The 51,170-nt window shown below is 69.1% G+C and carries 52 protein-coding genes and 3 pseudogenes (1 of these 55 cut by a window edge); 16 read left to right on the top strand and 39 right to left on the bottom strand.

Going from position 1 to position 51,170, the window contains the following annotated elements:
* Positions 1 to 98: 98 nt before the first annotated feature.
* Positions 99 to 533, bottom strand: a complete 435-nt coding sequence (locus QUY26_RS40415; protein ID WP_289956686.1) for a hypothetical protein — start codon at positions 531 to 533, stop codon at positions 99 to 101.
* A gap of 168 nt (positions 534 to 701) precedes the next feature.
* Here QUY26_RS40415 and QUY26_RS40410 point away from each other — a divergent pair, with 168 nt between their 5' ends.
* The 3 genes from QUY26_RS40410 to QUY26_RS40400 all read left to right on the top strand — a co-directional run bounded on the left by QUY26_RS40410 (position 702) and on the right by QUY26_RS40400 (position 2,894).
* On the top strand, positions 702 to 1,940 hold the full coding sequence (locus QUY26_RS40410; RefSeq protein ID WP_289956684.1) for a helix-turn-helix domain-containing protein: 1,239 nt from the start codon (positions 702 to 704) through the stop codon (positions 1,938 to 1,940).
* A 118-nt stretch (positions 1,941 to 2,058) separates the two neighbouring features.
* Positions 2,059 to 2,703 carry a hypothetical protein gene (locus QUY26_RS40405; protein WP_289956682.1) on the top strand — a complete coding sequence of 215 codons (645 nt, stop codon included), beginning with the start codon at positions 2,059 to 2,061 and terminating at the stop codon, positions 2,701 to 2,703.
* Positions 2,700 to 2,894 (top strand): hypothetical protein, encoded by a 195-nt coding sequence (locus QUY26_RS40400; RefSeq protein WP_289956680.1) that lies wholly within the window; start codon positions 2,700 to 2,702, stop codon positions 2,892 to 2,894. Before QUY26_RS40405 ends, QUY26_RS40400 begins: the two co-directional genes overlap by 4 nt.
* A 217-nt stretch (positions 2,895 to 3,111) precedes the next feature.
* Here QUY26_RS40400 and QUY26_RS40395 read toward each other — a convergent pair whose 3' ends face one another.
* From QUY26_RS40395 to QUY26_RS40365, 7 genes are all read right to left on the bottom strand, one after another.
* Positions 3,112 to 3,519 (bottom strand): DUF6573 family protein, encoded by a 408-nt coding sequence (locus QUY26_RS40395; protein ID WP_354670775.1) that lies wholly within the window; start codon positions 3,517 to 3,519, stop codon positions 3,112 to 3,114.
* A gap of 186 nt (positions 3,520 to 3,705) precedes the next feature.
* Positions 3,706 to 3,924 (bottom strand): hypothetical protein, encoded by a 219-nt coding sequence (locus tag QUY26_RS40390; RefSeq protein WP_289956678.1) that lies wholly within the window; start codon positions 3,922 to 3,924, stop codon positions 3,706 to 3,708.
* A complete protein-coding gene (locus tag QUY26_RS40385; protein WP_289956676.1) occupies positions 3,912 to 4,163 on the bottom strand; it encodes a hypothetical protein in 252 nt (83 codons plus the stop codon). The genes QUY26_RS40390 and QUY26_RS40385 overlap by 13 nt, the downstream gene beginning before the upstream one ends.
* Before the next feature lie 69 nt (positions 4,164 to 4,232).
* Positions 4,233 to 4,628 (bottom strand): DUF3846 domain-containing protein, encoded by a 396-nt coding sequence (locus QUY26_RS40380; protein ID WP_289956674.1) that lies wholly within the window; start codon positions 4,626 to 4,628, stop codon positions 4,233 to 4,235.
* 333 nt (positions 4,629 to 4,961) lie between these two features.
* On the bottom strand, positions 4,962 to 5,324 hold the full coding sequence (locus tag QUY26_RS40375) for a hypothetical protein (RefSeq protein WP_289956672.1): 363 nt from the start codon (positions 5,322 to 5,324) through the stop codon (positions 4,962 to 4,964).
* A 468-nt stretch (positions 5,325 to 5,792) separates the two neighbouring features.
* Positions 5,793 to 6,125 (bottom strand): hypothetical protein, encoded by a 333-nt coding sequence (locus tag QUY26_RS40370; RefSeq protein ID WP_289956671.1) that lies wholly within the window; start codon positions 6,123 to 6,125, stop codon positions 5,793 to 5,795.
* A gap of 72 nt (positions 6,126 to 6,197) precedes the next feature.
* On the bottom strand, positions 6,198 to 6,860 hold the full coding sequence (locus tag QUY26_RS40365) for a hypothetical protein (protein WP_289956668.1): 663 nt from the start codon (positions 6,858 to 6,860) through the stop codon (positions 6,198 to 6,200).
* 690 nt (positions 6,861 to 7,550) lie between these two features.
* Here QUY26_RS40365 and QUY26_RS40360 point away from each other — a divergent pair.
* Positions 7,551 to 7,997, top strand: coding sequence for a hypothetical protein (locus QUY26_RS40360; RefSeq protein ID WP_289956667.1), 447 nt, complete (start codon positions 7,551 to 7,553; stop codon positions 7,995 to 7,997).
* A 405-nt stretch (positions 7,998 to 8,402) separates the two neighbouring features.
* Positions 8,403 to 10,679, top strand: coding sequence for a PP2C family protein-serine/threonine phosphatase (locus QUY26_RS40355; RefSeq protein ID WP_289956666.1), 2,277 nt, complete (start codon positions 8,403 to 8,405; stop codon positions 10,677 to 10,679).
* Positions 10,680 to 11,070: 391 nt separating this feature from the next.
* Here the strand turns inward: QUY26_RS40355 and QUY26_RS40350 are convergent, their stop codons facing one another.
* From QUY26_RS40350 to QUY26_RS40335, 4 genes are all read right to left on the bottom strand, one after another.
* Positions 11,071 to 11,340 (bottom strand): hypothetical protein, encoded by a 270-nt coding sequence (locus QUY26_RS40350; protein WP_289956665.1) that lies wholly within the window; start codon positions 11,338 to 11,340, stop codon positions 11,071 to 11,073.
* A 300-nt stretch (positions 11,341 to 11,640) separates the two neighbouring features.
* Positions 11,641 to 13,524, bottom strand: a complete 1,884-nt coding sequence (locus tag QUY26_RS40345; protein WP_289956664.1) for a pRL2-11 — start codon at positions 13,522 to 13,524, stop codon at positions 11,641 to 11,643.
* 198 nt (positions 13,525 to 13,722) lie between these two features.
* Entirely contained in the window at positions 13,723 to 14,736 is a 1,014-nt protein-coding gene (locus QUY26_RS40340; RefSeq protein ID WP_289956853.1) for a DNA polymerase Y family protein, read from the bottom strand.
* A gap of 5 nt (positions 14,737 to 14,741) precedes the next feature.
* Positions 14,742 to 18,206 (bottom strand): DNA polymerase III subunit alpha, encoded by a 3,465-nt coding sequence (locus QUY26_RS40335; RefSeq protein ID WP_289956663.1) that lies wholly within the window; start codon positions 18,204 to 18,206, stop codon positions 14,742 to 14,744.
* A 457-nt stretch (positions 18,207 to 18,663) separates the two neighbouring features.
* Between QUY26_RS40335 and QUY26_RS40330 the strand changes: the two genes are divergently transcribed.
* On the top strand, positions 18,664 to 18,891 hold the full coding sequence (locus QUY26_RS40330) for a hypothetical protein (protein ID WP_289956662.1): 228 nt from the start codon (positions 18,664 to 18,666) through the stop codon (positions 18,889 to 18,891).
* 455 nt (positions 18,892 to 19,346) lie between these two features.
* Here the strand turns inward: QUY26_RS40330 and QUY26_RS40325 are convergent, their stop codons facing one another.
* The 6 genes from QUY26_RS40325 to QUY26_RS40300 all read right to left on the bottom strand — a co-directional run bounded on the left by QUY26_RS40325 (position 19,347) and on the right by QUY26_RS40300 (position 26,151).
* On the bottom strand, positions 19,347 to 21,503 hold the full coding sequence (locus tag QUY26_RS40325) for a transposase (RefSeq protein WP_289956661.1): 2,157 nt from the start codon (positions 21,501 to 21,503) through the stop codon (positions 19,347 to 19,349).
* On the bottom strand, positions 21,500 to 22,276 hold the full coding sequence (locus tag QUY26_RS40320) for a TnsA-like heteromeric transposase endonuclease subunit (protein ID WP_289956660.1): 777 nt from the start codon (positions 22,274 to 22,276) through the stop codon (positions 21,500 to 21,502). Before QUY26_RS40320 ends, QUY26_RS40325 begins: the two co-directional genes overlap by 4 nt.
* Positions 22,273 to 23,307, bottom strand: a complete 1,035-nt coding sequence (locus QUY26_RS40315) for a hypothetical protein (RefSeq protein ID WP_289956658.1) — start codon at positions 23,305 to 23,307, stop codon at positions 22,273 to 22,275. The genes QUY26_RS40320 and QUY26_RS40315 overlap by 4 nt, the downstream gene beginning before the upstream one ends.
* 108 nt (positions 23,308 to 23,415) lie before the next feature.
* Positions 23,416 to 23,982, bottom strand: a complete 567-nt coding sequence (locus tag QUY26_RS40310; RefSeq protein ID WP_289956656.1) for a TniQ family protein — start codon at positions 23,980 to 23,982, stop codon at positions 23,416 to 23,418.
* A 342-nt stretch (positions 23,983 to 24,324) separates the two neighbouring features.
* Positions 24,325 to 25,458, bottom strand: coding sequence for an IS630 family transposase (locus tag QUY26_RS40305; RefSeq protein WP_289956655.1), 1,134 nt, complete (start codon positions 25,456 to 25,458; stop codon positions 24,325 to 24,327).
* Between the two features lie 3 nt (positions 25,459 to 25,461).
* Positions 25,462 to 26,151 (bottom strand): phosphotransferase, encoded by a 690-nt coding sequence (locus QUY26_RS40300; protein WP_289956653.1) that lies wholly within the window; start codon positions 26,149 to 26,151, stop codon positions 25,462 to 25,464.
* Between the two features lie 48 nt (positions 26,152 to 26,199).
* On the opposite strand from QUY26_RS40300, the gene QUY26_RS40295 reads away from it, so the two are divergent.
* The 4 genes from QUY26_RS40295 to QUY26_RS40280 all read left to right on the top strand — a co-directional run bounded on the left by QUY26_RS40295 (position 26,200) and on the right by QUY26_RS40280 (position 27,973).
* On the top strand, positions 26,200 to 26,355 hold the full coding sequence (locus tag QUY26_RS40295; protein ID WP_289956651.1) for a helix-turn-helix domain-containing protein: 156 nt from the start codon (positions 26,200 to 26,202) through the stop codon (positions 26,353 to 26,355).
* Positions 26,356 to 26,362: 7 nt separating this feature from the next.
* Positions 26,363 to 27,529: a TniQ family protein gene (locus QUY26_RS40290; RefSeq protein ID WP_289956649.1), complete on the top strand. Its 1,167-nt coding sequence runs from the start codon at positions 26,363 to 26,365 to the stop codon at positions 27,527 to 27,529.
* A gap of 72 nt (positions 27,530 to 27,601) precedes the next feature.
* Complete coding sequence (locus tag QUY26_RS40285; protein ID WP_289956646.1) at positions 27,602 to 27,742, top strand: hypothetical protein; 141 nt, start codon at positions 27,602 to 27,604, stop codon at positions 27,740 to 27,742.
* A 60-nt stretch (positions 27,743 to 27,802) separates the two neighbouring features.
* Entirely contained in the window at positions 27,803 to 27,973 is a 171-nt protein-coding gene (locus QUY26_RS40280; protein ID WP_289956644.1) for a hypothetical protein, read from the top strand.
* On the opposite strand, the gene QUY26_RS40275 is transcribed toward QUY26_RS40280, so the two are convergent.
* The 11 genes from QUY26_RS40275 to QUY26_RS40225 all read right to left on the bottom strand — a co-directional run bounded on the left by QUY26_RS40275 (position 27,949) and on the right by QUY26_RS40225 (position 37,326).
* Positions 27,949 to 28,407: an ArsR/SmtB family transcription factor gene (locus QUY26_RS40275; protein ID WP_289956642.1), complete on the bottom strand. Its 459-nt coding sequence runs from the start codon at positions 28,405 to 28,407 to the stop codon at positions 27,949 to 27,951. The genes QUY26_RS40280 and QUY26_RS40275 overlap by 25 nt on opposite strands.
* Positions 28,408 to 28,468: 61 nt before the next feature.
* Positions 28,469 to 28,939, bottom strand: coding sequence for a hypothetical protein (locus QUY26_RS40270; protein ID WP_289956640.1), 471 nt, complete (start codon positions 28,937 to 28,939; stop codon positions 28,469 to 28,471).
* On the bottom strand, positions 28,936 to 30,420 hold the full coding sequence (locus QUY26_RS40265; protein WP_289956638.1) for a phytoene desaturase family protein: 1,485 nt from the start codon (positions 30,418 to 30,420) through the stop codon (positions 28,936 to 28,938). The genes QUY26_RS40270 and QUY26_RS40265 overlap by 4 nt, the downstream gene beginning before the upstream one ends.
* Positions 30,413 to 32,131: an ABC transporter ATP-binding protein gene (locus QUY26_RS40260; RefSeq protein WP_289956635.1), complete on the bottom strand. Its 1,719-nt coding sequence runs from the start codon at positions 32,129 to 32,131 to the stop codon at positions 30,413 to 30,415. The genes QUY26_RS40265 and QUY26_RS40260 overlap by 8 nt, the downstream gene beginning before the upstream one ends.
* Positions 32,128 to 32,886: a class I SAM-dependent DNA methyltransferase gene (locus QUY26_RS40255; RefSeq protein WP_289956633.1), complete on the bottom strand. Its 759-nt coding sequence runs from the start codon at positions 32,884 to 32,886 to the stop codon at positions 32,128 to 32,130. The genes QUY26_RS40260 and QUY26_RS40255 overlap by 4 nt, the downstream gene beginning before the upstream one ends.
* 60 nt (positions 32,887 to 32,946) lie before the next feature.
* Entirely contained in the window at positions 32,947 to 33,771 is an 825-nt protein-coding gene (locus QUY26_RS40250) for a nuclear transport factor 2 family protein (RefSeq protein WP_289956632.1), read from the bottom strand.
* A 79-nt stretch (positions 33,772 to 33,850) separates the two neighbouring features.
* A complete protein-coding gene (locus tag QUY26_RS40245) occupies positions 33,851 to 34,438 on the bottom strand; it encodes a hypothetical protein (protein ID WP_289956630.1) in 588 nt (195 codons plus the stop codon).
* Positions 34,435 to 36,252, bottom strand: a complete 1,818-nt coding sequence (locus QUY26_RS40240; protein ID WP_289956628.1) for an alpha/beta fold hydrolase — start codon at positions 36,250 to 36,252, stop codon at positions 34,435 to 34,437. Before QUY26_RS40240 ends, QUY26_RS40245 begins: the two co-directional genes overlap by 4 nt.
* A 215-nt stretch (positions 36,253 to 36,467) precedes the next feature.
* The gene (locus QUY26_RS40235) at positions 36,468 to 36,680 is read right to left on the bottom strand and encodes a hypothetical protein (RefSeq protein WP_289956626.1); all 213 of its coding nucleotides are present in this window, start codon (positions 36,678 to 36,680) and stop codon (positions 36,468 to 36,470) included.
* Positions 36,681 to 36,941: 261 nt separating this feature from the next.
* The gene (locus QUY26_RS40230; RefSeq protein ID WP_289956624.1) at positions 36,942 to 37,133 is read right to left on the bottom strand and encodes a hypothetical protein; all 192 of its coding nucleotides are present in this window, start codon (positions 37,131 to 37,133) and stop codon (positions 36,942 to 36,944) included.
* A 1-nt stretch (position 37,134) separates the two neighbouring features.
* Positions 37,135 to 37,326 (bottom strand): hypothetical protein, encoded by a 192-nt coding sequence (locus QUY26_RS40225; RefSeq protein WP_289956622.1) that lies wholly within the window; start codon positions 37,324 to 37,326, stop codon positions 37,135 to 37,137.
* Between the two features lie 490 nt (positions 37,327 to 37,816).
* On the opposite strand from QUY26_RS40225, the gene QUY26_RS40220 reads away from it, so the two are divergent.
* On the top strand, positions 37,817 to 38,761 hold the full coding sequence (locus QUY26_RS40220) for an ABC transporter ATP-binding protein (RefSeq protein ID WP_289956619.1): 945 nt from the start codon (positions 37,817 to 37,819) through the stop codon (positions 38,759 to 38,761).
* On the top strand, positions 38,758 to 39,531 hold the full coding sequence (locus QUY26_RS40215; protein WP_289956617.1) for an ABC transporter permease: 774 nt from the start codon (positions 38,758 to 38,760) through the stop codon (positions 39,529 to 39,531). Before QUY26_RS40220 ends, QUY26_RS40215 begins: the two co-directional genes overlap by 4 nt.
* Positions 39,532 to 39,917: 386 nt before the next feature.
* Here the strand turns inward: QUY26_RS40215 and QUY26_RS40210 are convergent, their stop codons facing one another.
* Both QUY26_RS40210 and QUY26_RS40205 read right to left on the bottom strand, forming a co-directional pair.
* Complete coding sequence (locus tag QUY26_RS40210) at positions 39,918 to 40,145, bottom strand: DUF397 domain-containing protein (RefSeq protein ID WP_289956616.1); 228 nt, start codon at positions 40,143 to 40,145, stop codon at positions 39,918 to 39,920.
* The gene (locus QUY26_RS40205) at positions 40,142 to 41,011 is read right to left on the bottom strand and encodes a helix-turn-helix domain-containing protein (RefSeq protein ID WP_289956615.1); all 870 of its coding nucleotides are present in this window, start codon (positions 41,009 to 41,011) and stop codon (positions 40,142 to 40,144) included. Before QUY26_RS40205 ends, QUY26_RS40210 begins: the two co-directional genes overlap by 4 nt.
* Positions 41,012 to 41,303: 292 nt before the next feature.
* On the opposite strand from QUY26_RS40205, the gene QUY26_RS40200 reads away from it, so the two are divergent.
* From QUY26_RS40200 to QUY26_RS40185, 4 genes are all read left to right on the top strand, one after another.
* Positions 41,304 to 41,822 carry an ATP-binding protein gene (locus QUY26_RS40200; protein WP_289956614.1) on the top strand — a complete coding sequence of 173 codons (519 nt, stop codon included), beginning with the start codon at positions 41,304 to 41,306 and terminating at the stop codon, positions 41,820 to 41,822.
* The gene (locus QUY26_RS40195; protein ID WP_289956613.1) at positions 41,819 to 42,160 is read left to right on the top strand and encodes a hypothetical protein; all 342 of its coding nucleotides are present in this window, start codon (positions 41,819 to 41,821) and stop codon (positions 42,158 to 42,160) included. Before QUY26_RS40200 ends, QUY26_RS40195 begins: the two co-directional genes overlap by 4 nt.
* A 192-nt stretch (positions 42,161 to 42,352) precedes the next feature.
* Positions 42,353 to 42,511 (top strand): FxLD family lanthipeptide, encoded by a 159-nt coding sequence (locus tag QUY26_RS40190; RefSeq protein ID WP_289956612.1) that lies wholly within the window; start codon positions 42,353 to 42,355, stop codon positions 42,509 to 42,511.
* A 621-nt stretch (positions 42,512 to 43,132) separates the two neighbouring features.
* Positions 43,133 to 43,771 (top strand): SMI1/KNR4 family protein, encoded by a 639-nt coding sequence (locus tag QUY26_RS40185; RefSeq protein ID WP_289956609.1) that lies wholly within the window; start codon positions 43,133 to 43,135, stop codon positions 43,769 to 43,771.
* Positions 43,772 to 43,786: 15 nt separating this feature from the next.
* Here QUY26_RS40185 and QUY26_RS40180 read toward each other — a convergent pair.
* The 8 genes and pseudogenes from QUY26_RS40180 to QUY26_RS40145 form a co-directional block, all read right to left on the bottom strand.
* Positions 43,787 to 44,401, bottom strand: a pseudogene (locus tag QUY26_RS40180) (transposase); the annotation flags it as partial.
* A gap of 71 nt (positions 44,402 to 44,472) precedes the next feature.
* A pseudogene (locus tag QUY26_RS40175) lies at positions 44,473 to 46,298 on the bottom strand (reverse transcriptase domain-containing protein).
* Between the two features lie 528 nt (positions 46,299 to 46,826).
* A pseudogene (locus QUY26_RS40170) lies at positions 46,827 to 47,069 on the bottom strand (transposase); the annotation flags it as partial.
* Between the two features lie 13 nt (positions 47,070 to 47,082).
* Complete coding sequence (locus tag QUY26_RS40165; RefSeq protein ID WP_289956607.1) at positions 47,083 to 47,508, bottom strand: hypothetical protein; 426 nt, start codon at positions 47,506 to 47,508, stop codon at positions 47,083 to 47,085.
* Positions 47,509 to 47,511: 3 nt separating this feature from the next.
* Positions 47,512 to 48,522 (bottom strand): DUF6192 family protein, encoded by a 1,011-nt coding sequence (locus QUY26_RS40160; RefSeq protein WP_289956605.1) that lies wholly within the window; start codon positions 48,520 to 48,522, stop codon positions 47,512 to 47,514.
* Positions 48,523 to 49,306: 784 nt separating this feature from the next.
* Complete coding sequence (locus QUY26_RS40155) at positions 49,307 to 49,945, bottom strand: GNAT family N-acetyltransferase (protein ID WP_289956604.1); 639 nt, start codon at positions 49,943 to 49,945, stop codon at positions 49,307 to 49,309.
* Between the two features lie 333 nt (positions 49,946 to 50,278).
* Positions 50,279 to 50,869: a hypothetical protein gene (locus tag QUY26_RS40150; protein ID WP_289956602.1), complete on the bottom strand. Its 591-nt coding sequence runs from the start codon at positions 50,867 to 50,869 to the stop codon at positions 50,279 to 50,281.
* A gap of 154 nt (positions 50,870 to 51,023) precedes the next feature.
* A protein-coding gene (locus QUY26_RS40145; RefSeq protein WP_289956600.1) for a NucA/NucB deoxyribonuclease domain-containing protein crosses the window boundary here: on the bottom strand, positions 51,024 to 51,170 show its end. It continues 1,098 nt past the right edge of the window; 147 of the gene's 1,245 nt are visible here — the last part of the coding sequence; the start codon falls outside the window, past its right edge; it ends in the stop codon at positions 51,024 to 51,026.

Genomic DNA, 51,170 nt, shown 5'->3' with positions numbered 1-51,170 from the left:
GTGCGCCATCCCTTTGCGGATCTGCCGGCCACAGTCCAGGTACTCCGCCTGCCGCGCCGTCAGGGCCCCATCGGCGGCGCCCAGGCTCCGGTAGCGCGTTAGGCGCTGCCCGCGGCCACAGCCGCGCGGAACTCCTGAGTCATCAAGGCCACCGAGCCGCGCTGGACAGGGGCCGGGCCCTGCTCGCCCCACACCTTGTGCAGCGCGGACCGCATCCGGTCGTTCATAGCGTCCTCGATGACGGCCTGGTACTCCTCGGGCACCTCGCGCACGTCCTGGACGACGACCATAGTGCCGTGGCGGGTGCCGATCATCCCGATCGTCGTGACCTTCCAGCCGAGCTGCCGGGCCGCCTTGCGCATCGCGGCCCGGATCAGCTCCACCCCGCCCAGTCCGACGGCCTCCTCGTCATCCAGATTCACCTGGTACGAGCCGCCGAATCCGGCAGCTCCTTCCGGGCAGTTGCGGCGCAGCAGGGGCACGAGGGCCTCGGCCATGGCGGCGCAGCGCGGGTCCTTCGCGTACGAGGCCATCGTCTGGTCCTTTCCGAACGGCCAGGCTCTCAACGGCTGACCTGGAACCCCCGGCGCGCCGGGGGAGCTTTCGAGGGCTTCATCTGCGTCAACAGCACAGCGGCCCCCACATCCGGTGAGGGCCGCTAGGCGTACCGTTCTGAGTGCCTAGTCCAGAACGGAGTCAGTATGCCTCTCTCCAGTGACGAGCACATCGGTACGCGTGTACGGATCGCCAGAAATGCTGCGGGGCTGACGCAGGTTGAGCTCGCCGGCTTCGTGAGCCGCACCGAGGCGTGGGTGGCGAATGTCGAGAGTGGCCGTCAGCCGCTCGACCGGTACTCCGTGATCACGGCGATTGCGGATCGGTGCGACGTGGATGTGGTGTGGCTGCTCGGTCAGCCCTACCGCCTGCAACGCAACGGCGGCCACCTCGCGCACGCCCACATTCCCGCGCTGCGTACCGGCCTGCGCCGGGCCGGGCTGATCCTCTCCGGGCATCCTGGGCTGAGTCCCCAAGGCCCGCGGGCGGATGTCACGGCCCTGCGGGCCCGTTCGCGTAGGGCCAACGTGGCCCGGCAGGCGGCCGACCTGCCGAAGGTGGCCACGCTCTTGCCCCCCATGGTGGAGGACCTAAACACCGCTCTCCTGGTGGCCGACGAGCAGCACCGCAGGGACGTGCTGAGGCTCCTGGTCGACGCGGCACGTACCGCCCGGATGGCCCTGAACCAACTCGGATACCCGGACCTGGCGTGGATCGCGGCGGAGGTGGCGGCCGGCGCGGCCGCGCTGCTCAACGACCCGGTGATCAAGGCAGCGGTCGCGTGGGACCGGTGCGGTGCGCTGCTCCATCAGGCGTCGCTGCGCGAGACGGTGGCGGTCGCCGACGCGGCCCTGCAGGACCTCGAGCCGTACGCCACGGGGCACCGCGCGCAGGCGCTCTCCCTGCGCGGCGCGCTGCACCTGCGGTGCGCCATCGCGCACGCGCGCGGCGGCCGGACGACGGACGCGTGGGCGCGGATCGACACCGCCCTCGCGGATGCCGACCGGCTCGGCGACGGCTGGTACGACGTCGACCAGCACACCGTGTTCGGCAGGGGCACGGTCGCCGTGCACGCGGCCGAGGCCGGCGTCGAGGTCGACCAGCCCGACACAGGCCTGCGGCGAGTGCCGGACGTCAACGTCAATGACGTGCCCAGCCGTGAACGGCGCACGCACTTCGCCATCGACGAGGCGCGGGCCCTGCACCGCATGGGCAAGAGCCCCAGCGCAGTCACCAAGCTGCGGGCCGCGGCGGCCGAGGCCCCGTACTACGTCCACGCCGACCCCATGGCCAGGGCCCTCGTCAGCGACCTCGCCCGGACCGGCGTCCCTTCACAGGCCAGTGCGCTCTCCGGACTGATCCGCCACATGGAACTCGTGAGCTGACCCGCCATCACCCACCGGTCAACGCCCCCTAGTTTTTCTAGGGGGCGCACTGCGTCCCGGCCCCCATCCTCATGGGCATCACAATCCGTGCCTAAGCGATCACATGGGGGTGTCGGCGATGGAGCCGATCAACACCCGCGCTCCGGCTGCTGCCGCTCGCGCCTACGTCCAACTCGGCTGGTCGGTGACGTTAGGACACCGACTGCGCCCCCGCCAGGGCTGCACCTGCGACAACCACAACTGCCCGGCCCCCGGCGCACACCCCTACGTCACCTCATCCCCCCGCCTAGCCGAGGGCACCCTCGAGGAGGCACTCCAGTCGACACCCGGCGGCTCCCTCATCGCCGCCACCACCCACTTCGACGCGGTCCTCGTCCCCTTCCGGGTCGGAATGGTGGCGATGCTGCGCCTCGACCGCATCAGCCTCGTCCCGTGCCTGGTCACCCACCAACAGACCGCCGCACTGCTGGTGCTGCCAGCAACAGGCCGGTACGCGGCCGTGCACGACAGCGTCGAGGTACGCACCGGACCGGAGGGGTGGCTCGCCCTCCCGCCGAGCAACGGCGCCATCTGGGACACCCCACCCTGGATCGACGCCACGAACACCCCGCACACCCTCCTCAACGGCCACGACGTCGGCCGCGAGCTGGAGGTGGCGTTCAAACTGGCCACGGTGACCGCGACGGCCGCCCAGCCGACAGCGTCAATCGGCGTGACCACCCCACTGCACGAGCCCCTCCCCCAACGGACGATCGACTCATGAACACCACCGACCAGGCCGCAACGCATGCGGACGAGCTGTACGCGCACTACATGGCGCACCTCTACAGCTGCCCTCCCTGCCAGCGAGAGAACTACTGCCCGGCGGGAAACTGCCTGCGCATCGCATGGAAGCGTGCCCAAGGCGCCGCGAGCCGCGCCTACCGGGCACACGCGGACAGGAGGCACCGGTGATGCGCGACGTGAGCGACGCCGTACGCGTCTTCCTCGTGCCGTCCGCGGGCGCGCTCACCGTCGAGCAACACTAGGCGTTGCGTACAGGGCTCCGGATCGGTTCCAGTTTTCAGCTAGGAGCAGGGCATCCAGCTCGGGGGCCTCCTGAAGCAGGCACTCCCGGAAGTCCACTCCTGCGACGGATCGGGAGCGCCGTCGCGGGAGTGGTCTTCTCCGGTCAGTCTTCGTTCGGCTGCATGATCGTCATGACGGGCTCGGCGTGGTCTCCGGGCCCGATGTGGGCCACAAGCTGCGTGCGGACGGCGTGCTGGGCTTTCCCGTCGCGCGGAACGCGGTCGAGTTCGATCGCGGCGCGGTGGCCACCCGGGCTGCGCCGGATGCCGAAGCGGGTCGTGGTCAGGACGTCCCACAGGCGGCCGGTCTCGTCCTGGGGGGGTCTGGTGGCGACTGTCCTCCTCGCTCCACGCGACGCAGTCCGCCCAGGCGGCGGCGGTGAAGGCGACGTGGACCCGGAAGCCCGCCTCGCGGGCCAGGTCCTGTGGGACTTCCACCAGGGCGCCGTCGGCGATGCCCTGGGCGCGGGTGTAGGTGTGGATGACGGGGCCGAACAGGTCGGTGAGGTCATCGGCACGGGTGTGCTGCTCCTGGTCGGGGGTCCAGCGCTTGGCGTCGGGGCTGGTGCCGTCGTCGTGGGCCGCGCCGGGGATCAGGGGGTTGGACATCGTGGGGCCTTCCGTGTGTGTCTTCGGTCGGTCCCGGTGGCGGGGTTGCCACTCCCCCGCCACCGGGCGGCTTGCGCTTGCTGGTCTGGTCAGGCGGCGAGGACGTCGTGTCCGAGTACGACGAGCCGCAGGGAGATGTCGGCCGCCGCCTGCCGGTCCTCGCCGGGGTGGGTGAAGGCTTCGAGGTCGGGCCGCCAGGTGAACTCGGCGCCCGTGATGACGGTGCAGGTCAGGTCGTCGAGGTCATCGGTGCACTCCGGGGCGACGACGACGGCGCCGAGTCGGGTGTCGACGGTCACCACGAACATTCCTGCTCCCCGGTGTCGGCCTCGGTGCGGCAGTGCTGGCGCGCGAGTCGCGCGGCGGTGTCCGCGTCGGGGGCGTCGACGTCCATGGCCCACCGGGTGAGTTCCTCTTCGCTGGTGCTGAGGATGATGACCTCGTCGGCGATCGGGCCGGGTACGACTCCGGCGATGAAGATGTCGCCCAGGTCGACGTCCAGCCGCAGGCCCATGACGGTGAAGGTCTGGCAGGAGGTGCGGTGCACGGGGGCTCCTCTCGGTGGCTGGGGGCGCTGGCTCCCGGAAAGGTCCGGGAGCCAGTTGCGTGGGCTGGGTCAGGAGCGGCGGGGGTGCGGCATGAGGCTGGTCGGGGCGGTCTCGAGGTACATGCTGATCAGTGCGAGCGCCTGGGTTTCGCTGAGCCCGGGGGCGTTGCCGGAGGCGTCGGGGGTGCCGGTGACGGCGACATCGCCGAAGTACGGCGGCGGGGTCGGTCGGTAGAGGGTGATGAGGCCGTGGGCGGCGCGGTTGGCCTTCTCGCCGAGGGTGGCGGCGTCTTCGTCGACCCAGAGGGTGAGGGTGGTGGTGAGGTCGACCGGCCGGGCGGTTTCGCAGCGCAGTACGTGGCGCGGGGTGGTGGCGGAAGACCAGGTCATCAGGCGGAAGGCGCCGGTGGGCTGGATGAGTAGGGCGTAGCTCTGGTCTTCGGTTGCGGTAGCCGTCGTGAACATGGGTGTCTCCTGAAGTGGAGTGTGGGTCTTCGGTGTTGGGGCCTTGCCACAGGACCAACCAACAAGACAACTATACATTCTTTGCATCACACATGGTGGATGGGGTGGAACTTTTTCTTGCGCGTTTCTGCTGGCCGGAGCGGACTTCCGGCTGCTGATCCGGCTCAAGAGGCGGGGCGTGTCGGCCAAGCGCAATGCACTGGCCCGGATGCCGGGCATGGCCAGGCGGAGCGCCGGCGCCAGAGGACGGCAGGCGCCGGGGCGGCCCGTCCCCGCCAGGGCGCAGTTCAGTCGAGCGAGGCCCGCCCCGCCCGGGGGCGGGCCTCGCGGGGGTCACCCGAGGAAGGTGTGGAGGCTGGTCACAATGTCGGCGACGCGGGCGGCCAGGGCAGGCAGACCGTCAGCCGCAGACGCTCCGTCCAGCTCGGTGCGGCTTCCCCCGCGAGCGTCGTCGGCGATATAGAGGCCTCCATCTTCGTCGACCGCGAGCAGGTAGCCGCCGCCGGACTTGCCCTCCTCGCCGATGTGGGCGCTGACGCCCCAGGGCAGGGACTCGGCATGCCAGGGCGTGCCGAGGAGTTGTACGGCGGCTCGGCCGATGTCGGAGATGCTGAAGTCGTACTCGGTGCCGGGCGCGGGCTGGTGGCGTCCGTGGTCGGCGGCGTGAGCACGCTCGAAGGCGACGATCGCGTCCACGGTGAGCGTGGCGGCGGCCTGGTGCAGGACGCTGCGTTCCTTGCGGTGCGCGGCGGAGGCGGTGCCGACGGCTTCGATGGCGGTAGCCAGGTGGTGCGCGGCGCCGTTCCAGGTCTGGTTCCCGGTGCGGGCCGCCGCGTATCCCGCGAGGGCGGACAGGCTCTGAGCGAGCCTGTCCGCTCCCTCGGGGCGGCCGAGGGTGACGTAAGCGCCGTACGCGGCACGGGCCTTGGGGGCGACCGGGGTGATGGTGTCGCTCTGAAGGAATGGTCCTTTCGGTTCGGGTGCCTGCTGGCGCGTTGAGGCGGGGCGGAGTACAGGGGAACAGCCGCGTCCGCGTGGGGATCGGTGCTGGACGGCTGCGCGGCGCCTGCCGGTCCGGGGCGACTTCTTGGCGCCCCGTACGGGGCCGCAGCGGGTGGACCGGCGGCTGATGGGGCGGCGCTCGGCGTCAGGGGTGCTCGATGTTCACGCGGCCAGTTCGACCTGGTCGAGGCTGCGCTCGTTGATGCAGAGGTCGCTGGTGCGTCCGGTGGGGTCGAGGTCGTCGAGCCAGAGGTCTTCGTTGTCGGCGAGGTAGTCGTGCAGTTCGTGCTGGTCGGCGGCGACGCAGGCCGGGACCTCGACCTCGGAGCGGAACTCGTAGGAGACGGTCTCGGTGACGGTGAGTTCGACGACCACCGTGACGTCCGGGCCGTCGTCCTCGGTGTCGTCCGGGTCGGCTGCCTCGTCGGAGCCGGTGAGGACGGGGTTCTGGCCGCCGGGGAGCGGGTCCCGGTCGTGGTTGTGCGGTGCGGACATGCTGCAGGCCTCTCGGTGAGCGGTGACTGGTCCGGCGAGGGGGGCGGCCCGGCGCGGGCCGCCCCGGGGTGCTCACCCAGCGGGCAGGAGTCGGTTGCCGGTGCGCTGCCAGTACCCGGCCGGGGCGCGGTCGGCGCGCTCGGGGAAGATCGCTCCGGGCAGGGCCGTGATGGCGAATCCGTCGTCGCAGACCAGGAGTCGGGCACCGGGGTCGTTCTGGGCGGTGGCGCTGCGGGGGTCCATGTCCTCGAACCGCAGGACTCGGCGGCTGGTTCCCAGGAACCAGAAGGTGTCACCGGGGACGAAGTCGTCGTAGGCGACGATGACGTCCTCGCCCGGGCAGACCTTGCGGTACAGGCGGATGCCGGTGGCTCCGGCGGCCGCGTTGAGGGCGTCGCACAGCGCGTCGAACGGGGCGAAGGCCATGCCGGTGGCGGTGTCGCTCTCACCGCTGTCTCCGGTGAGGTACACCGGCCCGTGCAGGGCGAGGTCTTCGTGGCCGTAGTGCGCGGCGAGCCTGGACGCGACCGGGTTGGCCGCGTCCGTGCTGGCGCCCTGGTGGTGCAGCTCGATGCCGTCGCCGAGCGGCAGCGTGGCGCACGGGGCCACTCCGGCGAGGATGGGCAGTCCGGTGAGCAGCGCGGTGCGGGTGGATCGGCCGACCGAGTGGTCGACCTCACCGTCGGGGTGCAGCGTGGTGAAGAAGCTGACCTCTTCGCGGAAGTCGAAGTCCACGAGTTCTCCCTTGGTTTGGGTGGATGCCTTCGATGACGGGAGGCCCTGCCACAGGACCACCCTTCAAGATAACTATATACCCTATGCATCATACCTGTGAGCGGGAAACGCCTCCCAGGCCGGTCGGAACTGACTTGGGCAAGAGCACGTCGGCGCCTCGACCGGCGTAGCCGGGATCGGCGTCCAGCCACCGGCGGCCCCGCGACGGCCGATGAGCACCGCAGCCGGCTGGACGGTGACCGTGCACCACGGGGGCGAGACCTACGCCCTGCCGCCTGTAGGCGCCGCTACTACGAGCACGGCGGCAGCGGCCCGCGCACACTGCCGAAGGAGCCCCCCCGAGCGCCCCGATTTGTGCGATCCTCGGGCCACCATCGAGCGCCAGGAGCAGCATGTCGGATACGTCCTCTCCCGACGAGCACGACGCCGAGCCCTCTGACCTGCCTGCTGCTCCGCCAGGGGACGAGCAGGGGCCGGAACGCCGTGGCCCCAGGCTGCGCCGATCCGCCGTTCCCGGGATCAGTCCCGCTATGGAGGAGGTCCTGCGCACGGCTGCCCGGAACATCAGCGTCATGGGCCCCAGCCCCGCCATGCGCGCGGTGATCGAGAACTCCGCGTTGATACAGGCCGCCCTCGCCCGGCTCCATCCCCGCGACTGCCAAGTTCGGGGTCACATCCGATTTGACCCGCATGCTCAACGAGACGATGTCCCGTCTCCAGGCATTCTCATCAAACCCGCTGTCCCAGGCCTCAGGCCTGGCCCTGGAGCTCGAACAGTATTACGCGCAGCGGGACTTCGAAGCTTTCGAACCCTTTGATCCCGCCGACCTGACCGACGAGCTCAGTGATGAATTGCAGGACCTGGAAAGACCGGCACGACAGTTCCTCGCTGCCCAGCCCGGCCCCCTGACCTGGACCCAGCAGCGGAGCCTCTTCGCCTTCTTCGTCACCTCCGTCTTCCTGATCACCCTGATGCAAGTCGTGCTCACGAGCGATGCAGCGAAGGAGGTCGCCGAGGATCTCTCGCTGGTGTGGCCGGTCGCCGCGGCCGCTGGCACCGTCGCGTACCTGAAGTGGGAGAAGATCAGCCCGCGGCCTCCCAGCGAGGCCGACGCCAGCGACGAGGACGAGGACTGATTCTTCCACGAGACAACCGGCCTGGCCGCAGGCCAGCCTCAGCACCGCCCAGAGGCGCCGTTTCGGCTGCCGGTCAGGAGGGTTCTGGCGTAGGCGGAATGAGCGCGAAGGAGCGTGACAACTCTGTCGGTGCCGCCGTGGACGAAGGGGAGGACGACCAGGGCCGGCAGAGCGGCGACGGTAATGAGCAAGAGCACGGGGGCCACCAGCGCGAAGATCGCGGTGCGTTGAGTGGCCACCAAAACGCATGGCGGGATGGCGAGCACGGAAACGGAGGCCTCCTGAATCTCGGGAAAACTGGAGACCTCAGGTTGCACACTGGTGCGATTGTCCGTCCGGCGGGAAGGCTGTCGCCGCAGGTGATGCGCGGACAACTCCCTGGGTTGTCCACGGACAGGGGGGACGATGGGGGTAGCGGGACGTAAGTACGGGGCATTCAAAGGGCAGACGGAGAGTGCGAACGAGCTGGCCGGCTGGCTGCGGCAGCGCACGCAGGGCAGGACCCTGCGTCAGCTGGAGGAAGAGTTCGGCACTGCAAGGACCGTTTGGAGCGACTACCTGTCGGGGGCGAAGCTCATCCCGTCCGAACTACTTGATCGACTTGTGGCATCGCTGATACGGGAGCCGCGGCTACAGGCCCGGATGCGCGCGGAGGCCGCAGCGCTCCACTCGGCCGCTGCACGGCCTCCACAGGTACGCGAGCTGTCGCGTCAGCGCCCGCGCTCAGGCCCCGAGCAGGTCAACGCACTGCAACGCCAGTTGACCGATGCTCTCGAACGTCAGCTGGAGGCGGAGCGCGCGCTGTACCGGTCGAGCCAGCTGGTCCAGACTCTGTTAACCATGATCGCTTGGCTTCAAGGGCAGTGCACTGTCCTGGCGGCCGAACGAGACCAGGCACTGCAAGGGGACCCAGCGCAGGCCCTGGTTCACGCACGCGGCGAGTTGGAACTAGCGAATCAGCAGCTGGTGCGGACGCAAACAGAGCTCGCGCGGGCCCGCCGCGAGCGCGCGACCGCCGAGGAGATCAAGGTGGCCGCGCAGCAGGCGGCGGAGGCTTACCGCAAGGCGCTGGAGGCGATCCAGCGTGACGGCGGCGCCGGGGAGCAGTCCACCGGAGACCAGATGCCCCGGGTGGTGAAAGCCCCTGCCGAGCCCTCGTTGCAGGACTATGCCGCGGTGCTGGACAGCGTGTCGGATGAACTCGACCACCAGCATCAGGATCTGGCGGGCCTGCGGACCCGCGTGGGGCTGCCGAGCGATCAGGACGCAGACAAACACATCGTGCAGGGCGTCGTTCTTGACGATTCGGAGGCATCAGGGCAGCCGGGTCACAGGGAGGTTGTCCGTGGTTCCTCCGCGGACAGCGCGGACAACTCCCCGGCGCTCGCATCCGATGTCGATCGTCCGTCGCGGGCCGACGAAGGCTGGCTCGAATGGTACGAGAGCCTTAGTGCGGAGGAGCAACAGGCCGAGCTGCAGCTTCTGAGGGCAGGCGATGAACAGCACCGGCGCGACGCGATCGCCTTGCAGCACAATCTGCTCCCGAGCAAGCTCGCGCAGATCGACGACTTGGACGTCTTGGCTCACTACCGGTTCGGCACCAAGGTGCACTCCGCCGGGGTCGACTGGTACGACGTCATCCCCATCGGGGGCGGCCAAGTTGCCCTGACGGTCGGCGACGTAATGGGTCCGGGTATGCGTGCCACGGCCGTCATGGGGCAGCTCCGCTCCGCTGTTCGTGCGTATGCCCGTCTCAATCTCCTGCCGGGGGACGTGCTTGCCCTGTTGAACTCACTCGCTGACGAGATCAACGACGACTTCAATATCGCTTCCTGTATCTACGCCGTCTTTGATCCTCAGCAGGAACGGGTCTACTACTCCTCGGCAGGGCATCCTCCGCTATTGATCCGCACTCCAGAAGGGGAGGTCCTACGTGGAGAGGAGGAGCCCTCGCTCCCCTTAGGGGTGGGTGCGCACCCGTATGAGACGTTCTCGCTGCCCTTGGCGCCCGGTGCCACCGGCATGCTCTTCACCAAGGGCCTCCTGGACTACGCGATCAGTCCCACCGGCCGCAGAGCCGGCGACATCGAGGCGGGCCTCGACAAGCTGCAGCTCGGCCTTGCGGCGGCGTCGGGATCGTGCCAAGCCATTCACGATCAGGTCCTCGACACCCTGGGGGTTGCCGAGGAACACGACGACGACCTCGTCATGCTCACGTTCCAGTCGAAGTCACCGTTGGACGAGGAAGCCCCGCGCAGTGCAGCGCACGCCCTGTCTGGCAGGGAAACCATGGGAGGCGGCCCTCACGAAGGCTCCATCCAAGATGCAGAAGAGTTCGCCGTCGACACGCTCACGGCCTGGGGGGTCGGCGACGAGGGCAGCACGCGCATCGGCGCAGCCGTTGGCTCCTTCGTCAGGCACGCCTTGGAGAAGGGCCTGGAACCGGTGCACGTCTATCTGCGCAGCACCAAGCAGCACCTGGTCCTTCAGGTTGCCGACGCCAGCGGCAACATGCCGCGGCGGACGAAGGGAAACGAGCTACACAACGACCATCTGGAGCAGGCCCTGGCCAAACTGCGGTCCGTGACGTCGCCGTGGTCCTGGGGGGCGCGGCGTCAGAACGACGGGGGCAGCGTCGTGTGGGTCGAGTTGGACTTCCCCCTGCGCTGGGCAACGCCTTGAGTTCTGTCGCTGCTGTGCAGCCCGGCTCGGCGCGCGACTCCGTCACGTCTCGGGCCCAGGGCAGCAGCCATGTGGAGCTCCGTGGAGGGACGGTTTCGGCTCGGGCCTGTCTGCCACCACCCACCGCCGAGACAAGGCCACTGGCCCTACATCACTACAGGCAAGGAGACAGCGGCTCCTGCGGAGCACCCCGTTACACTTGAGCAGGCCCTCACCGGTTCGGTCTTCCTGAACGGTGTGGTGTCTTCGGTTGGCCGGCGCCCTTGCCACCCGCTTCGGCGGATTGGGCGTCGGCCGCTCTTCTTTGCCCCCCCGGGCAGCACTCAGTGGACGTGCCCCGCGACGGCTGACGGCCTACAGCCGTGGGCAACTCCGGCGCCGCGCAGGCCGGTCAGGAATTTCTCAAAGCCGCCGCGCCGTCCGTGTCCTCGGGGTTCTCGCAGAGGACCTGAGCCCGCAGACGGGCGACGGCGGGGGTGATCCTCCCCTGCTGGATCATGCTCCGCCGGTAGGGCGAGGCCTCCCGGACGGTGTCTCGCACCATGTCGAAGGGCTCCGCGGACACGGTGATCGTCAAGCTGCGCAGCCGGTAGGGCGAGTCCGGTGCGTAGCAGTGCGCGGTCCGGCGCTCGGTGGCGCCTGCCGGAGCCCCGTCGGGCACGCTGTGGGTGTGCCACACGCAGCACCAGGCGCACCACACACGAAGGCTGCTCGCGTGCCCAGTCCGTTCCAGGTAGCCCGGCAGCGCGGCATCGTCGTGGAGTGCGGATACCTCTGGATGGGGCTGAGTCCTCATGCCGGGTGAACGCCCGCTCCCCGGCCGGGGCGGCGCCCCCGCGCGGTGGTCCACACGGTTGGCGCAACCCCGCCTCCCTCACAGCGGGCTGCCGCCGGGACTGAGCTGCCGTCGAAGCGCTGCTCGGCCCGGGCGCATAGGCGCTCCCCGAGGGGGAGTTGCCTTCTACGGCAGGTCGGTGGTGCCGATGGCGGCGCGCGGCCGGTTGCGGGCCCAGCGCTTGAGGTCGCCGACATGGTAGAGGATCTCGCTGCCGCGCCGTCCCGCCGGTCCGGGGAAGTCCGGGTCGTTGGCGCGGGCGAAACGCAGCGCGCCGAGGGTGATCTCCGGCAGGTGCTCGTCGTGCGCTTCGCGCAGCCCCACCGCCAGATCGTCCTTGTCTGCGGTCCGGTCTCCCGGCGGCGGCGCCACGATGCCGGTGTCGCCCGTTGCGGGTAAAGGGTCCTGGGGCGCCGGGGGTGTGAGGTGCACGGCGGTCTCTGGGCCGGGGCCGTTGGGCAGGGCGGACCGCGCTCTGTCCAGGGCGGAGGCATCCGGCGGGGCCGGGTCCTTGTGGAGCTCCACGCTGGTCGCCTCCTGGGAAGTGCTGTGGTCCGCGGCGCGGATTGATGGGCGGCCGATGGCCCACGCTCGGGCTTCGGCCTCGGTGAAGAAGATCACCTGGGTCTCGTGCGCGGCGCTGCCCACGACGACCTGGGCGCGGCCGGGGTGTTTCGTGCTCTTCGGCGCGGGGTGGATCTCGGGGGCGAGCATCCTCCATGCGTTCATGGTGTAGCGGGCCATGATGCGGGTGGCGAACTGCTCGCGGATTTCCGGGCCGCCCAGGGCGCGGACGGTCGCGGACTGCGCGACGAGCAGCACGTGCATGCGCACCTGCCGGCCCATGTACAGGACTTCGCCGAGCGCGTCGATGGCCGGGGAGATCTTCGGGTCTCCGGACTCGCGGATCTTCTCCCAGTAGCGGGCGAGCTGCTTCATGGTGGCGTTGACCTCTTCGAGGAGGATCAACTGCCGTGGGCCGATGGCGGCGGGGTCGGCGTCGGGCCCGAGTTCCTCGGCGAGGCGTACGCGGCGCCGGCCTTCCTGGCCGAGCTGGATCAGGGTGTCGTGGATGTCGGCGATGTCGGCGCAGTAGGTGACGCCCGGCAGGCCGCGCGCCCAGGGGTGCGAGATCCGCTTGTAGTCCAGGACGGATGCCTGTGCGCCGTGGTGGAGCATCTGGCAGGTGATGGTGCGCAGGGTTACCGACTTGCCGCCGCCGGTGGAGGCGTTGACCAGGATGTGCGGGGACTCCGCGTCCAGGTCGACGCCGATGGCCTTGGCTCCAGCTCCGATGCCGATGACCGGGGCGGACTCCGGCGCATTCGCTACCAGGTCCCGCACGGCCGCGTCCTTGAAGCGGGCGGTGGCTGGCGGGCGGCGGGTCTTCTTCGCCAGCACGAACGGCTGCCGTCCGGCCGGGTGCCAGGAGAACGTCAGGCCTGGCAGCGCGAGTTTCTGCGCGATGAGGTCGGCGACCAGGTCGCGGGAGAACCGCAGGTGCACCGGCAGGTCGACGCGGATGACCGCGTCGTCGTCGGTGAAGTTGAGCGGGATGTGGAGGTAGCGTCGCGGGTCAGTCTGCTCCGCGATCCCCAGCGGCTGGGCGAGGGCCTGGTGCAGCGGGTCGACCCACTCCCGCATCAGCTCCCGCCGGTCCCGGCCAAGGACTCCGTAGGCCAGACCGCCCGCGGCCGCGGCGGACGCCGCGCCGATCCCGCCGTACTCGAGGGCCTGCAGGGTGACAGCGGGGTCGCGCCAGTAGGCGTAGCCCGTGCCGCCGGTCGCGCCCAGGAGGCCGACGCGACCAGCCAGGCGCTGCCATCCCGCGCGGTACGAGGAGCGGCGCACCGGGCCCTCCACCTTCGCAAGGACCCGGGTGCCCGGGCGGAGGAAAGTGGCGTCGGTCCGCTTCACTCCGTCGAGGTCCTGTCCGGCGAGGAGGCGTCCCATGCCGGAGAGGAGCGCGTCGGTGGCTTCGTCTATCTGCTTCTCAAGTTCACTGGCCATAGGGCACTGTTCGCCGCGCTGTTCACCACGTCGCTGCCCACCGTGGCCCCCTGGGGTCACAAGGCCGTAACTCCGGGCGTGGTAAGCGGGCAGCGCCGCTGGTAAGTGCCTGCCCGAGCCATTGCGGCATACATGCCGCTGCCCCGGGAATTGCTTCACCCTTGTGAGAATCCTGCCGTGCTCTCGGCGAAGGGGGACTTAGGCCTTCGGTGTACGTCTCACCGCGCCGCTGAGTGTGGCTGGGCGGATTACCTGGTCGCCGAATCTGGTCCGTGCGTTGTCGGAGGCGGCCTCGATGCGGCGTCGTTTGTCGTCTGCCGGGTCCAGGAGGAGTTGCTGGACTGCATGGTGGGCGTCGGCCAGGTCGGTGCGCAGGGTGATCGTGCGGACGCGGGCCCGCTGTAGTCCCAGCCGGGTGTACAGGTCGTAGGCGCTGTTCCTGAGGGCTGGGGTGTGGGCGGTGTATTCGTACAGGGTGCGGGAGCGCTGGGTGGTGGAGCCGTCGGCGTAGGCGACGGTGAGCGCGAGCCGCGTGGCGACCTGTCCGGAGGTGCGCAGGCGCAGTCCGAGGCGCTCGCAGAGGTCGAGGAGGGCGCGCCGGTGTTCGTCGGGGTCGAGTTCGTCGCGGGTGAACGTGTGGGTGCAGCTCGTTGTTTGGGGTGCTTGTTCGGGGGCGACCGGCCGGGGGTCGAGGCCGCGGGCCCGGGCGGCGAGGGTGTCGGCGGTGGCTTTGCCGAGGATGCGCTGCAGCGTGGGCGCAGGGATGTCGAGGAGGTCGTGGATGCGGTGGATGCCGTACTCGCCGAGGGTGCGGGCGGTGGCCGGGCCGACGCCGTAGAGGGCACCGATGGGCCGGGGGCCCAGGAAGGCGGCGATGGCCTCGTCGGTGGGGTCGATGACGGTGGCAGTACCGGGCGCGGAGGCGGCGGCCGCCATCGCGGCCAGCATCCGGTTGGGGCCGCCGCCGATGGTGGCACGCAGCCCGAAGTGCGCGGCCAGGCGCAGGGAGGCCATGGCGGCTAGGCCGTGGGTGTCGCGGTCGAAGAATCGGCGGGCGCCGGTGACGTCGAGGTCGGCGGCGTCGGGTAGGAGGGCCTGCACGAGGGGGGTGAGGTCGCGCAGCAGCGCGAGTGCGTTCTCGTAGAGGTCTTGGTCGCCGGGGCCGAGGTCGTGGAGGTGGATGCGCAGGATGCTGCGGGCGGGCGGGTTCATCGCGCTCACCCCGCCGAGCCTGGTGACCGATGTCCGAGGCGGCGCAGGTCGGCGGAGCGTGACCCGGCGGGCTGGAGGTCGCTCCAGGCGCTGAGGCGCGCGCCCGCGGTGCCGTCCTCAAGGGTCCGGCCCGCCGGCGTGGGGGCGTCGGTGCGCGGCGGGGTGGGGGCGGGGGCGGTGCGGTCGAGGAGGCGCAGCGCGGCCTCGGGGCCCGCGTCTCGGCGGGCGGCGGCGATTTCCTCCAGGTCCCAGACCATCTGCCCGACCACGGTCCGCCGGGGGCCGCGCTTCTCGACGGTGCCGCGTGCGAGCAGCAGGCCGGAGTGGAAGATCGTGGTCGCGCAGGCGTCGTGGGAGTCCTCGAAGAAGGCGAGGTCGACCATTCCCGAGCCGTCCTCCAGGGTGACGAAGATGATGCGTCGGCCGGAGGGGATGGGCGGGGTCTGGGTGGATGCCCGTACGCCGGCGACCAGGACGTGCTGGCCGGGGTGCAGGGCCTGCAGGTGGCGGGCGTCGGTGGCGCCGAGCTCGGCGAGCAGCCGGTGGTGGTGTTCGAGGAGATGGGCGGTGACGTCGATGGAGAGGACGTCGAGTTCGGCGCTCATGACGTCGCGGCTGGTCATCTCCGGCAGCCCGGCCGGCTCGCCGGTGTCCGTGACGTCGCCGAGCGGGAGCTGGCCGTCGCTGGTGGCCCGGCTGCAGGTGGAGCGGTGGAGTTCGGCGGCGTGCAGCAGCAGGTCCCGCCGGGTCAGGGCGCCCTGCAGCGGCCCGAGCGCTCCGATCTTGATGAGGCGCTGGGCGAGCGGCAGCGAGGGGCGGGCCCGCAGCCACAGGTCCTGCAGCCCCGTATAGGGCTGGCCTGCTTCGACGCGGGCGCTCTCGGCGTCGGTGATCCCGCGCACGGTGGACAGCGCGAGCCGCACCCCCCACCCGTTGGCGGTCGGTTCGACGGTGTGCGCGCGGCGGGAGGCGTTGACGTCGACGGGCAGGATCGCCACGCCGTGCCGCTTGGCATCCTGGACCAGGACGCGGGGCGCCCACATACCGGGGTCGTGCTCGAACAGCCCGGCGAAGAACGCCGCCGGATGGTGCGCCTTGAGCCAGGCGGACTGCACGGCAGGGATCGCGAACGCCGTGGCGTGCGCCCGGCAGAACCCGTACGCGCCGAACTCGCGGATGGTGGACCAGACTTCACCGGTCACGTCCGGGGTGTAGCCGCGCTCCGCGGCGCAGCTGCGGAACCAGGCCTCTACGCGCGGCAGCCGGTCGGGGTCGGCGAGGGCGCGGCGGGCGACGTCGGCGGCGGCCAGGTCGCAGCCCGTCATCACGGACAGGATCATCATGATCTGCTCATGCCAGATCACGACTCCGTACGTGTCATCCATGATCGGCACCAGGTCGGGGTGGGGGAAGCGGGGCTCCTCGATCCCGTGACGGGCGGCGATGAACCGGGCGGGCATGCCGCCCTTGACCGGCCCCGGCCGGAAAAGCGAGATGTCGGCGATCACGTCCTGCATGTGCCGCGGCTGAAGCCGCGAGATGAGATCTTGTTGGCCGCTGCTCTCGAGCTGGAAGCAGCCCAGCACCTGGGCGCTGCGGATGAGTTCGAAGGTCGCCGGGTCGTCGAGGGGGACGTGGTCGGGGCTGTCGAGGTCGAGGTGGCGTCCGGTGGTGCGGCGGATCTCGCCAACGGCGTGCGCCATCGCCGACTGCATCCGCACGCCGAGGACATCCAATTTGAGGAGGCCCAGGTCCTCGACGTCGTGTTTGTCGGCCTGGACGGTCGGATAGGAGCCGCCGGGCGCGGGCTGCACGGGCAGGCGGTCGAGCAGGCTCGCGTCGGACAGGATGACGCCGCACGGGTGCATGGCCATGCCGCGGGGCAGCGCGTCCAGGCCCTCGGCGAGCTCCCACAGCGGGCCGTACTGGTCGGCCTCGGCGGCGAGGTGCCGCAGTTCTGGCAGCTCGGCCAGTGCGGAGCGGATGTCGCCCGCCCTGATGTGCGGGAACGATTTCGCGATCCGGTCCACGGTCTGCGGGCGGATCCCGAGCGCGAGGCCGGTATCACGCAGGGCATGCCTTGCCCTGTAGGTCTCCGGCATCCCGGTGACGGCCACCCGCGCGGAGCCGAACCGGGCGAAAACCTGGTCGTAGACCTCCAGGCGCCGATGGGCCTCGACATCGAGGTCGATGTCCGGCAGCGAGGTCCGCCGCTCCGACAGGAACCGCTCGAACAGCAGGCGGTGCTCCAAGGGGTTGGCGGTGGCGACGAACAGCGCGTGGTTGACCATGGATCCGGCGCCGGAGCCGCGGGCGGCGACCCGGATGCCCAGGGCGCGTGTGTCCGTGACGACCTGGGCGACCGCGAGGAAATAGGCCTCGTAGTGCAGGCGGGCGATCACGCCGAGCTCGTAGTCGAGCTGGTGCATGGCCGCGCTGTCGGTATCGAGGCCGCGGGCGGTCATCCCGGCCTCGCAGCGCTGGCGCAGCAGCCGCATCCCGTCCCCGGGCTCGGAGCCGGCGCCGACCACGTGCGGCTCGGGGAAGTGCGTGCCGCCGATCCCGAGATCGGCGACGGGGTCCACAGCGCAGGCCTCGGCCGTGGCCTCGGTCTCGCCGAGCAGCTGGTCGGCGCGGCCCGGACGGGCACCGGCGGCCGCGGCGATGCGCTCGGCGACTTGTGCCATCGCGGCGGCGTCCTTCAGGTGGCGCTCGCCGGGATCCAGCGGGCCACGGTGCGGGACGGGGCGCAGCAGGCGGGCGGCGTCCAGGACGTCGGCGAGCCGGTGCTGGTGCGGGTGGGCGTAGCGGACGGCGTTGGTGAGGACCACGGCGATGCCCAGGCGGTCGCCCAGGGCCAGGGTGTGGGCCGCGAGCCGGGTCGAGCCCGCGCCGAGCCCGGGCAGGCCGTAGGAGACGGTCTCCAGGCGCACCCGGTCGCCGAGCAGGTGCTGCCACGGCGCGAGCAGCTGCTCGGCGATGTCGGGACGGCCCGCGGACAGGGCGCGCAGCGGCTCGCTGGCCGGGCCGAGCAGCACCGTCAGGTCCTCGCCCGCGTGCTCCGCCAGTGCCTCCCAGGAGGCGACCGGCTGCCCGTCGATGGGGTGGGCGTGCGCGGCCGACACCAGGCGGCACACACCCGCCCACCCCGCCGCGGAGCGGGCCAGCAGGACGATCCGTATCGACGCCTCGGGCACGTGCGCGCCACCGCGCACCGGGGTCCGCGGCCGCCGACCCGGCGGCGCGGGAGCGTGGGCGGTCACCGCCAGGTCGACACCGAAGACGGGCCTGATGCCGTGGGCGGCGCAGGCCTTGGCGAAGCGGACGGTGCCGGTGACGGTGTCGCGGTCGGTCAGCGCCAGCGTGGTCATCCCGTGCTCGGCGCCCGCGCGTACGAGGGCGTCGGGATGCGAGGCGCCGTAGCGGGCGGAGTATCCGGACGCGACATGGAGGTGGCTAAAACCGGGCACACCATGCCTCCCATCTCCACCCCTCTCATCCGCTATGCCCTGTCTCGCCCTACCAATATCGAATCTCTGTTCGAACAATAGTAGCGCGGGAACCTCGCGCCACAACACGAGGCGGCCGTCGGCGGCCACAGCGAAGAAGCAGTTCAGGCGGGCTTGTGGAGCTTGGTCACCTGCGGTGTAGGGCTATTGGGGCCCGACTGGTAGCGGCACCGCGGCGGCGATTCAAGCGGGCGCGAAAACAGCCAGCGCCCGCACGGGCGCGACGGGCCAGTCCGCCCCCTCCAGCCAAGCCACCGACAGAGCCACAGGCCAGAGGACACGAAGGGGAGCGGCGGAGGGGCGACGCTGATGCGTAGCACTGGCGCGCTGCCGACTTGCGGAGCTTGCACCGCTGCAGCCCATGGTCCAACTGCCATCCCACGCGTGGCTCCGTCACGCCTGAAAGAGAGGAAGTGTCATGCCTGCAACAAACCCTCCCGGTGGTGCGCAGCCGCCGGAGCCTGCGGCGCCGCACCGCACCCTGTGGGCCCTGCTGGTCTTCGTCCTGGTGCTCCTGGTGCTGCTCGTCGGGGCTAGCCTGGTCTACGTGACCTGGCGCCACCCGGCGCTGGCGGCCCCGCTCGCGGCGGCGTTCGCAGGGGTCACCCTCCTCGTGACCATCGCCTTCGCCCTTGCCCGCCGGTAGCGGAGAGCTGGGGCCATGGAGATCCCGAACATGCGGGCAGTGCCTCGAGGGCGCCCGCGGCGGCTTCCTCGTCAGCGAGGACTGCCCCCCGCGCGTCCTGCAGCGGATGGCGCCTGTGCGATCGCGGTCAGCGCCGTCGGGCCCGTTGGATCCAGCTGCGCAGCGCAGCCGCCCACGCCGGCCGGTCCGGTGCGACGTCGGGCGGGTACGCGGGCAGCGGAGGTGCCTGGGGCGGTGCGGGCTGCTCCGTGGGGGATCCCTTGTCGGTCTCGGCGGGGTGCTCGGGAGCGTCTGCGGGACCGGTGCGATCCGGCGGCTCGGCGAGGTGCTGTCGCGCCGGCGGCGGAGCCCCGCCTGCGGGAGAGGCCTCCTTGTTCCGCGGTGCCGCTGCCGGTGCGGGCCGGGAGCGCGTGTCCTCGGGCGGAGCCGGTTCGCCGGAGGACTCCGGTCTCGGCTTACCGGGCGGGGCGGCCAAGGGCTGGGGGCCGCCTGCCGCAGCGCCCGCTCGCGCGGGAGGTCCTGCTGGACGGCGGGGCCGCGATGCTGCTGGACGCAAGGGGACCGGCGTCGCTGTGGCAGTGCCGGTGTCCCACCGCTCCACCTGCCAGGGCTCCTTGACCCACAGCTGGAGCTCGATCCATCCGTACGCGCGGGCTTGGTCGAGGTCCTTGGGGAACAGTTCCCAGTAGCCGTAGCCGAGGAACTGCCCGTCGCGGACGCCCGCTCCGATCCAGTCGGGCTCGGAGCAGCGCAGGGCGACGCGCAGGGCGATCTGCTTGCCGTCGATGGCGGCGGGCGGCGACCAGGCGGATGGCCTCGCGCAGGGTGACGTCGGTGAACGGCACGTGGTCGTTGCTGGCGTGGGTCCAGCGCAGGACGTGCCAGGTGCCGTCGGCGGGGTCCTGGAAGTAGGCGTGGAGCACGTTGCGAGGGTCGATACGGACCGGCCATTTGCCGCCGGGGTAGGGGGAGGTGGATTTGCGGTAGCGGTAGAGGATGTCCGCGTCGTAGGTGAGGTACTGGTATTCGACGCCGTAGGGCTGGATGGTGCGCCACTGGATCGGCAGCAGCTCGTAGTAGAGCTCAGGGTCGGTCGGGCAGGCGACGTAGCCGCTGCGGGCTACGGCCAGGGCGTATGCCTCGTTCGGGGAGAGCCGCAGGTCGGGGAAGCCGGGCATGACCAGACCATCGTGGTGGCGGCGCTGGTAGACGGAGACAACATATTCGGCGAAGAAGTCTTCGAGGTCGGGGATCGACCAGCGGGCGGCCTGCTCGACGTTCGTACCACGGTGGACGACGTTGTTGCCCTTGTAGCCGGCGACGTGCTTGCTGAACTGATTGTTGATCTTGGTGAACACGGCCTCGACGTGCGGTTTGTCGGTCGGTTTTCCCTTGCGCCCCAATTGCAGGTTGATGCCGAGCCGGGTGCAGGCACGGTGGACGACATCGGACTCGAACTGCTTGCCGTGATCGATGATCAGCGTTTCGGGGAAGACCACGGGGCGGGCGGCACCGTCGGCAAGCCTTTGGTGATAGTCGAGTTTGCGGGGCAGCGGGATGCGGGCCATCTGATAGCGCAGCCGGTCGGCCCAGCCGGGCCGCATCGGCTCGGGTGTCATGGCATCGATCAGCAGCAGACCGACATCGATGGCCTTGGTGGCCTCCGGGGTGATCCGCCACGACAGCAGCGAGCGGGAGGCCAAGTCGAGAGCGACGGTGAGTTCGACGGCGTGGGTGGTGTCGGTCGCCGGGCCCCAGGCGCGGATGTCGAGCGGGGTGGAGTCCATCAGGACGACCTCGCCGGGCCGGTGGGCGACCAGGTGTCCGAAGAGCCGGTCGGGCTGCTGGGCGGTGGTGCGGCGGGTGGTGGACGCGCCGAAGGTGTGCCGGCCCTTGAGGAGGAGCTGGGTGTAGCGGTGGAAGGTGGCCCGGGAGGGCAGGCGCACGGCGCCTGCGCCGTGCTTGGCGTCCAGGCGGTTCTGTACGCGCCGGTGGAAGCGGTCGAGGGTGCCGGTGGAGTCGTCGATCTCGGCGGTGTGCTGGTCGAGGATCGCCTCGATGATCCTGGAGTCGACGCCGGCGAGCGGGTTGGACACCTTGTGTTTGCGCCGGTCGACCAGGGCCCACAGCCCCTCGGCCCGCCAGGCGCCGAGCACGTCCCACAACCGCCGCTCGGTCATGCCCAGTTCCTGGGCTTTGCGGGCGATGCGCTGGCGCGCAGGGAGGTAGGGGTGGAAGTCGGGGTGCAGCTCGGCGCCTTCTGCCTGCGCGGCCACGGACCGGTAGCCGGTGGTGGCCTCCAGCAGGTGGCCCTCGAGTTCGGTGACGCGTTGGATCTCCGTGTCGGGAAGGCCGTCCAGGAGGGCGCCGGGGCTGAGGGTCACCGCGTTCTCCCGCGCCGGGGCCTCGGGGTCCGCGGCCGCCGCCGCGGTGTGGAAGGTGGGGTCGGCGAGCAGTTCGGCGGTCAGGACGATCTGGAAGGAGCCGCCCTGGGAGCGCAGCCGTACGGCGGTGTCGAGGAAGCCGATGACCTGGTGGCGTTCGTCCTCCCATTCGATCCAGTCGCCGAGCTTGAGGCGGGCGGCGGCCTGAGGCCGGGGGGCGGTCGTCATGAAGGGTCCTTCGCGGCGGTCATGGTGGTGGAGGCCCGCAGGGGCGCATCGAGGTTGCAGATCAGGCGGTGGTGCCACAGCAGGTGACACAGCACGGGAAAGGCGAGGTCCGGCTCGTCCATGAAGCTGAGCAGCTGCTCGGCGGCCACCGGCCGCTCGGCCAGGGCGATCAGCCGGCCGGCGAGATCGGCCCCGGCGTACAGGGGGCGGCGGTAGCCCGCGAGCCAGGAGATGTTGGCGAACCGCTGGGCCTCGACGTCGCCCACCAGGTGGTAGTCCCAGCCGAGTTCCTCGCACACCTCACGGGTACGCAGCGCCTGCAGGAGGACGTCGGGGTGGTCCAGCAGGCGGGGGTTCTTGACGTCCACCAGCAGCGCGGTGCCATCGGCGCGGCGGCACAAGATGTCCGGGGTGTGTTCCCACACTTCTCCCACACCGACCCCGTCGAGAATCAGGGACTGGGTGGAGATGCCGACGATGTCCTGGTCGAAGTCGTACAGCGTCAGCCACTGCGACTCCAGGTAGCTCTCGTAGCCCAGCAGGGTGCCTGTGGTGGCGGACCAGAACCAGCCGGGGGTGTGCTTCTGCCCGATGTAGTGCGGGATACGGCGGATCGGCGGGCAGTGTTCGAACGCCACCTCGCCGGCCTGCTCCAGCGTGCGGGTGACCGGCACCCCGGTCGCGGCATCGAGGCTGGTGACGGTCAGCCGCGGCCGTGCGGCCGGTGGGACGATCCGGCGCAGGGGGCGCGTACGGGCATGCGGAGGGCTCACAAGTCGGCTCCTTGGTGGGGGTGTCGAAGAAGGTCCAGGCCGTAGGCGGTCAGGGCGTCGGCGACGGACGGCGGAAGGCGGGTACGGAAGCGGCGCCAGTTCTCCGCCACCGATTCGGTGTTCGCGCGGCTGTCGGCGCCGTAGGCGGGGGCGTCACGGGCGTCGCCGCCGGTCAGGGCCGTCCACACCCAGATCGCCGCGCTGCGCCTGCGCCGCGGTGTGACGGGCAGCCCCAGGGGGCGGTAGGCGGCGAACAGCACCGGGTGCGGGATCTCGTGAAGGCGGGCCAGGACGCGGCGACGGCGGGCGTAGTCGACCGGGCCGCGCTGCAGCAGCCGCGCTCCGGCCTGGGCGATGGCCTGCCAGAACAGGTTGGTGTCGGTGATGCGGCGCACGACCACGTCCGAGACCCGGGCGGCCCGGTGCGCGTCCATCTCAAGGGCGCGGGCGGCGGCGGCCCAGCTGTCCGCACCGGCCAGGCGGGCCAGGGCCAGGGCGGCCAGGCGCCGCCCGCTGGCCGGTGCGGTGCCCGGCAGGTGCCGCTCGACGAGATCGCTGTAGTCGCCCTCGTCGAGCAGCTGCGGAATGTGATCAAGGCTGAGCACGGCGGGGACGGTGACGGTGCGGGCCGCTCCGGCGACCCGGGACAGCGGCGGGATGGCCTGGTCGTACGCCCTCGACAAAGGGCCGGGCAGGGGAAGGTTCCGCAGCGGGTTGTGCTTGACCTTGCGGCGGCGCGTCACGGCCGCCCTCACCCACGGCTCCAGAGCCGCTGCGACAGCATCCGGGCTGGCCGCGATGAGGATCGGCTCGACGGCGGCCAGCACCGCGAGGGTCAGCTCCACGCTCGAGGGCATCGTGCGCAGGGCGGAGGCGAAGCCGCCCTGCGAGCGCCGGTTCGTCGCGGTGGCCAGTTCCCGGCGGGCGCTCTCGGGCACCGCCAGATCGTCCACCAGCGGGCAGAGCGGAGCGGCGAAGCGGATGACCGCGGCCAGCGAGGACAGGGCGGTGAACCACTCCCAGCCGCTCACCGCCTGGCCACCGATCCGGGGCGTATCGCCGTCGGCGATCTTCAGGATGCGGCTCTGCCAGGCGGCGAGCGCGGACGGCAGCAGCTCGGCGGGAAGATCGCGGACGTCCTAGGGGCAGCGGGTTCCGGCGTGGAAGTTGCCGCAGAGCACGGGGTCGGTGCGGAACCGTTTCGACAGGCCGCGCGGTCGGCTCCGCAGCCCCTGCTGCAGCCGGATCCCGCACCGCGGGCATATCTCCACCAGCCGTACCCGGTGCACGGGGCACACGGCCACCGCCCCCAGCCGCCAGGCCAGCTGCCACACGCCGCCGCTCTCGGCCAGGCACGACGGGCAGGCCCGCGAGGCGGACAGCAGTGCCCATCCCTGCCGGTTGACCGCGTTCACCGACCGCTCGTCCGCGAGGTAGATGCCGCTCAGGTCCAGGGCCGTGCCCGCGTAGCGGGACAGGTGCATCGCGGTGACCTCCGCGGGGCGGATCCCGGTCGTCTGACGGATATGGGCCAGAGTTATGGGAGTGGGGACGATGCCGTAGAACACGGGATGGAATTCGGCCCCGATGGTGGTCCGGGCCTGCAGCCCGAGCGCCTGGCCGATCACGCCGGGCGGCACCGTGTGATCGGCGGCCAGCCGGTCCACCCACGAGGCGAGCGCCTCGCCCTCCTCCGGCAGAGCCACCAGGGCCATCCGTCGCGGCCCGGCGGCGGGCAGAGCACGCGGACCGCTGCGGACCGCCTGGTCGGCCAGGCGGTTAGGCAGCGGGACAGATGACGGTGCCGAGAGTCGCAGGGACTCCGCTGCGGACACACTCCACCCCCGTAAATGCACAGCTCAGCGGCCTCCCCCGACCGCAGTGTAGGATATACCCTACACATGAATGCATTACCGTTTTCCTGTGCCGACCACCAGTGACCTCGCCGCTGAACGCCGCATCGCCTTCGGGCGCCGCGTGCGCGAAGTGCGCATGCGAGCAGGGCTGACACAGACGGCCGCCGCCAAGGCCGCCGGACTAGTGCCGCGTCAGGCAACGTTGGCCCTGTCGACGACGGCGCGTAGGCGTCGGTCGTCGGCGTGGCGGTTTCGCCAGAGGATGTAGCGGCGGATCATGCTGCCCTGTTCCTTGTGGTCGGCATGGTCGGTGCCGTCGAGGGTGAAGTAGCGCAGGGCGGTGAACTGGGCCTCGATGCGGTTGAGCCAGGAGCTGTTGGTGGGGGTGTAGGCGATCTCGACGTTGTTCGCCGTGGCCCAGGTGCCGACCCGCTGGCACTTCTTCGTGGTCAGGTGCGGGGAGAAGTTGTCGCAGACGATCGCGATGCGGACCTTGGGCGGATAGAGGCTGCGCAGGTAGCGGCAGAACTCCAGGAACTGGGTGCGCCTCTTGACCGGCTTGATGTGGCCGTAGAGCTTGTCCCTGGTCAGGTCCAGGGCGGCGAACAGGTGCCGGACTCCGCCGTAGCGGTTGTAGGTCGCCCGCCTCCGACGGCGGGGGTCGCGGTCGGGGTCCTTGTGTCTCCCGCCGCGCTCGGCCCATTGCCGGCCGGGGTGGGGCATGAGGTTGAGCGGGCCGAACTCGTCCATGCAGAAGACGACTTTGGGCTCGTCTTCGTCGGGTGTGACCTCGCCGTCGGCGATCGCGTAGAGGTGTTCGACGCGGGCCTTCTTGGCCGGGTAGTCGGGGTCGCGGGAGGTCTTCCAAGTCTTCAGGCGTTGAAAGGAGACGCCTTCCTCGCGGAGCAGGATGCGCAGGCCCTCGTGGCTGATGTCGTCGACCACCCCCTCGGCGACCAGGAAGTCCGCCAGCTTGGTCAGGCTCCAGGTCGAGAACGCCAGGTCGTGCTCGGCCGGCTTCGACTTCGCGATCTTCTTGATCTCGCGCCGCTCGGGCAGTGTGAACGTCTTCGGACGGCCGCCCCTGTACTTCGGATACAGGGACGCGAAGCCGTCGGCGTTGAAGTTGTGGATCACATCCCGGACCCGGTCCGCGCTGGTGAACGACACCTCGGCGATCTTCACCACCGGCATCCCCTGTGCGGACAGCAGGACCATCTGGGCTCGACGCCAGGTCACCACCGACCCGGTACCCCTGCGGATGATCCGTAGCAGCCGTCTGCCCTCGTCATCGTCGATTTCGCGTACCCGCACCCGTTCCGCCACAGATCAGCAGCCTGACCGATCCGTCCAGCCCCCACCAGGTCCTTTGCCGCCGTCGGCATGCCGCCGTAACCACGCCGTCTCCGCGGGCGTCAGATTCGGGTCATTCAGCTTCTTCTGGACCGCGTCCTGCATCCGTCCCACCGGGTCGGTCCGGCAGCCGCTGCGGATACCGCGCAGCAACAGCTTCCGCCCGAGGCGGGCGGCGAGTCCCGGCACGTCCGCGCTGCCCACGGTCACCAGGGTCATCGCCACATCGGCAGCCGGATCACCAGCGCCCGCATTGCACCAGTCGATCACTACCGGGCCCCGCCGGGTCAGAATGACGTTGCCTGGGTGCAGGTCGAGATGCAGCACCCGGTCATCCTCTACCGTGCTGAACCGCCTGGGTAGCCACTCCGGTGCCGGCAACGCATGCAGCCGCTCGTGCAGGCGACCCAGCTCCCAGCCGAGAGAACCCACCCGCCACGGGTGCCGGGCCAGCACATCCAGCATCGTCGGCCCGGCCAGCCGCTCAAGAACCATGTCGGTGTCGGTGATCTCGTACACCCGCGGCACCGGATACCCACATGCCGCAAGGTGCGTCATCAAGCGCGACTCCAGACCGGTGGGTCCCCCGTGCCGGTATCGCCGCAGCACCCTGGACTCGTCCAGGGCATACACATCAGCATCCCGGCCCTGCGCGATCAACTCCATGCGGTGCAGTCTGCATTGACGGCTCAGCCCTCGCCAACAGGGCGAACGTTGCCTGATTCGGCACTAGACCGCTCCTTCTACGCGGAGGTGGAAAGCGCCCGGCACAGCGTCTCGGTGGACCGCCTGTACGCCATCGCCGACGGGCTCGGCGTCTCCGTGCACGACCTGCTGCCCGACAATGTCGGCCAGAGCCTCACCGCGTAGAACGCCGGTGAACGGACAGGACCTCGGACTGCCCAGACGCCTCGCGCTGGTCGTCGAACCCTTGCCGGGGGAAGCCCTGATGAGCTGGCTGAACATCATGGCCGCCGAGCACGGCGGCCTTACCCGTCTGCGGACCGCGCAGATCACCGGCCTCCTGACGGGCGACGAGCGCCTCCACCCGCAGGGGAAAGACTCAGCGCCGTATTACCCCCATACCGCGAAGATCGCCAGAATGCAGGCCGCAACAGCACTCACCGAGCACCAGGTGACCGACATGTTCTGGCACCGGTATCGCGGCACCGCGCTGCATCCGTTCGGCCCGCACTGGGTGGAGGAGACGACCCGGTTCACGCTGACGGAGTGGTGGGTCGACCCGACCGCGCTGCGGCTGTGCCCGCGTTGTGTGGACGAATCCGGCGGACGCTGGCTGTTGGCCTGGCAGCTGCCCTGGGTCTTCGCCTGCCTCACCCATCGCTGCTACCTCGTCGGCGCCTGCCCCGTCTGCGGACGGGCGTTCAACGCCTACTACGCCAACCCCGTACACGGTGCACCCCATCGCAGGCCTCCGGTGAACGGCGTGCGCCAGGGACCGTGCGACGTCCTGCTGTGGGAGTTGCCCGCCGTGCCCGTGGAGGATGACGAACTCTTCGCGCTCCAGCAGCAGCTCTGGGATGCTCTGCACGCCCCTGCGGAAATGCGCCCCGAGCCCTTCGGTCTCTTCCAGGACCTGTGGGCGATGGCCAGCCTCGCCCTTTTCGCCGCGCACCTGGACAGCCTCGACGGCGCGGACAGCGTGGTGCGCGAGGCCTTCGCGGACTATTGCCGGACCCACGAAGGTGCGGCCGGACGCCGTTTCACGACCGGGGAACTGCGGGCGCTGCCCGTGCTGGTCCACGCGGCCATGGTCCGCACGGCCGCCCGTATCGTCTTCGCCGAGGACCCCCTGCCGGCGGCCGACGCGGTGGCAGGTTTGTCCCGTGATCCCCATTCGACTGCGATCGTCGCGCTGCGCAGAGCGTGGACCAGGCGCCCTCTGCGCGGGGCTATCCGTCACACCACCGCCCGGGTCAGGACCGTCATGGACGCGGCCAACTACTCCGGCCCCGGCTTCGCCCCCTCACTCCAGCGCCGCTCTCCCGCCGCGACCTTCACCACAGATCTGGACGAGCGCTGACGGGCACCGGGATGCCCGCCGTATGACATTGAAGCCCCGCCATCTTGAAGCCAGGCCGGCCAGGCCACCGTGGTGTTCACGTACCTACTGGTCGCGCTGGCGGACGATCCGCCCGTAGCGCTGCCAGCACCGGCGGTGGCGCATACGAGCGAGGCCCATCAGGTCCTCGCGGACACCATCAATACTGCCCAGCATCTGGACCACAACAACTAGCCTACGGCTAACGGTACATACCAGTCGGCGCCCCGCCCCAAGGAGTAGGAGACGAACCTCGTGTCACATCGGAAGATCCTGTGGTGGGCCGGGTACGGGTTCGTCGTCGGAGCCGCCCCCACTTGGACCGCATCCGACAGCCTCCTTCAGGCATTCTTCGCCGGTCTCGGAGTCGCGGGCGCCGCGGCCATCACCGCCGGGGCGATCTACCGGCGCTCCACAGGCAATTGACCGACTGCCGCCTCGTGCGCTGTTAAGCCCCCGTCGCATGCTGTCAGCGCTGCAGCGAGGGCCTGTATGGCCTGGGGAGGCATTTCGTAGCAGCCTCGGCGCGGCGAGGTGAGCCACCCAGCCTGGGTGAGGGGGCGCAGATGGTGGTAGATCTGGCCGGTGGTGCCCATGTCGGTGCGTGCCGCGAACTCGGCGGCTGTAACGGTGCCGTTCAGGCAGGCCAACAGGATACGCAGCCGCACGGGGTGGGCCAGGGCATTCAGGCGCGCGCACAGGGCGTGCAGGTCGCCCTGTTCCAGGGTGAGTCTGACCGTCTGCTCCGGCGGTTGTTCGGTGTGCGCGGTGCGTTGCTGTACCAGCTGGTTGTGGCGCAGTGCCGCGACACGCTGTTCGAGATGTTCCACGCGCCGCGCCAAGTCGCTATCGGAGGTCATGAGGTTCCACGATAGGGGCGCCGGGCAGGGGCTGGATCTTTGCCCGGCGCCTGCCTGCCATTTAACGGGCGGATTCGACGGGCCACCATGTCAGGCCCTCAAGGTCGCCGCAGTCCTTGGCCTCTTCTTCACTGCGGCATATGTACACCGAGCCGGTGGTGGTGATGCTGTAGGAGTTCAGGGAGAGGTCGACGCTCTTGCTGCCCTTGCCGCAGAGGGTGGCCTGCTTGCTGGCGGGCAGGGGACGCAGGTCGTACGTCCACTGGGTCCACACCGAGTAGCAGCCGGAGCCGTTGTTGGTGAACTCGCCCTTGACAACGAGCTTGGGCCACAGCCGCCCGTCGGTCTTCTCCGTCCACCGCTCGCCCTGCACGGTGGCGCTCCCGTGGGTGGCCTTCCACGGGATCCCCTTGCCCTCAGCAGCTGGCGAGGTGTCGGCGGGCTGGCCGTGGGATGCAGCGGCCGACCCGGCGGTGAGGGCCAGAGCAGCCGCGCCGGCAGCGGCGGTGATCAGGGCACGCTTGAACATCACGGTGCTTTCCTCTCGGCGGTGAACTGGTGGATGTGCGGCGCCAGGGACGGCGCCTTGCGGATGCCGAACTCGCGGCGCAGCACGGATTGGGCGGCGAGGTAGCCGCACATGCCGTGCACGCTGGGGCCCGGTGGGGTGGAGGCCGAGCACAGGTACACGCCGTTAAGCGGGGTGCGGTACGGGTCGACCTGCCAGGTGGGGCGGGCCAGGGACTGGGTGAGAGTGAGGGCGCCCGCGCTGATGTCGCCGCCCACATAGTTGGGGTTGTAGTTCTCGTAGGCGGCGGCGGGGATACTGCGGGCGGCGATGATGGTGTCGGTGAAGCCGGGTGCGTACTGCTCGATGCGGGCGTTGATGAGAGGAATGGGGTCGCGCAGGTCGCCGTTGGGGACGTGCGCGTAGGCCCACAGGGGGCGTTTGCCGGGCAGGGCACGCTGACGGTCGGTGACAGCGGGGTCGACGAGGAGGATGAACGGCTCATCGCTGGCCTGGCCGCGGGCGGTGAGGGTTTCCTGACGCCACATGGCGGCCTGGGTGCCGGCCAGGTGGACGGTTCCGGCGCGGCCGACGTCGGGGTCTTTCCAGGGGACGGGTTCGGTGATCAGGTAGTCGGCCTTGGCGGCGCCGGGCCCGTAGCGGAAGCGGGAGAGGCGGCGTACATAGGCGGGGGGAAGGCGCTTTCCCGCCAGGCGCGTCAGCTCGATGGGTCCGGTGTCCAGCAGGATGACGCGGGCGTGGGTGAGCTGGGCGAGGTCGTCGATGCGGGTGCTGGTGTGCAGCTGTCCGCCGTGGGCCTGAATGTCGTTGATGAGTGCCTGGGCGATGCGGACGCTGCCCCCTTGAGGGATGGGCCAGCCGCTGCCGTGTGCCAGGTGCCCGAGCATCAGGGCGACGGCAGCGGAGGCGAGGCTGGGCAGTCTGCCCACGGCGTGCCCGGCTACTCCCGTCAGCAGGGCCCGGGCCGCCTCGGTGGTGAAGGCGTGGCGGGCCAGGGGTGTGGCGTGGGTGAGGATGCGCGGGGCCAGCAGCATGGCCGCGCGCACGTCACGGGGAAGACTGCGCTGGTCGGAAAGGAGCAGATCGACCACCCCGCGGCTGTGCCGCACCAGGGGGCCCATCAGGCGCCGCCATCTCTTCCCGTCCCGCACGCCCAGACGCTCGCACGTGATGTCCAGATCGCGCCAGGCCAGGGCGGCGGGCCCGTCGTCCATCGGGTGGCCGTAACTGATCTCAGGTTGCAGCAGGTCGACGCCGCGCGCGCGAAGGTCGAACTCGCGGAAGAAGCGGGAGGCGGCGCCCATGGGGTGAACGGCGGAGCAGATGTCGTGCCAGATATCAGAATCGAAGAGGTGCTCGCCGCGCAGCCCGCCCCCCAGGCTCTCGCCCTGCTCGTAGACGGCCACGGACAGTCCGGCCCTGGCGAGGGTGACGGCGGCGGCCAGCCCGTTGGGGCCGGAGCCGACGATCGCGGCGTCAGTCACGGCTGGCTCCGGCGGGTATGAGCTGCTGATTGACCAGGCGGCAGTAGGTTGCGTCGGTGCGCATGAGCTCGGTGTGGGTGCCAGAGGCGTGCACGCGCCCGTCCTTGATCACCAGGATGTGGTCGGCGCCGACGGTGGTGGAGATGCGGTGGGCGATGGCCAGAACCTGGCAGTGCCGGCCGAGTTCGGTGATGGTCTCGCGCAGGGCCGCCTCCGCGTCGGAGTCCAGGTTCGCGGTGACTTCGTCCAGCAGGAGCACGTCGGGTTTGGTGAGCAGGGCGCGGGCGATGGCCAGGCGCTGGCGCTGGCCGCCCGACAGGCCGCTGCCGTGCTCGCCGAGCTCGGTGTCCAGGCCATGTGGGAGGGCGGCGATGACATCGGTAAGGTGAGCGGCGGCCACCGCCACGGCGATATCGCTGTCGCTGGCGTCGGGGCGGGCGTAGGTGAGGTTGTCGCGGATGGTGCCGCGCATCAGCGGGGCGTCCTGCTCGACCAGGCCGACGCGGGCGCGCAACTCGGCGAGCGGCATCTGGTCGGCGTTCGTGCCGCGGATGCGGATGCTGCCCGTATCGGGGGTGTGGAAGCGCTCGATGAGCTGGAACAGGGTGGTCTTGCCCGCGCCGGAGGGGCCCACGATCGCGGTCACACCGGTGGTAGGCAGTGTGAAGGAAACGTCCTCAAGAGCAGGCGAGGCAGCGCCGGGGTAGGAGAAGACGACCTGGCGGAAAGCGATGGCCGGCGCGGCGGCGGCGCGGGGTGCGCACTCGCCGGTGGCGGGTTCCTGGTCGATGGCGGCCAGGCCCTTGACGCGGTCGATGGCGGCGCGGCCCTGCTGGAACTCGCTCAGCGCCATGAACAGCATGACCAGCGGGGACACCAGATAGAACAAGTACATGATGAACGCGGTCAGGTCCTGGATGGGCAGGGCGCCGGTGGCGGTGCGGGCCATGCCCCAGGCGATGACCACCGCGAGGGAAACCTGGGTGCCAACGTTCATGGCGGGCATCAGCATCGCCGAGAGGCGCGTGACCTTGATGCCGCTGAGGCGGGCGGTGTCGGCCAGCGCCGCCAGGTCCTCGGCCTCGCGCTCCTCGGCCCTCGAAGCCTTCACGGTGGACAGTGCGGACAGGGCGCGCAGCAGGCCGGACCCGTAGGCGCTGGTGTCCTCACGGTTGGCCACCGACGCGGTGCGCACCGCGCGGGCCAGGGCCAGGGCGGCCACCGAGGCGGCACCGAGGCAGCCCAGGGTGGCCAGCAGCATGCGCCAGTCGATCCACGCCATCACCGCGATACACCCGGCCGTGCTGAACCCCGCAGTGACCATCTGCGCGACCGACGAGGCCAGGGCCACGCGGGCCAGGGAGGTGTCGGCGACGGTACGAGTGAACACGTCACCGTGCTCGAGCCGGTTGAAGGCCCGCATCTGTGCGTGCAGCAGCCGCCCGGTCAGGGTGGTGCGCATGTCGAAGACGATGTTCTCCCCGGCTCGCCCGATGAGGTAGGCGTGGCTGGCGCCCAGCACAGCGTCGGCGGCGAACAGCAGCGCGATGAACAGGATGGGCTGTGTGATCGCATCATCCTGGGCCACAGCCTTGATCAGGTCCCCGATCAGCAGGGGCTGCACCAGCGTGGCTGCGGTGCCCAGCAGCCCGAGCACGGCCCCGATGCTGAGCAGCAGCCGCTGCCCGGTGACGATCGTCCGCAGGTTCATGCTGTCTTGGTGTAGGTCGTGATGAACATCGGATACCACTCCTGGTAGGGGGCCAGCTCCCAGCTGCTGAAAGAGTGCTCGGGGGTCAGCCCGGCCTGTTTGGCGAAGGTGTCCATCTCGTCGGGGGTGCTCAGTCGGGATGTCTCGCTGCCGAGGCGGGTGGTGCCGTCGGCCTCGTACCAGATCTGAGTGCAGTGCCACAGGTCGGATCCGGGCGGCAGGGTCGAGTGGGTCTGCAGGCCGGTGCCGGGCTCGGCATACGGGGTGAAGAAGGTGGTGCGGCTCTGGCCCTCATGCAGGGCCTCCACCGCGGGCCGGTTGCCGGTCTCGATGACCAGCCGCCCTCCCGGGGCGAGGAGCTCCGCGGCCCGCTGGATCGCGGCCTGCTGGTCCTCGGGGGAAGTGAGCAGGGATATCACCCCGCACACGCCGTAGATGAGCCCGTAGGTGCGCTCTTCGGTGTAAGTACGGATATCGGCCTGGACAGGGATGACGTTGGTACTGGAGGGTGCCTTGGCAAGCCCGTCGAGCATCTCGTGCGAGGCATCCAGGCCCGTGACCGCTCCGACCTTCTCCGACAAGGGGACGGCGATGCGGCCGGTGCCGACACCGATCTCCAGGGTCCCCGTCTTGGGGGCGGGGTGCAGGCGCGCCAGGGCCTCGGCGATGGGCATGCCGGCGGTGCGGGGGAAGAGCCTGTCGTAGAAGGAAGCGAACTGGCGCCCGTAGTCAGCGGCGTCGGGCTGCGTTGTCATCGCGGTTTCGGGTCCTATCGTCTGGTGCGGGGCGTCCGTGATGAAAGGTGGCGGGCGGTTTCAGGTGGGCCAGTAGCCGCTGGCGGTCTGCATCACTTGGCGCAGCAGCTGGATGCGCCCGTCGTCGGCGTACGTGCCGAACGTGAACACCTCGACCTCCGTGGCCCGCCTGGGTCCCCTGACCGGCAGCATGGTGCAGTGGGCGGCGAAGCGGTTGGCTTCGCGCAGCACCTGGTGCAGGCTCACCTCGTAGACCAGGCCCTCCTTGCGGCTGGCCTGAAGGGACTGCAGCATGGCGTCGCGCTGCATGTGGGTGCCGTTGATGTAGTGCACGGCGTCCGGGGTGTGGTTGCGGTCGTAGAGGTCTTCCAGGGCCGTGCCGGGAGAGAGTGCCAGTTGCACAAAGCCCGTCAGGTAGTCGGTCGGGTCCGGGCCCGTGGGCGGCTGTGTGCTGAGGGCTGGCAGGGTGCCCTGCTGCCAGCGGGGCTCCTCGGGTTCGCCCCAGTGGTAGGTCATGCGGGCGGTGGAGACGCTGGAGGCGATCCTGCCGTCCCCGGCCAGGTCGGCGAAGAACACGTGCTCGGTGCTGTGGTACAGCTGCATCGCCATGGGCCTGGCCAGCGTGTACCGGGCCGCTGTGCGCTGCCCGTCACGCACCAGGTCGTGCGCGGCCAGGTAGTAGGGGGACTGGTCGGCGCGCCAGCGCGCCAGGTGCTTGAGGGCCTCTGCGCGGTCGCGGTGCTTGCGGTTGACGGTGTGCGTCGACTCGGGCAGGTGATAGCGGTCCCACACCTCGGCCAGAAGTTCTCGCTGGTCGAACGCCTGCGCAGTGTAGGCGTGCAGGTAGCCGACGAAGTCGTCGGCCGGAAGGGGGGCAACAGGCACCGGATCTCCTGTAACGGTGAGGGTAGGGGGCTGAGCGGGCGGCGGCAGGGGAGTAGATGACGTCGGCCCGCTCAGGCTTTTAGGCGGTCGCCGTGTGGGGCCACAGGCCGGGTTCCATCGGTGTGTAGGGGGACACGAACAGCGTTTCGGGGGCCTCACTGGTGTCGTGGCCCGCGGCGCGCACCACGCCGAACTGGAAACCCTTGACCACGTCCGGGCTGGGTTCGCGTTCGTGGATGGTGCGGCGGATAAACGCGGCCAGCAGCCGGTAGGGGCCCGTGGTGTGGATGTTCGTGACGCCCTGGCGGGCCACTTGCTGCAGGATGGCCGTGCACAGGTCGAACACCGCCTTTTCCGGGCGGCGGCTGGCAAACCAGAACGCCTGGTACCAGCGGCGGGGCTCGATCATCTCGATCTCCCTCCACTCGCTGGTGTCCCCGGCCAGATCCAGCGTGCGGTACACGTAGTGGAAGTCGTGCGTCGCCGGGTTGGGGGCGAAGAATTTCCAGTTGGGTATCTGGGAAAACACGTCCTTGGTGACGGCCCGGGTAAAGGAGGGGTGCGGGTGCTGTCCGGCAACCGTGGCAACCAGCATCGCCGCCCCGGCCAGGCGCGCCACGGAACCGGGACCGGTGAACGTGTCTTTGACCAGGGCCGTGGGGTTCACTTTGCTGCTCCCTTCACCGCTGCCTTGATATCTTTCCCGCCGCCTTCCAGTGCTTGTTTGAGGAAGTCCGCCATGAGCTGGGCGGCCTGGTGCGCGAACCGCGCATCGGTCAGCACCGAGTCGTGGTCGGCTCCCTCGATCACCTGCAGACCGCCCTGGTTCGGACCTTCGTGGGCCTGGGTGAGCTCGTGGTACAGCAGCAGGTGGTCGGGGTCCTGGTCGACAGTCTGCTGCGCGGCGATCAGCAGGCCCGGGAACGGCAGCGGGTCAATGTCACCGCCGAAGCTGCGGAACTCCTTCTCCGCCGCGGCCCACTCCCGCCGTGCCGCGTTCCACAGGCGGGCGTCGGTGTACTGGGCGAAGACCCTGTGTCGGTAGCGTGCGGGCAGCTTGTCCAGCCACTCGGTGCGGCTCATCACCACGCCGGTGCCGAGCTTCAGGTAGCGCGAGGCGTGGATGAGGGTGTCTCGCAGGTCCTTCGCGCCGTCGCTCTGGCGCTTGGAGCGCTGCAGCTCGGCCGGGTGCGAGGGGTCGAGGTAGACCATGCCCGCGACCCGGTCAGCAATACGGGACGAGACGCGGCGGATCAGCTCGCCGCCCAGTGAGTGCCCGACCAGGACAACCTTGCGGTGGGCGGGCACCACTTGGCCGATGAGGTCCTCGAGGTCGTCGACGGACTCGGTCAGCGTGTACGGGGCGGGGGTGCGGCGCCTGCTGCCGGCGTACCCGGCGCGGGCGTAGGCGACCACGGCGTAGTCGGAGCCGTAGGCGAACCTTTCGGTGATCCACGCGAAGTGCTCGGAGGTCGAGGCCAGCCCCGCGCAGAACACCAGCACCGGGGTGTCGGCGTCGTCTTGGCCGCCGGTCTCGAACTGCAGCACATTGCCGTGGCGGGTGGTGATGGTGCGAGAGGTCCTGTGGCCTTCCAGGACCACCGCGCGGCGCTGCGCGGCCAGGGCGATGCTGGCCGCCGCACCCGCGGCTAACAGGAGGCCCGCGGCCTTGACGGCCCGGTCATCCCGCCCGGCGGCAGCCGGATGAGTCTTGGGGGTGGTGGTGTAGGCGACCATGGGGTGCATCGACTCGAACGATGTCAGGAAGCGTCCCAGGCCCATCACGAACGCGTTCGCGGTGTGGAAGCCCAGCACGGAGGCCAGTACCGGGCGCGCGAGGCGCCCGCGTGCCAGGTACACGATCGGGAAGCCGCACTCCATCGCCAGAACCGAGTGCTGCAGGACCTTCGCCGCACGGGGGTACTTCTGGGTGAGGCGGAAGGCGGGCTCCCAGCCGTAGGTGCGGGTGCGCATCACACCGGGCAACGCGGCGCCGCTGCGCCATTTGTCGCCCACGAGCTTGACCCAGCCCGAGACCGCATAGGAGAGACCGGCCTGCATGGATACATACCACAGCAGAGCGTCCTGCGTCCGGGAATCCCTGGACAGGCGGGCCAGGCCGGTGGCGGTCTGGGTGAGCATGGCGACTTGGTCGGAGCCGTCGGTGCCGTACCGGTGGCGGGCCTGCAGCACCGAGCTGGAGGCGGCCAGGAACAGGCTTCCCGCGCCTCGCCACCTGCTCTTGCCGGGCGCGAGCATAGCCAGGCTGACCGCCGCGCGCGCAGTGTGGATCGCCAGAGTCGTTTTACGGCCGCTGACAGTATGGGCCAGTTTGCGCAGCACGACGTTATGGGACTCGGGGGTCTCCTGCATGATGTCCCAGTCATTGAGACCACCGGGCTCAATGTGCTGACGCTCATGCAGGTATTCCAGCGCCGAGGACAGGCTGGTCAGCGCGGCCAGCCGTTCCGAGATACCCATGGCCGTCGTGCGAGTTACCGGAACCGGGGAAAATACCGCGGAAGTGATTTTCTTCAGATGGTGTCTCAAAAGTATCGACCTCTCCACGCGCCACATCGTGGGCTACGGTGGGAAGGCTGTCGGGCCGCAATTCCGGTGCGGCCCGACAGCCTTTTGCTCACAGCACGGGGACTGTGAGGATCTTCATCGGCCCGCGCTCAGCACGCGGGGCCTGCTTACTTGCCGCCAGCGCCAGCAGCGCGACCGGCCTCGTAGGCGCCCACGGTCGCAGCACCAGCTGCCAGGCCGGCGCCCGCGTAGGGGCAGAGGGCCAGGACGGTCGGGGTGAAAGTGACCGGCTGTATCGGCTTGTTGTTGCTGCTGCCGGGACCGTTCTCGGTGAGCACCGGCGTGCTGATCGCGCTGACGCTCTCGGTGATCGCAGTCATCATTTTCCTCCTTCTTGGTGTCGTGGATTGTTCAAGTGGATCGCCACCGGGCGGCCGGTGTTTCAGACGCCGCCCGTTGCCTCCCCAGCGAAGGCCGGGCAGACCCAGGCCGAGGGCACAGCGAGACACGCGGTGCGAACCACGTCCAGTGTTGCGGCGGGCGCCGCACTGACCGGCACTCGTGCACGCTTGTCACTGGCCTTACCCTCGTCCGCGCTCAGAGTCGGGCAGTGAACGCGGTGACGCTCCTGTTGGCCAGGCTCATCCGTTCGCTGTCACAGTGATCCCGCCGACGTGCGGGGTCGCGGCGAAACACACCGGCGTGATGATGCCGGAGGTGACAATGCCTGAAATGGCCGTGACTGGGATGGCTGCCCTGGCGCTGCTGCCGTTGTGATCCTGTTCGCGCAGCACCGGTTCCGTTGCCGCGCTGACGCTGTCGACGACGCTCATGTCAGTTAACGACACGGCCGGTGACGTAGGCGCCGACCGGGATGGTGAACGCGACGACGGCCGCGGTGATCTTCCCGGTGACCGGGACGGCCACGGCCGGGGTGAACATGACGGGCATGCCGTCGGACTTGGTGATGGTCTGCTCGATCGAGCCGACGTTCTGCTCGTTCATGAACTCAGCGATCTTCGCCAACGCTTTTCCCTTTCGGTTTCGGCGCCGGGGCACGAGAATTCGAATGACAGAGAATTCATACGACAGGGGCGCCTGAACGACGTGACAACCATCCATTCCTCAGCGGACGGCGCGTCGTACAGATAACCACTGGATCCCCGATGAGCACCGGCGCACTGGTCAGGTGTTCGGTGTTTCAGTCTGGACTATAGGCGACATTGCCTCTCCTGGATCAAGTCATTACCGATGTGGCCTGGATCACAGGATTGCCACTTTCTGAAATAGTTGAGCAAAGAACTGAATGGCAAGGCCGGAATGCAGCCCCACCCAGAAAGAACCATGCGAAATAAACCGGCAGGTGAGAGCCTCACCCATCGGAAACCAGAAGGCAGACATTCCGCATTTCGGTGGCCGAAATCCTTCCAGTGTCAGCGAACGACGTGCCAAAGTCCCCTCGTGCGTGTTCTCCTGAGTCACAGGGACCTCACCAGCAACGACAGTTCGGACATTCATGCCTGAAATTAAAGAAAGCCACATCTATGTGGAAGGACTGTGGCGCCGCTACGGCACCGGCGCCCACACCTTCGACGCCGTACGCGGTATCACCCTCACCGTGATGCCCGGCGAGCTCTTCGCCCTGCTCGGCACCAACGGAGCAGGAAAGACCTCCACCATGGAACTCCTCGAAGGGCTCGCCCGCCCCCACAAGGGAGCCATCCGTCTCTTCGGCACCCTGGACCCGCTCGCCGACCGCCCGCGCATCCGCCCGCGCACCGGCGTCATGCTCCAGGAAGGCGGCTTCATCAGCCACCTGACCGTCAAAGAGACCGTCGACATGTGGGCGGACATCACCACCCGCCCTCACTCCACCACCCAGGCTCTTCAGACCGCCGGGCTCGCCCACCGCAGCGACGTCGCCGTAAAGAACCTCTCCGGCGGCGAGAAACGCCGCCTGGCCCTGGCCACCGCCACCCTCTCTCGCCCCGACATCCTCTTCCTCGACGAGCCGACCACCGGCATGGACGCCGAAGGCCGCCATGCCACCTGGCAGCTCATCAAAGACCTGAACGAACAGGGAACAACCGTCCTACTGACCACCCACTACCTGGAAGAGGCCGAGTCTCTCGCCGACCATCTGGCGATCATGCACCGCGGGCAGATCGCCGCCGCCGGAACGGTCTCATCGATCGTCGCCGACCATCCCTCCACCCTGTCCTTCGGCCTCACCGCACCCCACACCCTGCGTGATCTGCCCGTCGACGGCGCGGTCCAGGACGCCAAGGGGCGCGTCACCATCACCACCGCCAACCTGCAGAAAGATGCCGCACGGCTGCTGGCCTGGGCCGAGGAACACGACGTGGCCCTGGAGAGGTTCACCGCCCGCCCTGCCTCCCTGGAAGAAGCGTTCATCACCATCGCCAACCGCGACGACCAGCCCCAGGAGACCAGCTCATGAAGGCCGCAGCCGCACACAATGCCCGCGACCTGAAGGTGCTGTTCCGCACCGAATGGAAACTCTTCAACCGCGTCAAAGCCAATTACATTTACGCGGTGTTCGTACCGCTCATGCTGATGCTGGCCCTGAAATTCTCCCAGGACCAGATGAAACTCGCCGACGACAACCTCAAAGCCGGACCCGTCATGGTCTCCACATCCGTCGGCATCCTGCTGGTCTTCTCCCTTTACTCCTTCATCACCGGCCTGTACGTGCTGCGCAGAGAAGAACTCGTCCTCAAACGCCTGCGCACCGGCGAAGTCTCCGACCCCGTCATCCTCGCCGGCGGCGCCTCCATGTACATCGTCGTATGCATCGTGCAGATCCTTGCCGTCACCACCGGCGTTTCCCTCATCTTCAGCACCGCCCCCCACCAGCCCCTGACCGCGCTCCTCGGCATCCTCACCGGCCTCGCGCTCATGACCGTCATGGCAGCCGCCACCGCCGCCCTGTGCAAGACAGCCGAGTCCGTCACCATCGCCACCCTCCCCGCGATCTTCCTCCTGCCGATGATCTCCGGCGTCTACATCCCCCGCGAAATCCTCCCCAACGCCCTCGCCGACGTGCTGTTGTTTGCGCCCCTGTCGCCCACCGTCGACCTGGTGCGCTCCGGCTGGACACAGAACCTGGACACCGCCGGCATACTGGCACGCCTCCTGCTCGCCGCAGCATGGACCGCCCTCTTCGCATGGATCGCCGCCCGCAAATTCCGCTGGGAACCCCGCACTTGACGTTCCCCTCACCGGGGCGTTACCAGCCTCGGGCTCGCCCCGGAATGGCGCCCGATCGATGACTTCAGCCGTTTCCACCGTTCTCGGACGGTCGTAATACTCCCCCGATCGCACGTGGCCCACATCAACGAGCCTCATTGATCGGACTGCCGCTGCCGGACGAGATCCTGCTCAGGCGGGTCGACCACAACGCCGCCGCATGCGGCCCACCCGCTCGCGCACCGCCGGGTACGTCACGTCGGTCCGGCGGGCCGTCACGGGCCCTTTGCCCTCCCCGCCGGACCCGGTTCAGTGTCGCCGACCGCGGAAAGGGACCCGGCCAGGCCCGTGACGGGCCCGGCCGGGCTGGTGATCGCTTTAAGGTCGCCTTGAGCGGGCCGTCCCACCTACTGCGGGGGGCGACACGCGATCTGCTGGGTGAACGAGGTCCAGGCGGCCAGAGGGAAGGCAAGGTGCGGTCCGCCTTCCGCGTTCTGCTTGGAGTCGCGGACGTAGACCGTGCCGGGCTGTGGGCACGCTTCCACGCAGTCGGTGCCCTGCTCGCTGCTGTAGGAGGACTTGAACCATTCGCCGTACGGGCGGCCGGTGTCGGTGTGCGTGTGAACGGTGCTCATGAGACCTCTCGTGCGAATCGTTCCAGCAGAGCCGGGGTTTCGTGGTCAGGCAGAGCCCCACCAGCGAGGAAGTCGATGCGGCGGCCGAACTGCTTGACCACCTTCGGCTTCGACACCACCTGCATGGTCCCGGTGACGGTGCTCATAGATACGACCGGGCCCGGCAGGTCGCCCCGGTCGAAGTCCAGGACCGTGAAGCCTCCCGAGGTCACCCGGTAGGCCGGGGCAGCGAACGGGATGATCCGCACGGTCACGTTCGGGAGCTTGGACAGCTCGGCGATCTCCCGGTACTGGCCCCGCATGATCTCGGCGTCACCGACGACGTTCCGCAGCGCGGACTCGTCCATCAGGCAGAACAGTTCCGCACCGGCTTCGGTGATCAGCTTCTTCCGGTTGGCGCGGACCTCGACGGAGCCGTCGATGAAGTCGGTGTTCGTCTCGTCGGCGCCCTTGGCGGACTCCAGCAGAGCGCGGGCGTACTTCTCGGTCTGCAGCAGTCCGTAGACGACGTTCGGGCACCACGGACGCAGGATCCTCGCTCCCGACTCAAAGCCGAGGTAGACGGGCATCCCGGAGGGCAGCACCGAGGTGTTCGGGGTCCACCAGTCATCGCCCTTGGCGTTCTTGTACCAGTCCAGCAGCAGCTCCTGGCCCTCGAAACCGACGCCGTACGCGGACAGGAGATCCGTGAACTGGCCGATCCGGCGAAAGCCCGTGGTGCCCTTCTCGAGATTCGTGATGGTTGACGGTGCACAGCGTGCCGCCTTCGCTGCCTGCTCGCCCGACAGCCCGGCGCCTTCTCTGAGCCGTATGAGTTCGGCCCCCAGCATGATCCGCAGGAACGTCGCCCCGGTGTTCGCCGCCACGCAGCCGCCTCCCTCCGGTTCCGCCCGCCGGGCCTTGAGTGCCGATGACGGCACCACCGGTTCACCCCGCGTAGGTCCCGGTGCTGATTGTTCGGACCCCGGTTCACCTCCAGTCATATACCGATCCCTCCCGAACCACAATTGACTCCACTCTTTCGATTGCAATTCAACTCGTCACGGGTAGACGGTAGTTGAGCCACCGAGAACGCGGACGCCAGCCCCGGCGGACAGGTCTCCGAAGCCGGGAAGGCCTTGCCGCGTGCCGCCCGAAGGACCTGCGGAGGACCGGGATATGACGCTCACCGCGCCGAGCCAGCACAAGCCTGCGGAGCTGTGCGGTGACGCCATGGAGCTCCGTCCGGCAGCACGTCGGATCAGGACCACGCCGGACCGCGTCGTCGCCTCCATCGCCCGCCCCGACGGTCCTGCGTTCGGGCCGGTTGGCAAAGCCACGGCTCTGCGGGTGAGCGCCCTGCGCAGCGTGGGAGCCGCCAGGGTCAGCCACTGGGGCTTTCCCGGGATGATCGACGACATCCAGCTCCTGATCAGCGAGCTCCTCACCAACGCCGCGGCACACGGAGAGAGCTCGGACATCGGCTTCACCCTGTCCTATGAGCCGGGTATCGCGGTCCGCATCGAAGTGCGCGACGGCTCCACGGACCGGCCCCAGAGGCGCCGCCCCGGACCGCTGGACGAGCACGGCCGCGGCGTCCTGCTCATCGAAGCCCTCTCGGACGCCTGGGGCACCAGCGACGACGGCACCACGACCTGGTGCACTCTCACCCTCCCCGCCGCGGAGGCGATCTCATGAACGCGATACCCGCCCAACTGCCCTTCCGCGTCGAGTTCGACGCCGCCACCGGCCAGTTGGTCGTCTGGAAGATCTTCGGCAACCCGCCCCGTCAGACCACACGGCGCACACCGATTCCCTCGTTGGAAGCGCTGGCCGCCGAGGTGGCCGTGCACCGGCACGAAGCCTTCCTCCAGCACAGCCTCGCCCAGACCCTCGCCTCGGCCGCCGTGAAGCACCTGGGCGCCGACCCGCAGCACCTGGAGGCCGCGGTGAAGGCCCTCTCCGACCCGACCAGCACCGTCCCCGTCAGCCAGATCCTGCGTCGTGGCACCGTCGCGCCGCCGCAGTCCGGCTGACGCCGCACGCCGGTCTGCCCGGCCCGGGTGCTCCCCGCGGCCGGTCCGGGCAGACCCACCAGCTCCCGGCCGCATGGCGGACTGCGTCGTACGACCGGGATGACCCACCGCCGCCGGAACAGACCCGAGCGACGGCCAGGGCCGTCAGCACCATCGCAAGGAGCAACACCCCTACAAGAAGGAGGACTTGCCATGAACGCCATCGCGATCGAGACCAAGGCGGCCGTCCCGGCCACCGACGTGGTCGACCTCGACCTGGACGTCAAGATCGTCACGGCCGGTCCCGTGGCGTCGGCGCTGCTGAGCAGCACCGACGACGGGTGCGACACCAAGAAGAACGGCGACTGCTGACCTCACGGCAGGCCCGCACCACCGCCGGATCCAGTCCGCTGTGACTGGCCCAGGAGCACACCACACCCGGGGCGACGCCCGCCGTGCCGCGCCGAACCGGCGAGGGCGGGCGGGGCGTGCGCTCGCGAGCCGTCTTCGGAAGCCGCGTCGCGCGGCGCGGCACCACAGGGCGAGGAGCCGGCCGGCGCGGCGCGGCGCGGCCTTAGGCATCCCGCGCGGAGCGGCCGCGGTCAACTGCCCGGGCAGAACCGGCTCGGGCGCGGTCCTCGGCGCCTTGTGGCGCCGCGGTGCCAGGCCGGTACGGACGAGTCGGTCCGTGCCACGCGGCGGTTCCGGACGCCGCGGATCGGAACTGGCCGAAGAGGCGATCGGTGTCGGCGCCCTGCCTCCGGCGGGCGCCACGTGCCGCTCGGCGTGCCGCTCGGACGGGCTGACGGTCGTGCACCCTGTGGCGAGCAGCACGACAGCGACGGTCAAGAGCAGCGAGCGCGAGGTGGGACGCATCGGCCCACCCTGGTCCATCTGCGCTCCGGCTCAGTAGGTGTTTTTCAACTCCTATCGGTCAGACTGAACAGCCTGGCCGGGAAGCGACCTGTCAGTGCGGCCGTCTATGTTCAGCGCATGACACAGATAGACCTTTCTGCGTTCGAGCGTGAGTGGACTCGCTTTGAGTCATGGCTCCAGGCGAACTCACCCGCTGATCACGCCATGTTGCGGAGGCCAGCGGCCCCCGAGCAGCTCATCGAGCTGGAGTCGCGACTCGGCTTCGAGCTGCATCCGGAGCTCAGGGCACTGCTGCAGCAGCACGATGGAGCCGCTGAACCTGTTGCCGCTCGCGGATCCCGCAGACGCCTTCCCGCTGGTGCATTTCTCCCGTCGGGGCACCGGCTGAGCAGCGTGGACGACATCGCGTCGATGTACGACGTGATCGTGGACGTCGGCGAAGACAACATCGATGCTGACCTGTGGGAGGACGATGCCCTGGCCGTAAATCTGCATCGCTGCGTGCCGTTCGCGCTTCCCAACGACGGCGGGGTTGCCTTCGTCGATCACCGGCCTGGCCCCTCATACGGTCACGTGTATGAGATGGGCATCGGGTCCGGGGACCTGGACGGGACCCTATGGGCAACCAGTCTGACGCAGCTCTTCAAAACCTTGGCCGACGCATTGGAATCAGACGGTTCGTTCCTGTACTACTGGCCCACACCTTTCGAAGACGCATCAGGCCACCGTTGCTTGGAGTGGCAGATCCGAACCTGACACGGTCAGCTACGTTTTCCTCTCCCAGCTGTCAGTGCGAGGGCCGTGGCGAGTCAGACGCCGGGTCATGAGAGTGATGAATGCCCAGTTCAGATGTGCTTCGGCATGTTGGGGAAGGCGTTCGTAGTCCCTCGCGTTGCGGCGAGCGTTCATGATCCAGCCGAGGGAGCGTTCGACTTTCCAGCGGCGGGGCAGGACGACGAAGCCGCGGGTCCCCCTAGGTCGTAGGACGGGTCGCAGGGACATCCAGAGGTGGCCTGCGGTCCAGGCGGGCAGCAGGTCGCGGGCGTAGGCGGAGTCCGCCCAGACCTGGGTGATCTGCGGATGGGTGAGCCGCAGGCGCCAGAACAGGTCGCGGGCGATGATCTCGTCGCGGACGTCGCCCGCCGTCACCGTGATCATCACGGGCAGGCCCAGGGTGTCCACCACGAGGTGTCTTTTGCGTCCATTGATCTTTTTGCCCGCGTCGTAGCCACGGCTGCCCTTGCCGACGGTGGAGGCGGCCTTCACGGACTGGGAGTCGACGATCAGCGTCACCGGGAACGGGCATCGGCCCTTGCCCGTGCGGATGCGGCGCCGCAGCTGGTCCCGGATGAAGGTGACCACCCCCGCCCGGTTCCATCGCGCGAGTGAAGTAGGCCGCCGACGAGGTGCCCGTGGTTCGGGTCCTTTTTCGACGGCCCCTTCCCGAACGGTGCGGGCTAGTTTCCCAGCACACCGCTCTCCAGTGAGCGTTTCCGGTAGGAGAAGTTCGCCCGTCCCGCATGGATAGCGACATGACAGGCCCGGCAGACCACCAGGGTCTTTCGCCGTCGCATGGCCATGATGCGAACCCACGTCGGGCGGGCAGGTCGGTCGTCTCGGTTGAGGTCAGCGAGTTTCCGGATGTGGTGGACTTCCACATCCTTGGTGGAATCGCAGATCTCGCACGTGTCTGCCAAGAGCCGTTTCACCAGTTCGTTGCTGCTGAACTGGTTCGGGGTCCAGGGCCTGACGTCGACCAGTTCCGCCGTGCGTTTCCGTTTGAGCGGGATGCCGCCGAAGCGGGCAACCAGTGGCTTCCTCTCGCCACCGCGCTCGACCATGACCTCGAAGCACTTTCGTGGGCCGTCCGGTGAGTCGATGGTCGCCTTGTACTTGCGGGCCATCTTCGTCACGGTCGACTTGTGCTTCGCCGCAAGGGTCTTGAGCATGGACGTTTCCATGACCCACCGAAGGCGGTTCATGCGCCATACGTCCTGGGCGAGGAGATAGTACTGAACGAGTCCCCGGTACTCGGCTTGGTATGTCGCCACGATCGAGAAGTCGCTGTCGTGGAGAAGTACACCTCGCTGATCCGGTTTCCCACCGCTCATGTAGGTAGCACTGCGCTGTCGGATCACCTCGCGTGGCACGAACAGCCCGATGATGCCGCTGGCGGATCGTCGCGGCCGGTTAGCTTCGTGTCGCATCGCTGGGCTTTCACCTCGTAGCCGAGGAAGTGTGCCGCCTGGCTGGTGGCATGCGTGATCAAGGTCTTGGATTCAGAGAGTTCCAGCCGGAGTTGATTCCTCAAGAACGCTCTGATCCGTTCCTTGATCTCTTCGGCCTCGTGTTTGGGCCCGGCGAACCCGAGGAGCCAGTCATCGGCATATCTGACATACCGAAGGCGTCGATAGCTGGGGTCGTAAGGGTCAGCGCTCGGCAAATTCCGCTTCTGCAACCGTAGTTGCCGCACTGCACTGCGGTCTCCGCGTCGCCTGGCCCAGTACTCCCGGCTCTCAATCCGGTGGTACTCAGGGTGATGCCGTCGTAGCTTGCCCCGGTTGTATTCCGGCAGCAGCTGCTGTTCAACGAATCGATCGAGCCGATCGAGGTAGATGTTCGACAGGATTGGCGAGGCCACTCCGCCCTGCGGTGCCCCGCTGAGCGTGGCGTTCCATCGCCAGTCCTCCAGGTATCCGGCCTTGAGCATGGTCCCGATCAGCCTCAGGGAACGGCCATCGTGGATGGAATCTCCGAGGATCGCGAGCATCACCTCGTGGTCCAGGCTGCCGAAGCAGTCGGAGATGTCGCCCTCGATGAACCATCGTGTTCCGGTCCAGTACCTCACCACGTCCTGTAACGCGGTGTGACAGCCCTTCGTGGGGCGGAATCCGTGGGATCGGTTGGAGAACTGAACGTCGTAGTAAGCCTCCAGAAGGAGACGCACTACCTCGGCGACGAGTTTGTCCGACCATGTTGGCAGGCCGAGCGGGCGCTCCTTCTTTGAGCTTCCTTTCTTGTCGATGTAGACCCGCTTGACAGGCGTCCACCGATACGACTCGGAGCGCAGGGCGCCGATGATCGTGTCGATTTTCACCAGAGACATGCCGTCCGCGGTTTCCCCGGTGGTCCCGGGTGTCATCGCACCGGAGTTCCGGTAGATGCGCCCGTAGGCCATGAGGAACAACTGAGGGTTGAACAGTTGCCGGTAGATCCTCTCCAGCGGCAACCCTTGCTTGCCGCGTTCCCGGATGACGCCCAGCACTGTTTCGGCGCTCTGCATTACGCATACCTCCCGTCGCCGGACGTCGAGTTCACCTGTGCCCCTTCGCCCTGTGACCGGCTTTCCCGGTCTCCCTGGCAGGTCGTCACTCCTGCGACTAATACGGGCACTCCGTCGCCGTAGGGCTCGCGCCCCGTAGGCGATCCCGTGGTACGTCTTCGCTGTACGTATCGAGCACGACGTAGGCCGCCCACTCATCCCCTTGACCGCCCTCACTGGGCGACGCCTCTCACCTTGGAGGTTGCCCGGCCCGCTAATTCAGAGCCCGGTAAGGCGAGAGCATCGGTTTCAGGTGTCGTTCCGATGAGTTTTTACTTGTGCCGCTGGAGATTGGGCTTCAAGCAATCCAGCCTTGGCCATATCGTGCGGGTCTTGCGGGTCTCCGTCCCGGACACCTCCAGACGGCCGCCGCGTTCCTGACATGCTGTGGTCCCTTTCGGCTTTCGCCTCCAGGTAAGTCAGGCGACCCAGGAATATCCCTCCAAATTCCTCCCGATTGAGTCGGGGATACAACAAAGCGCCTCACGGCGCACAGAAGCCGTAGACGGTCTGCCAGGGAGGGAAGTCCGCAGGCAGGGCCCGCCACTTTGCCCCGTTGTCGACCAGGTAGCGGATCGCGTCCACGATCTGCCGGCGGGGCCACTTCTCAGGGTGCCCGCCGGTCTTGGTCTGGCAGGCCTCGACCGGCAACAAGCCTTCGAGCAGGGCCCATTCGGCGATGGTGGTGTCGGAGGGATAGCGGCGGGGCCGGTGGCGGACAGCGGTCGGCATGACAGGACCAGGGTCAGGAACGGGACGGCTTGGAGAGCTGGGTCAGGGTCGAGCGGACGCCGGTGAGCTGGTCGGTGACCAGCTGGGCCCACTCGTCGTCGGGGTAGCGGGCCAGGTGCGGGTCGAGCGTCCCCGTGATCATCCGGGTCAACCGTCCCAGGATCTGGGCCAGCTGCTTCTTCTCGTATTCGATCCAGTCCGCGGGGTCGTCGGAGAACATGTAGCCGTCCTTGCGCCGCCAGATGATCGGGGTGAGGTGCTCGGCCGCCCCGACGTCGCGCAGGTGGCGGATTCCCCGGGCGGCCTGGGAGCGGGTGATGCGGGTGGCGGACATGAGCTGGTAGGTGTGCAGGCCCGCCGGTCTGGCTTCCATCAGCGCGACGCGGACCAGGTCGCCGTAATGCTCGGACAGTGGCCGCGCCGCCGGGCGGCGCCCCATGGCCTACTCGCCCTTCAGCAGCTGGGTGAGCTGCTCGTCCAGGGTGAACTCGCCGTGATCGAGGGCGCCCTCCAGCCAGTCGGCCGCGGCGCGGACCCGGGCCAGCTGACGCCGCACGGTGTCACGCTCGTCGTCGGTGAACTGCTGGCCCCGCATCTTGGGGACCAGCCTCCCCAGGGTGGCCACGAAGCCGTGACACGACCCCACCAAATCGACGTACTCCAGCGTGTGCTCGATCTTGCGGACGGCCGGGACACGGTCGCGGATCTCCTCGCGGCTCTCAGCGGTGTTGTCGAACTGGGCACGGTTCACCAGCATCCGCGTGGTGTCGTCCCGCATCGTCGAGCGGGCCACCGCCGGACGGCGCAGAAGGTCGCGGGTGACCTCCTGGGCGGTGTCGTCATCGCGGGTCAACTCGGCGACCACCCGCATCTTCTCGGCCGGGGTGACGTGCTCGGTCACCTTGGGCCGCTTCAGCAGGTCGGTGGCGACCTGGGCGGCAACCTCGTCATCGCGGGTCAGGTCGGCGACGGCTGCGACCTTCTCATCCAGCGTCACCGGGCGGTCGACCCGCTGACCCACCACGCGCTTCGCGCCGTCCGGCGTCCACTGCCGGGCTCCGGTGCGCGGGTTGAGCGGCGCGTCCTCGATCGCCGCCCACCGCTCCTCCTCGTCCGCGACCGAGGCCAGGATGCGGTGAACGGTGAAGGAGACCCCCTCCTTGCGCTTGTCCTTGGGCCACCGGTTGGCGGTGTAGCGCCAGTCCTCCACCGTGCTCCGCTCCACGCCGATGTCGTCAGCGAAAATCTGCAAGGACTCCGCGACGGTTAACAGGTCGTCCGTGCCGTTGGGCATCGACCCGCCCACCGGGCGCATCGGCTCGATCTCCAAGGCCATGTCGCCGAGGGAGAACTGGGCGCGGGCGACCTGTGCGATCAGTTCCTTGGCCTGCGCGACGAGCTGTTCGTAACGCTGCCGGGTGACGTTCCCGACCCGGTCCTTCACCTCGGTCATGACGACCACCGCCCTCACCAGGGCCCGGCCCGGCCGCCCAGGATGCGACCGGTCGAAAAGGGCACCGGCCCCGGTCACCGACCACCCTCGCGTGGACCCGCCCAGCGTAGACAGAGCGCGAGCCCGGAGCACTGGAAGCTTCCGCCCTGAAAGCTCAACTCCCATGAAAAACAAGGGGTGTTAAGGAGGCTCGCGAGGCGTTCGCCTACGGCGTTTCCGCAACACCAAAACGCGACGCCCGCCGCTGACGGCAGGCCCGCACCCGGCACCGGTCAGAGCAGTACACCGCCGACCTCGCCCGCTCCACCCCCACCGTCCACGACCGCCCACAAACCGGACACACAGCTTGCTCACCCCGCTGGATCGCCGCCACCCGCGACCGTGTCCGCCGCATCCTCCGCCACCGCCGCGACCTGCACCGACCTGAGCAGAACACCGCGACCGCCGCCATCATCACCGGCAGCGGATCACCACACTCCCGGCAGTACCGCCGGACCGTCCCGCCAGGCCCCACAACGCCGATCATCCAGCCGTCTCGGCCTCACGGCCAGAGTTGAAAAACACCTACTCAGCGGAGCGCGCGCCGTGGTCCACCGGGACGAGTGACTTGTGGTCAGCAGGCCTCTCCGGCCCCTCGCAGCCGTCGGCCGTGGTGCCGCGCCCCGGTCGCCGCTCCTGCACGCACACGGCCCGCTGTTTGGGGCCTCAGCGCTGGTGCGGGCATCGGAGGTGCGGCCGAGGACGACCATGCACGTCGTGGAGCCTGTGCCTTGGCGCGAGGCTATTACTCCCGACTTCCCACGGTCAGGTACGTCCGTTCTCCGATCTGAGCCCGCCGGACCGAGACGCCGCCGAGGCCTTTCAGCGCCAGGTGGTAGCCGTCATCGCCGTCATTGCACTTGATGTCGATTCCCGAGGCCCACGCCCAGAAAGACTCTCCCTGCGCTGCCACGGAGTATCCACGCCGCCGGTACCACCGCATCACCTGGAAGTCTCCGCGCGCGATCTTCGCTGTGACTACCCGGCATCCCCGGTTCTCCAGCCACCTCTCGGCCTCGCCGAGGAGCGCGCTGCCGATTCCTTGCCCCCGAGCATCGAGGTCGACTGCGAGGAGGTCGATCTCCGCCATCCACACGGACAAGGCACGCTGGGCACGCCGCCCTTCATTGGCGTACTCCCGGATCAGACGGGCCGGGGGCACCACTTGGGCTAGGCCGCACACGGAGCCCTCTGCCTCCCTCTCGGCCACTACGGCCCGCGCCTTCCCGAAAGGAGATACAGGGAATTCGCCGCCATACGCGTCGATGAGCCGCGCGGTCGGCTCGCCTTCCTGACTGAGGGAAGGCCGAGACCCCATGGCGAGATCGCCGAGACGGTCTACATGCTTCCCGTCGCCACGCCGTGCTGTGCGAATCTTCGGCATCTCACGTTTCTCGCACGGACCTGTTGGGTTCGAATGACCCTCTACCGGGCGCGAGACGGTTGCGCTCATCAGGCGTGCCTTCCAGGCGTTGGCAGATACGCCTTCTTCAACGACCTCTCTGCGGATTCGTTCGTCGAGACATTGCTGCTGCAGATCGGCGCCTTGGGGCTCACTCTGGCCCCGGATAGCTGAACGACGTCGGGGCCGATCCGTGAATCACTCGGTGTCGGCGAGGCGTTCGGTCGACTAGCGGTGTCCCTCGATCGCGGCGCACCCGCAGGTTTTGCTTGTCCGTACGGGTGAGGGCGCGCCGGCAGCCGCATGGAGATCGGTTCAGCTGAGTCCGTTCCCGCCTCGCAGGAGCCGGTCTCGCTCGATCTGGTTGCGCCTCTCGGCGTCATCGGGCGCTTCCGCAGGCTGCGGTGGCGGAACAGGTGCCCGCATTGCCTGCCGGATCTCGTCGCTGGAGCGCAGGATTTCGACCTCGGTGGCCGTGCCTGCAGGCCAGGTCAGCAGCAGGTAGTCCTCGACGGGCTCGTCGCGTACTTTGTCGCGGCCGATGTGGCGTCCGCGTGCGTGGACGCGGAGCCGGTAGGGCCCGCTTCCATGGAGGCTCAAGGGCGGGAGGCCGTCGATGGCTCCGGTGTGCAGGGACTCCACCTGCAGGTGCCCGGCGGGGGCCTGCACGGTGACTTCGACGATCTCGTCCCACGCCGGATCGTCCTCGCCCAGTGCAGGCGGCGGCTCCGCGCTGGTGATGGCCTGGACGCGGACGGGCCCGGTGTGGATACCGGTGGCGATCAGGGCCCCGGAGGCCATCACGGCGACGAAGCCGTTGGACCAGTCCGCGGTGTGCGCGGGGATCTCGCCGTGATCCAGCACTCCGAACGAGCCTTCCGGAACGTACACAGTCACGGCGGTCATGGTGATGCCTCCTGGTTGACGGTGGCCAACTGCACCGTGCACGGGTGCGGGTGAGGAAGTTCGGGGCGGGCCGGTGCGCACCGGCCCGCCCCGAACGGTAGTGCGCTCACCGGATGGGCGGAGCGTGTTCCGGCCTACCCGGTAAGCGTGGCTCTCATGGGACGATCACGACGTCGAACGGGTCGTCCTGCAGCACGCGCTCGGCCCGGTAGAACTGGGTATTGGTGCCGCCCTGCGAGCTGTTGTCGCCCTTGGCGATGGCGCAGGCACTGGCTCCCTTGGAGCCGCTGCCGGAGGGGAT

Source organism: Streptomyces flavofungini (genome assembly GCF_030388665.1).
Classification (GTDB): Bacteria; Actinomycetota; Actinomycetes; order Streptomycetales; family Streptomycetaceae; genus Streptomyces; species Streptomyces flavofungini_A.
The sequence above is the reverse complement of the archived record's forward strand: the minus strand, read 5'-3'. Positions and strand labels throughout refer to the sequence as shown.

Coding starts and splice junctions, on each gene's coding strand:
- QUY26_RS40215 (WP_289956617.1), top strand. CDS start 38,758: ATGAAGGCCGCAGCCGCACACAATGCCCGCGACCTGAAGGTGCTGTTC.
- QUY26_RS40395 (WP_354670775.1), bottom strand. CDS start 3,519: ATGACCTCACCGACCTGTTCGGCCCCGTCATCCACACCTACACCCGCG.
- QUY26_RS40210 (WP_289956616.1), bottom strand. CDS start 40,145: ATGAGCACCGTTCACACGCACACCGACACCGGCCGCCCGTACGGCGAA.
- QUY26_RS40275 (WP_289956642.1), bottom strand. CDS start 28,407: ATGACCTCCGATAGCGACTTGGCGCGGCGCGTGGAACATCTCGAACAG.
- QUY26_RS40360 (WP_289956667.1), top strand. CDS start 7,551: ATGCTCAACGAGACGATGTCCCGTCTCCAGGCATTCTCATCAAACCCG.
- QUY26_RS40190 (WP_289956612.1), top strand. CDS start 42,353: ATGAACGCCATCGCGATCGAGACCAAGGCGGCCGTCCCGGCCACCGAC.
- QUY26_RS40330 (WP_289956662.1), top strand. CDS start 18,664: ATGCCTGCAACAAACCCTCCCGGTGGTGCGCAGCCGCCGGAGCCTGCG.
- QUY26_RS40300 (WP_289956653.1), bottom strand. CDS start 26,151: ATGGAGTTGATCGCGCAGGGCCGGGATGCTGATGTGTATGCCCTGGAC.
- QUY26_RS40255 (WP_289956633.1), bottom strand. CDS start 32,886: ATGACAACGCAGCCCGACGCCGCTGACTACGGGCGCCAGTTCGCTTCC.
- QUY26_RS40380 (WP_289956674.1), bottom strand. CDS start 4,628: ATGTTCACGACGGCTACCGCAACCGAAGACCAGAGCTACGCCCTACTC.
- QUY26_RS40150 (WP_289956602.1), bottom strand. CDS start 50,869: ATGACCGCCGTGACTGTGTACGTTCCGGAAGGCTCGTTCGGAGTGCTG.
- QUY26_RS40370 (WP_289956671.1), bottom strand. CDS start 6,125: ATGTCCGCACCGCACAACCACGACCGGGACCCGCTCCCCGGCGGCCAG.
- QUY26_RS40415 (WP_289956686.1), bottom strand. CDS start 533: ATGGCCTCGTACGCGAAGGACCCGCGCTGCGCCGCCATGGCCGAGGCC.
- QUY26_RS40355 (WP_289956666.1), top strand. CDS start 8,403: ATGGGGGTAGCGGGACGTAAGTACGGGGCATTCAAAGGGCAGACGGAG.
- QUY26_RS40220 (WP_289956619.1), top strand. CDS start 37,817: ATGCCTGAAATTAAAGAAAGCCACATCTATGTGGAAGGACTGTGGCGC.
- QUY26_RS40240 (WP_289956628.1), bottom strand. CDS start 36,252: ATGGGTATCTCGGAACGGCTGGCCGCGCTGACCAGCCTGTCCTCGGCG.
- QUY26_RS40400 (WP_289956680.1), top strand. CDS start 2,700: ATGAACACCACCGACCAGGCCGCAACGCATGCGGACGAGCTGTACGCG.
- QUY26_RS40390 (WP_289956678.1), bottom strand. CDS start 3,924: ATGTTCGTGGTGACCGTCGACACCCGACTCGGCGCCGTCGTCGTCGCC.
- QUY26_RS40325 (WP_289956661.1), bottom strand. CDS start 21,503: ATGACGACCGCCCCCCGGCCTCAGGCCGCCGCCCGCCTCAAGCTCGGC.
- QUY26_RS40345 (WP_289956664.1), bottom strand. CDS start 13,524: ATGGCCAGTGAACTTGAGAAGCAGATAGACGAAGCCACCGACGCGCTC.
- QUY26_RS40230 (WP_289956624.1), bottom strand. CDS start 37,133: ATGAGCGTCGTCGACAGCGTCAGCGCGGCAACGGAACCGGTGCTGCGC.
- QUY26_RS40165 (WP_289956607.1), bottom strand. CDS start 47,508: ATGGGGCGCCGCCCGGCGGCGCGGCCACTGTCCGAGCATTACGGCGAC.
- QUY26_RS40185 (WP_289956609.1), top strand. CDS start 43,133: ATGACACAGATAGACCTTTCTGCGTTCGAGCGTGAGTGGACTCGCTTT.
- QUY26_RS40260 (WP_289956635.1), bottom strand. CDS start 32,131: ATGAACCTGCGGACGATCGTCACCGGGCAGCGGCTGCTGCTCAGCATC.
- QUY26_RS40235 (WP_289956626.1), bottom strand. CDS start 36,680: ATGACTGCGATCACCGAGAGCGTCAGCGCGATCAGCACGCCGGTGCTC.
- QUY26_RS40195 (WP_289956613.1), top strand. CDS start 41,819: ATGAACGCGATACCCGCCCAACTGCCCTTCCGCGTCGAGTTCGACGCC.
- QUY26_RS40340 (WP_289956853.1), bottom strand. CDS start 14,736: ATGAACCCGCCCGCCCGCAGCATCCTGCGCATCCACCTCCACGACCTC.
- QUY26_RS40200 (WP_289956614.1), top strand. CDS start 41,304: ATGACGCTCACCGCGCCGAGCCAGCACAAGCCTGCGGAGCTGTGCGGT.
- QUY26_RS40410 (WP_289956684.1), top strand. CDS start 702: ATGCCTCTCTCCAGTGACGAGCACATCGGTACGCGTGTACGGATCGCC.
- QUY26_RS40405 (WP_289956682.1), top strand. CDS start 2,059: ATGGAGCCGATCAACACCCGCGCTCCGGCTGCTGCCGCTCGCGCCTAC.
- QUY26_RS40160 (WP_289956605.1), bottom strand. CDS start 48,522: ATGACCGAGGTGAAGGACCGGGTCGGGAACGTCACCCGGCAGCGTTAC.
- QUY26_RS40155 (WP_289956604.1), bottom strand. CDS start 49,945: ATGCCGAAGATTCGCACAGCACGGCGTGGCGACGGGAAGCATGTAGAC.